36 protein-coding genes are annotated in these 41,699 nt (G+C 69.4%); 30 read left to right on the plus strand and 6 right to left on the minus strand.

Annotated features, from left to right (window positions below; all coding sequences use genetic code 11):
- Positions 1-114 precede the first annotated feature (114 nt).
- The 8 genes from VM306_RS02870 (at position 115) to ndk (ending at position 12,966) form a co-directional block, all read left to right on the plus strand.
- On the plus strand, positions 115-1,386 hold the full coding sequence (locus VM306_RS02870; RefSeq protein WP_325510628.1) for a WXG100 family type VII secretion target: 1,272 nt from the start codon (positions 115-117) through the stop codon (positions 1,384-1,386).
- Position 1,387: 1 nt separating this feature from the next.
- Positions 1,388-2,086 (plus strand): ESX secretion-associated protein EspG, encoded by a 699-nt coding sequence (locus tag VM306_RS02875; protein ID WP_325510629.1) that lies wholly within the window; start codon positions 1,388-1,390, stop codon positions 2,084-2,086.
- Positions 2,087-2,156: 70 nt separating this feature from the next.
- Positions 2,157-3,665 carry an alkaline phosphatase D family protein gene (locus VM306_RS02880; protein ID WP_325510630.1) on the plus strand — a complete coding sequence of 503 codons (1,509 nt, stop codon included), beginning with the start codon at positions 2,157-2,159 and terminating at the stop codon, positions 3,663-3,665.
- 21 nt (positions 3,666-3,686) lie between these two features.
- Positions 3,687-4,934, plus strand: coding sequence for a hypothetical protein (locus VM306_RS02885; protein ID WP_325510631.1), 1,248 nt, complete (start codon positions 3,687-3,689; stop codon positions 4,932-4,934).
- Between the two features lie 94 nt (positions 4,935-5,028).
- On the plus strand, positions 5,029-10,446 hold the full coding sequence (gene pulA / locus VM306_RS02890; protein ID WP_325510632.1) for a pullulanase-type alpha-1,6-glucosidase: 5,418 nt from the start codon (positions 5,029-5,031) through the stop codon (positions 10,444-10,446).
- 49 nt (positions 10,447-10,495) lie between these two features.
- Positions 10,496-10,978, plus strand: a complete 483-nt coding sequence (locus tag VM306_RS02895) for a MarR family winged helix-turn-helix transcriptional regulator (RefSeq protein WP_325510633.1) — start codon at positions 10,496-10,498, stop codon at positions 10,976-10,978.
- 40 nt (positions 10,979-11,018) lie between these two features.
- On the plus strand, positions 11,019-12,461 hold the full coding sequence (locus VM306_RS02900) for a DHA2 family efflux MFS transporter permease subunit (protein WP_325510634.1): 1,443 nt from the start codon (positions 11,019-11,021) through the stop codon (positions 12,459-12,461).
- 94 nt (positions 12,462-12,555) lie between these two features.
- The gene (gene ndk, locus VM306_RS02905; RefSeq protein WP_325510635.1) at positions 12,556-12,966 is read left to right on the plus strand and encodes a nucleoside-diphosphate kinase; all 411 of its coding nucleotides are present in this window, start codon (positions 12,556-12,558) and stop codon (positions 12,964-12,966) included.
- A 287-nt stretch (positions 12,967-13,253) separates the two neighbouring features.
- Here the strand turns inward: ndk and VM306_RS02910 are convergent, their stop codons facing one another.
- Positions 13,254-13,850: an N-acetyltransferase gene (locus VM306_RS02910; RefSeq protein WP_325510636.1), complete on the minus strand. Its 597-nt coding sequence runs from the start codon at positions 13,848-13,850 to the stop codon at positions 13,254-13,256.
- Between the two features lie 55 nt (positions 13,851-13,905).
- Between VM306_RS02910 and VM306_RS02915 the strand changes: the two genes are divergently transcribed.
- Genes VM306_RS02915 through VM306_RS02930 form a run of 4 tightly spaced genes read left to right on the plus strand, consistent with a single transcriptional unit; the run spans position 13,906 to position 18,461 of the window.
- A complete protein-coding gene (locus VM306_RS02915) occupies positions 13,906-14,820 on the plus strand; it encodes an ABC transporter ATP-binding protein (RefSeq protein ID WP_325510637.1) in 915 nt (304 codons plus the stop codon).
- Positions 14,820-15,593 (plus strand): ABC transporter permease, encoded by a 774-nt coding sequence (locus VM306_RS02920; RefSeq protein ID WP_325510638.1) that lies wholly within the window; start codon positions 14,820-14,822, stop codon positions 15,591-15,593. Before VM306_RS02915 ends, VM306_RS02920 begins: the two co-directional genes overlap by 1 nt.
- Position 15,594: 1 nt before the next feature.
- The gene (locus tag VM306_RS02925; protein WP_325510639.1) at positions 15,595-16,440 is read left to right on the plus strand and encodes an ABC transporter permease; all 846 of its coding nucleotides are present in this window, start codon (positions 15,595-15,597) and stop codon (positions 16,438-16,440) included.
- A 59-nt stretch (positions 16,441-16,499) separates the two neighbouring features.
- Positions 16,500-18,461, plus strand: a complete 1,962-nt coding sequence (locus tag VM306_RS02930) for a TIGR03960 family B12-binding radical SAM protein (RefSeq protein WP_325510640.1) — start codon at positions 16,500-16,502, stop codon at positions 18,459-18,461.
- Positions 18,462-18,503: 42 nt separating this feature from the next.
- Here the strand turns inward: VM306_RS02930 and VM306_RS02935 are convergent, their stop codons facing one another.
- On the minus strand, positions 18,504-19,922 hold the full coding sequence (locus tag VM306_RS02935; RefSeq protein ID WP_325510641.1) for a S8 family peptidase: 1,419 nt from the start codon (positions 19,920-19,922) through the stop codon (positions 18,504-18,506).
- Between the two features lie 207 nt (positions 19,923-20,129).
- On the opposite strand from VM306_RS02935, the gene VM306_RS02940 reads away from it, so the two are divergent.
- The 7 genes from VM306_RS02940 (at position 20,130) to VM306_RS02970 (ending at position 28,036) form a co-directional block, all read left to right on the plus strand.
- Positions 20,130-20,855, plus strand: coding sequence for a TIGR03936 family radical SAM-associated protein (locus tag VM306_RS02940; protein WP_325510642.1), 726 nt, complete (start codon positions 20,130-20,132; stop codon positions 20,853-20,855).
- Positions 20,856-21,081: 226 nt separating this feature from the next.
- Complete coding sequence (locus tag VM306_RS02945) at positions 21,082-24,117, plus strand: translation initiation factor IF-2 N-terminal domain-containing protein (RefSeq protein ID WP_325510643.1); 3,036 nt, start codon at positions 21,082-21,084, stop codon at positions 24,115-24,117.
- A gap of 241 nt (positions 24,118-24,358) precedes the next feature.
- Positions 24,359-24,670: a 50S ribosomal protein L21 gene (gene rplU / locus VM306_RS02950; protein WP_065913850.1), complete on the plus strand. Its 312-nt coding sequence runs from the start codon at positions 24,359-24,361 to the stop codon at positions 24,668-24,670.
- A gap of 14 nt (positions 24,671-24,684) precedes the next feature.
- Positions 24,685-24,942, plus strand: coding sequence for a 50S ribosomal protein L27 (gene rpmA / locus VM306_RS02955; protein ID WP_089957596.1), 258 nt, complete (start codon positions 24,685-24,687; stop codon positions 24,940-24,942).
- A 102-nt stretch (positions 24,943-25,044) separates the two neighbouring features.
- A complete protein-coding gene (obgE, locus tag VM306_RS02960; RefSeq protein ID WP_325510644.1) occupies positions 25,045-26,496 on the plus strand; it encodes a GTPase ObgE in 1,452 nt (483 codons plus the stop codon).
- Positions 26,497-26,500: 4 nt separating this feature from the next.
- Positions 26,501-27,628: a glutamate 5-kinase gene (gene proB, locus VM306_RS02965; RefSeq protein WP_325510645.1), complete on the plus strand. Its 1,128-nt coding sequence runs from the start codon at positions 26,501-26,503 to the stop codon at positions 27,626-27,628.
- 9 nt (positions 27,629-27,637) lie between these two features.
- Positions 27,638-28,036, plus strand: a complete 399-nt coding sequence (locus VM306_RS02970) for a VOC family protein (RefSeq protein ID WP_325510646.1) — start codon at positions 27,638-27,640, stop codon at positions 28,034-28,036.
- Here VM306_RS02970 and VM306_RS02975 read toward each other — a convergent pair.
- On the minus strand, positions 27,999-29,264 hold the full coding sequence (locus tag VM306_RS02975; RefSeq protein ID WP_325510647.1) for an MFS transporter: 1,266 nt from the start codon (positions 29,262-29,264) through the stop codon (positions 27,999-28,001). The two genes, VM306_RS02970 and VM306_RS02975, sit on opposite strands and share 38 nt — an antisense overlap.
- Positions 29,265-29,517: 253 nt before the next feature.
- Here VM306_RS02975 and VM306_RS02980 point away from each other — a divergent pair, with 253 nt between their 5' ends.
- On the plus strand, positions 29,518-29,889 hold the full coding sequence (locus tag VM306_RS02980; RefSeq protein WP_325510648.1) for a VOC family protein: 372 nt from the start codon (positions 29,518-29,520) through the stop codon (positions 29,887-29,889).
- On the opposite strand, the gene VM306_RS02985 is transcribed toward VM306_RS02980, so the two are convergent.
- The gene (locus VM306_RS02985; protein WP_325510649.1) at positions 29,871-30,770 is read right to left on the minus strand and encodes an AraC family transcriptional regulator; all 900 of its coding nucleotides are present in this window, start codon (positions 30,768-30,770) and stop codon (positions 29,871-29,873) included. The genes VM306_RS02980 and VM306_RS02985 overlap by 19 nt on opposite strands.
- Positions 30,771-30,852: 82 nt before the next feature.
- Between VM306_RS02985 and VM306_RS02990 the strand changes: the two genes are divergently transcribed.
- Entirely contained in the window at positions 30,853-31,263 is a 411-nt protein-coding gene (locus VM306_RS02990; RefSeq protein WP_325510650.1) for a DUF1772 domain-containing protein, read from the plus strand.
- On the opposite strand, the gene VM306_RS02995 is transcribed toward VM306_RS02990, so the two are convergent.
- Positions 31,241-32,425 carry a cytochrome P450 gene (locus VM306_RS02995; protein ID WP_325510651.1) on the minus strand — a complete coding sequence of 395 codons (1,185 nt, stop codon included), beginning with the start codon at positions 32,423-32,425 and terminating at the stop codon, positions 31,241-31,243. The genes VM306_RS02990 and VM306_RS02995 overlap by 23 nt on opposite strands.
- A gap of 75 nt (positions 32,426-32,500) precedes the next feature.
- Positions 32,501-34,585 carry a RecQ family ATP-dependent DNA helicase gene (locus tag VM306_RS03000; RefSeq protein WP_325510652.1) on the minus strand — a complete coding sequence of 695 codons (2,085 nt, stop codon included), beginning with the start codon at positions 34,583-34,585 and terminating at the stop codon, positions 32,501-32,503.
- Between the two features lie 106 nt (positions 34,586-34,691).
- Here VM306_RS03000 and VM306_RS03005 point away from each other — a divergent pair, with 106 nt between their 5' ends.
- The 9 genes from VM306_RS03005 to VM306_RS03045 form a co-directional block, all read left to right on the plus strand.
- Positions 34,692-35,957, plus strand: a complete 1,266-nt coding sequence (locus tag VM306_RS03005; RefSeq protein WP_325510653.1) for a glutamate-5-semialdehyde dehydrogenase — start codon at positions 34,692-34,694, stop codon at positions 35,955-35,957.
- A 16-nt stretch (positions 35,958-35,973) separates the two neighbouring features.
- Complete coding sequence (locus VM306_RS03010; protein WP_325510654.1) at positions 35,974-37,143, plus strand: cytochrome P450; 1,170 nt, start codon at positions 35,974-35,976, stop codon at positions 37,141-37,143.
- Positions 37,144-37,322: 179 nt separating this feature from the next.
- Positions 37,323-37,904: a nicotinate-nucleotide adenylyltransferase gene (gene nadD / locus VM306_RS03015; protein ID WP_325510655.1), complete on the plus strand. Its 582-nt coding sequence runs from the start codon at positions 37,323-37,325 to the stop codon at positions 37,902-37,904.
- A gap of 85 nt (positions 37,905-37,989) precedes the next feature.
- On the plus strand, positions 37,990-38,193 hold the full coding sequence (gene cspE, locus VM306_RS03020; RefSeq protein WP_030468099.1) for a transcription antiterminator/RNA stability regulator CspE: 204 nt from the start codon (positions 37,990-37,992) through the stop codon (positions 38,191-38,193).
- Between the two features lie 142 nt (positions 38,194-38,335).
- Positions 38,336-38,719 (plus strand): ribosome silencing factor, encoded by a 384-nt coding sequence (gene rsfS / locus VM306_RS03025; RefSeq protein ID WP_045316502.1) that lies wholly within the window; start codon positions 38,336-38,338, stop codon positions 38,717-38,719.
- Between the two features lie 8 nt (positions 38,720-38,727).
- Positions 38,728-39,333 (plus strand): histidine phosphatase family protein, encoded by a 606-nt coding sequence (locus tag VM306_RS03030; RefSeq protein WP_325510656.1) that lies wholly within the window; start codon positions 38,728-38,730, stop codon positions 39,331-39,333.
- Positions 39,294-40,043: a diglucosylglycerate octanoyltransferase gene (gene octT, locus VM306_RS03035; protein ID WP_325510657.1), complete on the plus strand. Its 750-nt coding sequence runs from the start codon at positions 39,294-39,296 to the stop codon at positions 40,041-40,043. Before VM306_RS03030 ends, octT begins: the two co-directional genes overlap by 40 nt.
- A 20-nt stretch (positions 40,044-40,063) precedes the next feature.
- Positions 40,064-40,957 (plus strand): DegV family protein, encoded by an 894-nt coding sequence (locus VM306_RS03040; RefSeq protein WP_325510658.1) that lies wholly within the window; start codon positions 40,064-40,066, stop codon positions 40,955-40,957.
- An 87-nt stretch (positions 40,958-41,044) separates the two neighbouring features.
- A partial coding sequence (locus tag VM306_RS03045) for a ComEA family DNA-binding protein (RefSeq protein ID WP_325510659.1) occupies positions 41,045-41,699 on the plus strand: 655 nt, incomplete at its 3' end.

Genomic DNA, 41,699 nt, shown 5'->3' on the forward strand with positions numbered 1-41,699 from the left:
TCTCGCCATCACCACGATCAAGGCAGGTGCGAAATGACACGGCCCGCGCCCAGCTGTTTCACTGAGGACAACACGCGCGCTGACGGCTTCTCCGGACATCAGATCTACGCCCAGATGACCAGTGGCCCCGGAACCGGGTCCGCGCAGCAGGCCGCGAACACGGCTTCCTCGCTGGAGACCAGCTACGCGACCATCGAGACCAGGCTCAAGCGGGTCGGCGAGACCTTGGGCGAAGCGTGGTCCGGCGCCAGCGCCGACGCCGCCCAGGCCGCCGGCAACCCGATCAACCAGGCCATGATCCAGATGCAGGACTCGCTGCGCCAGGCCGACAACTCGCTGTCCAACCAGGTCTACCAGTTCAACTACAACAAGGCGCAGCTCAAGAACATGCCGGCCAGCAAGCCCGACACGGGTTTCTGGGACGACGTGACGCCTTGGGACACCGACGCGGAAGACGCCGTCAACGGCTACAACAGCGACGAGTCGCACAACCGCAAGGTCTACAGCGAGTTCCAGAGCGCCAGCAACACCAACCGCGGCGACCTCCCCAAGGAGTTCCCCGGCGTCTCGGCCGACAACCTGAACGTCGAGATCGCCAACACCGGTGGCGACGACGGCAGGGACAAGACCGCGGACGTGAACAACACGGGGCGGCCGCCCGGCTCGTCGAACCAGTTCCCGTCGCCCACCGGCTCCCAGCAGGGGACGACCGGCGGCCAGTGGACGGGTCCCGGCGGCATCAACGGTGAGCAGACCGGCAGCACCACGACCACCAGTGGTGTCACCACCGACACCGGCACCACCCGGCCGACTGACATCACCCGGCCGACTGACATCACCACCCGGCCTCCCGTCGGCAGCGTGATCGAGCGGCCGCCGAACACCGGCCTCCCGCCCATCGGCGTGCCGACCAACCCGAACCTCGGGGGCACCAACACCGGCCGCGGGCCCGGCGGCGGCGGCAAGCTCGGCGGGCCCGGCGGCGGCAAGTTCGGTGGCGGACCCGGTGGAACCGGTGGAACCGGTGGCGGCAAGCTCGGCGGCGGCCCGGGGTCTGGGTCCGGCCGGCTCGGCGGCGGTGGCCTCGGCAGCGGGATGGGCAGCGGCAACGCGAGCGGCACGGCGGGGCAGCAGCCCGGTGGCAAGTCCGGTGTGTTCGGTTCCATGGGCGAGCACGGTCCGAACGCCGGCGCGCGTGGTGGCGCCGCGGGTGCGGCGGGCCGGGGTGGCGCTGCCGGTGCCGGTGGCATGGGCGGTCACGGCCAGAAGGGCCAGGGCGAGGACGACTTGGAGCACAAGTCCGCCGACTACCTGGTCAACGAGGAGAACACCAACGAGATCATCGGTGACATGCCGATGGTCGCGCCGCCGACGATCGGGGGGTGACGTGCTGCGGTCGTCCATCCAGCTGTCCGACCTCGCGTTCGACGTGTTGTGGAAGCAGGAGAGGCTGGGGGAGTACCACCCGGCTCTGCACGTCGACTCGCCCGGTGAGACCGAGGACGAGCGCGCGGTCATCGAGCGCGACGTCATCGGCGAGCTGCGCAGGGTCGGGCTCGACCACCCGGACGTGCGGGGCACGCTGCACCTGATCGCCAAGGCCGACGCGGACTACTCGGCGTGGATCGCCGTCACGCCGAGCGAGACCAAGCCCGTGGTCGTGGCGGCGAACTCGCAGCACGGTGTCCTCGCCGTGCACGACAGCGGGTTCGTGCAGCTGCACCCGATCCGGCCGGAGAGCGCGCCGGAGGTCCTCGCGATGCAGCTGCCGGACGTCCCGGCCGGCAAGGGTCAGTCGATCAACGTGCACGAGTCGGAGCTCAACGCGCACCAGCCCGGCAGGGCGGCGCCGTCGATCTCGCTGCGCAAGCTGCTCGCCCAGCCCCGCAAGGGGACGGCGAAGCTGTACGCGGCCAGGCGCGGCGCCGACGGCCGGCAGCGGGCCAAGACCTTCCTCACCACGATCGACTTCGAGGACGGGCGCTGGCTCGTGGTCAAGTACACCGACCAGAACCGCCAGACGTGGGTGCACGCCACCCCCGCGTCGCGCCAGATCCTCACGGACTGGCTCAAGCGCCTCACGTGACAAGCCGTGCGACGGTCGGAGTTCACCTCCGGTTTCACCCGCGGTCAGACCCGGCGGCTAGAAACCGCGCATGACCTTCGACCGTCGCACGTTGTTCAAGGCAGGCGCCCTCGGCACGGCCGCGGCGCTGGTGCCCTCGGGCATCAGCCTCGCGAGGACCGGCCGCCCGACCCTCACCCACGGCGTGCAGTCCGGCGACGTCACGTGGGACGGCGGCATCGTGTGGACGCGCGCCGACCGGCCGTCCCGGATGCTCGTCGAGGTGTCCGACGACCCGGCGTTCCGCCTCTCCCGGCGCATCCGCGGCCCGGTGCTCACGCCCGAGACCGGTGGCACCGGCCAGGTCCGCGTCAGCCACCTGCTGCCCGGCCGCACCGCCTACTACCGCGTCACGGCCGAGGACCTCGACGGCCGCACCCGCAGCGAAGCCGTCACGGGCAGCTTCAAGACCGCGCCGCTCGGCCGCGACGAGGTGCGGTTCGTGTGGTCCGGTGACGTCGCGGGCCAGGGCTGGGGCATCAACCCCGACATCGGCGGCATGCCGATCTTCAAGGCCATGGCCGACCGCGGGCCCGACTTCTTCATCCACAGCGGCGACAGCGTCTACTCCGACAACCCGATGCAGCCGGCGGTGACGCTCCCGGACGGCCGGGTCTGGCGCAACCTCGTCACGCCGGAGAAGTCCAAGGTCGCCGAGACGCTCGACGAGTACCGCGGCCAGTTCGCCTACAACTTCCTCGACGAGAACGTGAGGCGGTTCGCCTCCCGGGTCCCGGTCTTCGCGCAGTGGGACGACCACGAGGTCACCAACAACTGGTACCCCGGCGAGATCCTGGACCTCCCGCAGTACACCGAGAAGCGCGTGGACGTGTTGGCGCAGCGCGCTTTCCAGGCGTTCCACGAGTGGATGCCGATCGACCAGGCGCGCGCCGTGGACGGTCGCGTCTACCGGAAGTTCTCCTACGGCCGCAACGTCGAGATCTTCGTGCTCGACATGCGTACCTACAAGGACAGGAACACCTCGCCCAAGGACAAGCCGGGCGTGATCCTCGGCGAGAAGCAGGCGCGGTGGCTCGTCGACGGGCTGAGCCGCAGCACCGCCACGTGGAAGATCATCGCGGCGGACCTGCCGATCGGGCTCACGGTCCCGGACGGCAACGACATCGAGGGCGTCGCCAACGGCCTGCCGGGCGCGCCCAACGGCCGCGAGCACGAGATCGCGTGGGTGCTGCGCGAGCTCAAGAAGCGCCGCGTCAAGAACACCGTCTGGCTCACGGCGGACGTCCACTACACCGCCGCGCACCACTACTCGCCGGACCGCGCGGCCGTGGGCGACTTCGACCCGTTCTGGGAGTTCGTGTCCGGCCCGCTGCACTCCGGCGCGTTCGGCCCGAACACTCTCGACCCGACGTTCGGGCCGCAGGCCGTGTTCGTGCACGCCCCGCCCGCCGCCAACACCTCGCCGCTCGACGGGTTCCAGCACTTCGGCGAGGTCGAGGCGAACCGGCACGAGCTGACGGTCTGGCTGCGTGACGCGACCGGTGCCTCGCTGTGGTCCAAAACGCTCAGCGCGACCTGACGAACGTCGTAGTGTCGGTGTGTGCCCATCTCGTTCGACACCACCGGCTTCCGTCAGCTCGAGCAGACCACCTGGCAGCACTCGAGCGGTGACCAGGTCGACCTGACCTACTACGACCTGGTCCCCGACCTGCCCGCCGGGCTGGGCGACCTGCCCAAGCTCAGGCACGACCTCGCGCTGCTCCACGGCGAGACCGGCTGCCTGATCGAGGCGCACGTCGTCCAGCTCGCCGGGGTGCCGGCGCTGCTGAGAATCGTCAAGATGCCGCTGCCGAACCAGCCGCACGGGCAGGTCTTCCTCTGCTCCTTCACCGTCCCCAGGGCGAACTGCAGCGCGGTGCTGCAGATGGGGGCGATGGAGCGCGGCATGACGGGCGCGCGCGAGGCCGTGCTGGCGGCGGAGATCGGGTTCCAGAACTGGGCCCAGCCGCACCCGTACGCGCCGGAGCTGCGGGGCGTGCTGCCGTTCCACGCGGGCGACAACCCGCGCTACGACCCGAGGTTCCCCGACCACCCGTTGTCGCGTGTGCGGGCATGGGCACACCACGTCGTCCGCACGGCACGCGTGGACCCGCAGTTCGCGTCGCTGCCGCCGTTCCAGGTGCAGACGCCGCCACCGCCCCCGGTCGCGCCCGGTCAGCGCCTCATGACGGCCCTGCCCAGCCTGCCCGTCAAGAACTTCGTCGGCCTGCAGATCGGTGAGCAGACGACGTTCTGGCGGATGAGCGACCCGAAGCTCGGGGAGATGCTCGGTCGTGGCGCGATGGGCCGCTCGCCGCTCACGGACACCAGGTTCCGCGACATGCTCCTCATCGACACCGAGACGGGCGAGGTGATGATCCCCGACCGCTACACCACCGACGGCAACATGACCGCGCACGGCACCCATCTGGTGCAGGTCACGTTGCAGGAGGCGGACGCCGGGTTGTCCAACGACGACGTCGTGGACGCGTTCAAGTGGGCGGGGCGCATGGCGGGCGCGGCGGCGGAACGCGGCGAGTTCCTCTCCCTCGAACCGATCGAGCACCAGGGTGAGCAGGAGGACCCGCACGTGCTGCTCGCCGTTCAGCAGCACGAGGGGCAGCACGTCGTCGTCGCCCAGTTCTCGCCTCCGCCGTCCGAGGGACCGCTGGCGGGCTCGCCGAGCCGCAGCGCCCCGGCGACGCCCGAGTCGATCGAGGGCATCGGCGTGGTGGCCGGGATGGCCGTCAACGAATGGCGCTCGCACCCGCTTCGCCTGGCGATCACGTACCGGCGCCCGGCGGACTGACGGCAAACATTTGCAAGACCCGACGTATTGTTTCTCGCTGTTTGTCGTGGTTTCGTGCAGAAACCCTGCAAGAAGTTGCGACAAGGAGGTCGCGATGCGTCGGGTCGTCGCCGCGCTCGCTGCACTGGTTCTACTCCCCCTCACACCGGTCCAGGCCGTTGCCGCTCCACCGCAACGCCTGGCCGTGGGCGAGGTGGTGGACGTCGCGCCCGGTGTGCGCGACGGGGACGCGAGGCTCGCGTTGCCGCCCAAGCGCGACGACCTGCGGGGTGAGCGCTTCTACTTCGTGATGCCCGACAGGTTCGCGAACGGCGACACGGGCAACGACCGGGGGCGCTCCGACGCCACCGAGAACGGCTTCAACCCGGCAGACAAGGGCTTTTACCACGGAGGCGACCTCAAAGGCCTGCGCCAGAAGCTCGACTACCTCGACGGCATGGGCATCACGGCGATCTGGATGACGCCGATGTTCCTCAACCGCTGGGTGCAGGGCGGCAGCGCCGGCTACCACGGTTACTGGACCGTCGACTTCACCAGGCTCGACCCGCACTTCGGCACCACGCAGGAGATGCGCGAGCTCATCAGGGACGCGCACCGCCGCGGCATCAAGGTCTTCTTCGACATCGTCGCGAACCACACCGCCGACGTGATCAAGTACGCCGAGGGCGGGAACTCGTACATCAGCACGGGCGCGCAGCCGTACCTGGACGCCTCCGGCAAGCCGTTCGACCTCGCCGACTACGCGGGCCGCAAGGACTTCCCGAAGCTCGACGCGCAGAAGTCCTTCCCGTACACGCCGGTGAAGGACAGCCCGGCGAAGCTCACCCCTGTAGTCAAGAATCCTGGGTGGCTCAACGACTCCACGCTCTACCACAACCGCGGCGACTCGACGTTCTCCGGCGAGTCGAGCGAGCAGGGCGACTTCTCCGGCCTCGACGACCTGATGACCGAGCACCCGCGCGTGGTCAAGGGCATGAAGGACATCTTCACGAGCTGGATCGACACGCTCGACATCGACGGCTACCGGGTCGACACCGTCAAGCACGTCAACCTGGAGTTCTGGCAGGCGCTCGCGCCGCACGTGAAGCAGTACGCGAACCGCAAGGGCAAGAAGGACTTCTTCGTGTTCGGCGAGGTCTTCGACTCCTCGGCCGAGAACACCTCGAAGTACACGACCACCGGCAGGATGCAGGCCACGCTGGACTTCCCGTTCCAGAGCGGCGCGCTGAGCTTCCTGTCCGGCAAGGGGTCGCAGCGGCTCGGTGAGGTGCTCCTCGACGACGACCGCTACACCGACGCCGACTCCAACGCCTCGTCGCTGCCCACGTTCCTCGGCAACCACGACATGGGCCGCATCGCGTGGATGATCCGCAACGACCGGCCGGGCATCTCGGACGCCGAGCTGCTGGAACGCCTCAAGCTCGGCAACACCCTGATGTACCTGTGGCGGGGCAACCCGGTCGTCTACTACGGCGACGAGCAGGGCTTCGCGGGCGCCGGCGGCGACAAGCTGGCGCGCCAGGACATGTTCGCCTCCAAGACGCCGGAGTACATGGCGGAGAAGCTGGTCGGCGGCGACCGCACCGGCGCCCAGGACAACTTCAGCACCGCACATCCGCTCTACCAGCAGCTCAAGGCCCTCGCGGCGCAGGTCGACGAGGACCCGGTGTGGCGTGACGGCAACCAGGTCCTCCGCTACGCCGACGGGGACGTGGTCGCGTTCAGCCGCATCCTCGGCCGTGAGCACCTCGTCGTCGCCAACGCCGGCACCTCGCCCGCGACGGTGACCGTTCCCGTCAGTTCGAGCGCCTTCGAGAACGCGCAGGTCCAGAACGGTCGCGTCACGGTGACCGTGCCCGCCCTGTCGTCGGTGGTGCTCAAGGGGACCGGCAACGTCGCCGCGTCGAAGCCCTCACCCGTCCTGGTCGCCCCGGCTGCCGGAACGGTGCTGGACAAGCGCGTGGAGATCCGCGCGGACGGCATCGGCGCGCCCAACGCGGCAGCCACGTTCGCCGCGCGGGTCGAGGGCACGAGGGACTGGACGGTTCTCGGCACCGACGACGCCGCTCCCTACCGCGTTTTCGCTGACCTGTCGGCACTTCCGGGTGCCGCGGCGGGCAAGCGCGCCGAGCTGCGGGTCGTCGCGAAGTCGGGGGAGATCGGCGCGGACGGCGCCTTCGTGACCCTCGTGGCCGCACCGCCCGTCCAGGATCCCGGCACGAAGAACCCGGACTGGCTGGTCGTGCACTACGCACGCGACAACTACGACGGCTGGGGCCTGCACGTCTGGGGCGACGTCGAGACGCCGACCGAGTGGACGGCGCCGGCGCAGTTCGCGGGGGAGGACGCCTACGGGCGCTTCGCGTGGATCAAGCTGAAGCCGGGCGCGAAATCGGTCGGGATCATCGCGCACAAGGGCGACGAGAAGGACACCTCGGTCGACCGGATCGTCGACCCGAGCGTGACGCCCGAGGCGTGGCTGAAGCAGGGCGACCCGGCCGTGCACCCGTCCGAGCAGGTGGCCACCGGCAAGGCGGTCGTGCACTACGTCGGTGACGCCACGGGAGCGGTCGTGCGCGTTGCCGGACGGGCTGACGTGCCGTTCACGGACGGTGTCGCCGAACTGCCGCCGACCACCGACTTCTCGGTCGTGCGCGGCACGACCGTGGAGGCGTCGGGCAAGTTCACCAGCGGCCACGCGTGGGTCGCGAACGGCAAGGTGCACGCTTCGAAAGCCGCCGCCGAGAACCGCGCGGTGATCCACTACCACCGCCAGGACGGCGACTACACCGACTGGACGATGTACCACTGGACGGGCTCCGCGGAGCCGTCACCGGGCTGGACCCAGTCGCGGGTGCCGGACGGGCACGACGCGTTCGGTGTCTACTGGTCGGTGCCGCTCGCGGCCGGCGCGGCGGGGCTGAGCTACATCGTCCACCGCGGTGACACCAAGGACCCCGGGCCCGACCAGTTCCTCGACCTGGGGCAGAAGGGGAACGAGGTGTGGCAGTTGCAGGGCGAGGAGACCTACCTGCTGCCGCCGGACGCCGGTCCGGCCGCCGATGACGACCTGACCAAGGCCAAGGCGATCTGGATCTCGAAGGACAGGGTCGTCTGGGACGTGCCGTCCGTGCAGTCCGACGGCTACCGCCTCGAGTACGGCTCACGGGTGCTGCGGCTCTCGCCGACCACCGAGGCGGTGCCGGCGCGATTCCCGCACCTCGAGGGCAAGCCGGTGTTCGCCGTGCGCGGGTTCGTCGACGAGGCGTTGCGGGACAAGCTCTCCGCCGTGCACGTCGACGCGGGCGGTGCGATCCGGCACCGCACGAGCGTGCAGATCGCGGGCGTGCTCGACGACCGTTATGCCGCCGTGGCGACGAAACTGACGTTCGGGCCGGCGTTCGACCGCGACCGCGCGTCGGTCCGGTTGTGGGCGCCGACGGCCAGGAACGTGAAGCTGCGCCTGTTCGACCAGCCGTCAGGAGAACCGTCGAGGACCGTTCAGCTCCAGCGCGACGACGCTTCGGGCTCGTGGACCGGAACGGGCGACTGGAAGAACAGGTACTACCAGTTCGAGGTCACCGACTGGCAGCGCACGGTCGTCGTCACCGACCCGTACTCCGTCGCGTTGTCGGTGAACTCGACGCACTCGCAGTTCGCCGACCTGAAGGACAGCCGGTCGATGCCCGCCGGGTGGTCGGAGGACGTGGCGAAGGGCATGGGCGGCGCGATCACCGAGCTGCACGTGCGGGACTTCTCGATCGACGACCAGTCCGTCCCGGCGGCGGATCGCGGCACCTACAAGGCGTTCACGCACCGCGACTCGGTCGGCATGAAGCACCTGAGGACGCTGGCCGCGGCGGGCATGGACACCGTGCACCTGCTGCCGACGTTCGACATCGCCACGATTCCCGAGAAGCGGTCCGACCAGGCCACGCCCGCGTGCGACCTGGCCTCCCTGCCCGCCGACTCCGACCAGCAGCAGGCCTGCGTCGGCGCGGTCGCGGCGAAGGACGGCTTCAACTGGGGCTACGACCCGTTCCACTACGACGTGCCCGAGGGCTCGTACGCCACGGCGGACGCGCAGAACGGCCGGGCGCGCTCGAAGCAGTACCGCGAGATGGTGAAGTCGTTGCACGACAACGGCAACCGCGTAGTGGTGGACGTCGTCTACAACCACACGGCGGCGTCCGGCGACGCGCCGACGTCCGTGCTGGACAAGGTCGTGCCCGGCTACTACCAGCGGCTCACCCTCGACGGCTCGGTCGCGAACTCCACGTGCTGCGCGAACACCGCCACCGAGAACGCCATGATGGGCAAGCTCGTCGTGGACTCCGTGGTGCGCTGGGCCCGCACGTACAAGGTCGACGGGTTCCGGTTCGACCTGATGGGCCACCACCCGAAGGCGAACATCCTCGCGGTGCGCGCGGCTCTGGACGCGCTGACCGTGGAGAAGGACGGCGTGGACGGGCGCAGGATCGGCGTCTACGGCGAGGGCTGGGACTTCGGCGAGGTCGCCGGCAACGCCCGGTTCGAGCAGGCCACCCAGGCGAACATGGCGGGCACGGGCGTCGGCACGTTCAGCGACCGGCTCCGCGACGCGGTGCGCGGCGGCGGTCCGTTCGACGACGACCCGCGCGTGCAGGGCCTCGGCTCCGGTCTGGCCGGCGACGTGAACTCCTCGCCCGCCAACGGCGATGTGGCCGCCCGGCTGGAGAACTACAGCGACCTCGTGAAGCTCGGCATGGCCGGGAACATGGCCGGCTACCGGTTCCAGTCGACGGCCGGGCCGGTGGTGTCTGGCCGGGACGTGAACTACAACGGCTCCGCCGCCGGGTACACCGGGCAGCCGCTGGAGGCCATCACGTACGTCGACGCGCATGACAACGAGACGCTGTTCGACGCCCTGATGTACAAGCTGAAGCCCGAGACGTCCGCCGCCGACCGCGTGAAGATGCAGACGGTGGCGCTGGCACCGGTGCTGCTGGGGCAGGGGCGGCCGTTCGTCCACGCGGGCACCGAGTTCCTGCGGTCGAAGTCGTTGGACCGCAACAGCTACGACTCGGGTGACTGGTTCAACCCGTACGACCCGTCGTTGCGCGACAACGGTTTCGGCCGCGGTCTGCCGCCCAAGGCCGACAACGAGTCGAAGTGGCCGTACGCGAAGCCGTTGCTGGCCGGGCCGAAGCCGTCTGGGGCGGACATGAGGGCCTCGCTGGACGCGACCCTGGAACTGCTGCGGATCCGCCAGTCGTCGCCGTTGTTCTCGCTGGGCGACGCGGACCTGGTGCAGCAGAAGGTGTCGTTCCCCGCGGCGGAGTCCGGCGTGATCGTCATGCACGTCGACGACACCGTCGGGCCGGACGTGGACGCCGGTCGGCGTGGACTGGTGGTGGTGATCAACCCGTACCCGACGGACAGGGCCGTCACGCTGCCCGCGGGCGACTGGAAGCCTCTGACCAGGGAGAAGAAGGCGGGTGCTGCCCGTTCGGTGGTCGTGCTGGAGCGATAGTTCCGCTGAGAAATAGTTTCGTTCTGGATTAGTTTGCTACCGTGGTGTCATGGGCACGACGGGGTGTACTGACCTGATGATGCTGCTGCATCGGACGGGGCACGCGCTGGAGACGGAGCTGACGGCGAGGCTCGCGGAGATCGGACTGACTCCGCGGGCCCGCTGCGTGCTCTCCAGCGCGCTCGACGCGGACCTCACGCAGACCGAGATCGCCGACGAGGTCAGCATCGACAAGACGACCATGGTCGTGACGATGGACGCGCTCGAGTCCGCCGGGTACGCCGAGCGCAGGCCGTCGCCGACGGACCGCCGCGCCCGCGTCGTGGTCGTGACCGACCTGGGTCGCGAGATCGTGGCGAAGGCCGACGACCTGTACGACGAGGTCGTGGGCAGCGTGCTGGGCTCGTTGCCGGACGACGAGCGCGCCGGCATGGTCAACGGCCTGACGAGGCTGGTCGAGGGTCGTCTGAGCACCCCGATGCCGTGCGAGAAGCCGCCGCGCAAACGTGCTCTGCGTCATGCCATTGGGTAAGAGATAGTCCCGTACAAAACTATCTGTTACGGTTCCTCTCATGACTTCAGGGGGATCGAAGACCGACGCGCGCTGGCTCGCGCTGATCGTGCTGTGCGCGGGGATGTTGATGATCGTGCTCGACCAGACGATCGTGAACGTCGCGCTGCCCGCGATCGAGGAGGACCTCAAGTTCGGCCAGGCCGGGCTGGCCTGGGTCGTGAACGCGTACCTGATCGCCTACGGCGGTCTGCTCCTGCTCGCGGGTCGTCTCGGCGACCTGATCGGGCACAAGAAGGTGTTCCTGATCGGCCTCGGCGTCTTCACCGTCGCGTCGCTGCTGTGCGGCCTGTCGCTCAGCGCCGAGATGCTGATCGTGTCCCGTTTCGTGCAGGGCGCGGGCGGTGCGCTGGCCACGTCCGTGACGCTGGGCATGGTCGTGACGATGTTCCCCGAGCCGAACGAGCAAAGGCGCGCCATCGGCGTGTTCAGCTTCGTCGCGGCGGCGGGCGTGTCCCTCGGCCTGTTGCTCGGCGGTGTGCTCACCGACGCGATGTCGTGGCACTGGATCTTCTTCGTGAACATCCCGATCGGCATCGTGGCCGCCGTCGCCGCCGTGCGCCTGGTGCCCGACTCGGTCGGTCTCGGCCTGCGCGAGGGCGCGGACGTCCTCGGCGCGCTGCTGATCGTGGCCGCGGTGATGCTCGGCGTGTACACGATCGTCAAGGCGGAGCACTACGGCTTCGGTTCGGTCCACACGCTCGGCCTGGGAGCTGTCGCCGTGGCCCTGCTGGCCGGGTTCGTGATGAGGCAGAAGACCGCCGCGAAGCCGTTGCTGCCGCTGCGGGTGTTCCGCTCTCGCAACGTGACCGGCGCCAACCTCGTGCAGATCTCGATGGTCGCGGGCATGTTCGGCCTGTTCTTCCTCGGCACGCTGTACATGCAGCTCGTGCTGCGGTACACGCCGCTGCAGATCGGCCTGGCGTTCATGCCGGTCGCCGGCGCGATCGCGGTGTTCTCGGTGTCGCTGTCGGCCCGCCTGAACACCCGCTTCGGCGAACGCAACATGCTGATCGTGGGCCTGCTGTTCATGCTGACCGGCATGGTGGTGTTCACGCAGGTGCCGGTCGACGGCTCGTACGTCGCGCACATCCTGCCCGCGGTGGCACCGCTGGGCATCGGCCTCGGCCTGTCGTTCCCGGCCCTGATGACGCTGGCGATGTCCGGCGCCTCGCACGACGAGGCCGGCCTGGCGTCCGGCCTGGTCAACACGACCGCGCAGGTGGGTGGTGCTCTGGGGCTGGCCGTTCTGGCGACCACCTCGACCACCTACACGTCGTCGCTGCTCGCGTCGGGGGTGGGCCGGTCGGAGGCTTTGACCTCCGGGTTCCACCTGGCGTTCTGGATCTCCGCCGTGCTGGTGGCGGTGGCCCTCGGCCTGGCGGTGTTCGTGCTGCGGCAGGTCGCCGTCGACCGTGACGCCCAGCCGGTGCTCGTGCACTAGCGGTCGGCCGGTTCTTGGCGCTCACGTTGCGCACTGCGGCAGGCGCTACCCTGTCCGCACATCCCGTACCTGTTCTCCGAGGAGTCGTACCGTCGTGTCCGAGCGCACCCTGGTTCTCGTTAAGCCCGATGGCGTTGAGCGTGGTCTCGTTGGCGAGGTGATCGCCCGCATCGAGCGCAAGGGCCTCAAGCTCGCCGCCCTGGAGCTGCGGACGGCCGACCGCGCCACCGCCGAGCAGCACTACGCCGAGCACGACGGCAAGTCGTTCTACGCCGACCTGGTGGACTTCATCACCGGTGGGCCGCTGGTCGCTCTCGTTGTCGAGGGCACTCGGGCCATTCCGGCTTTCCGTCAGCTCGCTGGGGGTACCGACCCCGTGGAGAAGGCGACCCCCGGCACGATTCGCGGCGACTTCGGGCTCGAGGTGCAGTACAACCTGGTGCACGGGTCGGACTCGCCCGAGTCGGCTGAGCGGGAGATCAAGATCTGGTTCCCGAACCTCTGATTTCTGATCTTGTCGGACCCCCTGAGTAGGTTGAGTTGCAGGGGTTCCCAGGTCGGGGGGACGCCTGCGTCAGCATGCGTCCCCCTTCTGCGTTCGCGGGTTCCTGGTGCGTTGCTCCCCTGGGGCTCTGCCCCCGGACCCCGGCAATCTGGTCGGGGGGACCGCGCCGCTGGCGGGTTGATGGCACGCCTGGTGCGTTGGGCGGCTTGCTGTTTCGTGGTCTGGTTGCGTTGCGGTGGGGAGCTTCGCTCAAGAGCTTCTTGCCGCTCGGCTTCGCCTTCGCTTGATCAGGTGGTGGCTTGTCTGCGTGGGCTTGAGCCCAGGCCGCCTTCCCTCGATCCGTTGAGGACTGTCCCTTCCGGATAGCCGAGCGGCAGGTACATCCAGACGTCGTCCCACCGTTCGTTTCCCACTGCGATCGCGTTCGGCATTCGTCCGCACTCCCGGAAACCGATGCTCTCGTACAGTTCGATCGCTCCGTGGTTGTTGCCGCGCACGCCCAGCATCGCGATCTCGAACCCCGCCGTTCTCGCGTTGTCGACCAGTCCCAGCATCACCAGTCGGCCCAGGCCCAGGCCGCGTGCCGACGGGTGGGCCATGATCTGCTGGATTTCCACGCGGTGCCGGAAGACGGCTGTGCCGCCTCGTCGCCACAGGCCGACGGCTTGGATTTCACCGTCCACAACGGCGGTCACGAAGGCCGCGTCGCCGTTGCGGACCTGTTTCAGGACGCCGTCCAGCCAGGTGGAGATGCGGTCTCGCGTCGGGGGCTCGTGGTAGCCGACTGCGCCGCCTGCTGCCACCACGTCGTGCACCACTCGGTGGATTTCGGTGCGCTGCTGGTCGGTGGCTTCTCGCAGCCATCGCAGGTCGGCTTCCGGCATGGGCTGATCGTAATTGCGTCGAAAAGTGTCGGACCTGTTGGCTAACGTCGGGGCGGTGGAGAACCTCGTCGAGGCCAAGGCTCTGACCAAGCACTTCGGGACGTTCGAGGCCGTGCGCGGCATCGACGTCGAGGTGCGGCGGGGGGAGGCGTTCGGGTTCCTGGGGCCCAACGGGGCCGGGAAGTCGTCGACCATGCGGATGATCTCGTGCGTGTCAGGGCGGACCGGGGGAGATCTCTCGGTTCTCGGCATGGACCCCGGGAGAGACGGGCCCAGGATTCGTGCCCGGCTCGGGGTGGTGCCGCAGCTCGACAACCTCGACACCGAGCTGACCGTCCGGCAGAACCTGCAGATCTACGGGCGGTATTTCGGGATGTCCCGGGCCAAGTGCCGGGAGAAGGCCGAGGAGCTGCTCGAGTTCGCTCAGCTCACCGACAGGGCCGACCACGAGGTCGAGCCGTTGTCCGGGGGTATGAAGCGGCGGCTGACGATCGCCCGGTCGCTGGTCAACGACCCCGAGTTGCTGCTGCTCGACGAGCCGACGACCGGGTTGGACCCGCAGGCCCGGCACCTGTTGTGGGACAGGCTGTTCCGGTTGAAGCAGGACGGCGTCACGCTCATCATCACCACGCACTACATGGACGAGGCCGAGCAGCTGTGCGACCGGCTCGTCGTGATGGACGGCGGGCGGATCGCCGCTGAGGGGTCGCCCAGCGAGCTGATCAGCCGGTACTCCACCAAGGAGGTGTTGGAGCTGCGGTTCCAGCCCGGGGCGGAGAAACCGGACCTGGAACGGTTCGCCGAGAGAGTCGAAGTGTTGCCGGACCGGCTGTTGCTGTACACGCAGGACGGGGAGCACACGCTCGCGGAGGTGCACGAGCACGGGGTCCAGCCGGTGCAGAGCCTGGTGCGGCGCAGTTCGCTGGAAGACGTGTTCCTGCGGCTCACCGGCCGGACGTTGGTGGACTGATGGAGACGTTGAGGGCCTCCTGGTTCGGGTTCGAGAAGTCCTGGACGTGGTACCGGCGCAACTGGCGGGCCACGGCGGTGTCGAGTTTCGTCACGCCCCTGCTGTTCCTCGTGGCGCTCGGGCTGGGGTTCGGGTCGCAGGTGCGGTCGACGGCGTTGATCGGGGGCGTGTCGTACCTGCAGTACCTCGCGCCCGCGCTGGTCGTGGTCACGGCGGTGCAGGGCGCGACCTTCGAGTCGACGTACCCGATCATGTCGCAGTTCATGTGGCAGAAGTCGTTCGTCGCGATGGTGGCCACGCCGATCACGCCGGCGCAGGTGCTCTACTCGCAGACGATGTGGATCGGCTCGCAGCTGTTCCTCCGGTCGGTGGTGTTCGTGGTGATCGCGGCCGCGCTCGGTGCCGCGGCGGGGCCGGGGATCGTGCTGGCCGTTCCGCTCGCGACGCTGACCGGGCTGGCGTTCAGCACGCTGCTGGTCGCCTACAGCGCGACGTTGGAGAAGCCGGACGCGTTCAACAACATCTTCCGGTTCGTGATGATGCCGATGACGTTGTTCACCGGCGCGTTCTTCCCGGTCAGCCAGCTGCCCGAGTGGCTGGTGCCCGTGGTGTGGCTGACGCCGTCGTGGCACGGCATCGAGCTCACGCGCGGTTTGACGTTCGGGACGATGGGTTTCTTACCGGCGTTGGGGCACATCGCGTACCTCGGCGCGTTGGTCGCCCTCGGCCTCGTGCTCGGCGTGAAGTTCTTCCACCGAAGGCTGGCGGTGTGACATGACGCAGACACTCGATCGCGCCGATCAGGCGAAACCCGCCAGCGTCGGGCTGCTGTGGCGCGTGATCCCGCCGGGGCTCTACGGGCGGCGGGCGAGCATGCTCGTCGAACGGGCGGCGGTGGTGAACCGGCGGGCGTGGTTCGTGCTGGTCGGCGGGGCCTTCGAGCCCCTGCTGTTCCTGTGGTCGCTGGGGCTGGGCTTCGGTCAGATGGTGTCGTCCGTGGCCGGGCCGGACGGGCGGCCGATCAGCTACGCGGCGTTCGTGGCGCCCGCGCTGCTGGCGGCCAGCGCGATGAACGGGGCCGTGTTCGACGCGACGTTCAACGTGTTCTTCAAGTTCAAGTACATCAAGCTCTACGACGCGATGCTCACGACCCCGATGGGGCCTATGGACATCGCGATCGGTGAGATCTCGTGGGCGCTGCTGCGGGGCGGGCTGTACTCGGCGGGGTTCCTCGCCGTGATGCTCGGGATGGGCCTCATCGCCTCGCCGTGGGCGTTGCTGGCGTTGCCGGTGGCGCTGCTGGTGGCGTTCGCGTTCGCGGCGGTGGGCATGGCGGCGACGACGTTCATGCGGTCGTGGCAGGACTTCGACCTCGTGCAGCTCGCGGTGCTGCCGTTGTTCCTGTTCTCGACGACGTTCTACCCGCTGTCGGTCTACCCGGGCTGGCTGCAGGCCGTGGTCAGCTGGACGCCGCTCTACCACGCCATCGAGCTGATGCGCGGGCTCACACTGGGCGTCGTCGGCTGGGGCATGCTCGGCCACCTCGCCTACTTCGCCGTGCTGGCGGCCGTCGGGACGGTCGTGGCGGCGCGGCGTCTGGGCAAGTTGTTGCTGGACTGATGAGACCCCGTTCTGGCACGCGATTCGGCCGCGTCCGTGCGGGGCCGTACTCTGGTCGTGTGAGTGTCGAGTCTGTTTTCCCCAGGTTGGAGCCACTGCTGCCGCGGATCTCGAAGCCGGTGCAGTACGTCGGCGGGGAGCTCAACGCGACCGTCAAGGACTGGGACGCGGCGTCCGTGCGCTGGGCTTTGATGTACCCCGACGCGTACGAGGTCGGGCTGCCCAACCAGGGCGTCATGATCCTCTACGAGATCCTCAACGAGCTGCCGGACGTGCTCGCGGAGCGCACGTACGCCGTGTGGCCGGACCTCGAGAAGCTCATGCGTGAGCACGACGTCCCGCAGTTCACGGTGGACGGGCACCGCCCGGTGAAGGCGTTCGACCTGATGGGCATCAGCTTCGCCACGGAGCTGGGCTACACGAACATGCTCACGGCGCTCGACCTCGCCGGCATCCCGCTGCACGCCGCCGACCGCACCGAGGACGACCCGATCGTGGTCGCCGGTGGGCACGCGGCGTTCAACCCGGAGCCGATCGCTCAGTTCGTCGACGCGGCGGTGCTCGGCGACGGCGAGGAGGCCGTCCTCGAGATCACCGAGATCGTCAAGAACTGGAAGGCGGAGGGCAGCCCCGGTGGCCGCGACGAGGTCCTGACCAGGCTCGCCGAGACCGGTGGCGTGTACATCCCGCGCTTCTACGACGTGGAGTACCTGCCGGACGGCCGCATCCAGCGCGTCGTGCCGAACCGCGACCGCGTGCCGTACCGCGTGTTCAAGCGGACCACGATGGACCTCGACGCGTGGCCGTACCCGAAGCAGCCGCTGGTGCCGCTCGCCGAGAGCGTCCACGAGCGGATGAGCGTCGAGATCTTCCGCGGCTGCACGCGCGGCTGCCGCTTCTGCCAGGCCGGCATGATCACCCGCCCGGTGCGCGAGCGGTCCATCGAGGGCATCGGCGCCATGGTCCAGAAGGGCCTGGAGGCGACCGGGTTCGAAGAGGTCGGCCTGCTGTCGCTGTCGAGCGCGGACCACAGCGAGATCGCCGAGATCACCAAGGGCCTCGCCGACCGCTACGAGGGCACGAACACGGGCCTGAGCCTGCCGAGCACGCGCGTCGACGCGTTCAACATCGACCTCGCGAACGAGCTGTCCCGCAACGGACGGCGCTCGGGCCTCACCTTCGCCCCCGAGGGCGGCAGCGAGCGGATGCGCCGCGTCATCAACAAGATGGTGTCCGAGGAGGACCTCATCCGGACGGTGTCGGCCGCGTTCTCCAACGGCTGGCGGCAGGTCAAGCTGTACTTCATGTGCGGCCTGCCGACCGAGGAGGACGAGGACGTCCTGCAGATCGCGGAGATGGCGAAGAACGTCATCCGCGCCGGACGCCAGGCCAGCGGCCGCAACGACGTCCGCTGCACCATCTCGATCGGCGGGTTCGTGCCCAAGCCGCACACGCCGTTCCAGTGGGCCGCGCAGTGCGACCCGGACACGGTCGACGACCGCCTGCGCAAGCTCCGCGAGGCCGTCAACGCCGACCGCAGCCTCGGCCGCAACATCGGCATGCGCTACCACGACGGCAAGCCGAGCCTCATCGAAGGCCTGCTCAGCCGCGGTGACCGCCGCATCGGCAAGGTCATCGAGGCCGTGTGGCGCGACGGCGGCCGGTTCGACGGCTGGAGCGAGCACTTCTCCTACGACCGCTGGACCGCGAAGGCGGCGGAGCAGCTGGAACCGCTCGGCGTCGACCTCGCCTGGTTCACCACCCGCGAGCGCGAGGAGCTGGAGGTCCTGCCCTGGGACCACCTCGACTCGGGCCTCGACAAGGAATGGCTCTGGGCTGACTGGCAGGACGCGCTCGACGAGCGCGAGCAGGACGACTGCCGCTGGACCCCGTGCTTCGACTGCGGTGTCTGCCCGGCCATGGGCACGGACATCGAGGTCGGTCCGACGGGCCGCAAGCTGCTGCCGATCTCACCGGTCGGTGTCGGCTCGCCGGTGAAGAACCCGTCGCTCACGCCGTAACCCCCGCACGAGCAGAGAGGTCAGGGCCCGCGAAAGCGGGCCCTACTTCGTCACGGCGGCCAGCGCGTCCACGAGCCCGTGGCCGTAGAACGAGTTGTACTCCGAGTAGCCCGTGCAGAACGCGTCCTGCACACCCGTCCCGTTCAAGTCGTAGTCGGCGGGACACGCCAGCGTCTCCGCCTGCGCGTTCAGCATGCGGCCCAGCGACACCGCGTCGGTGTCCGGGTGCACGGACGCGATCAACGCCGCCACCCCGGACGCGTGCGGGGCCGCCATCGACGTGCCGCACGAGTAGTCGTAGCCGCTGGGCACGGTCGAGAGCACGCACCCGCCCTGCGACCGCGTGCTGCCGCCCGGCGCCGTCACGTCGATCGCGCCCAGCCCGTACGAGCTGTACCCGGCCTTCGTCTTCGTCGACTCCACGGCCGACACGCCGACCACGTTCTTGAGCTGCACGGGCAGCACGACGCACGTCGAGTCGACTGGACGCGTCTGCGCGTCACCGTTCGTCGGCGAGACCGAGTCACGGCCGGGACGGGAGAGGTCGGCCGCGTTGTTGCCGGCGGCGGCGACGTTGAGCACGTTGCGCGAGGTGGCGTAGTCGACGGCGCGGCGTACGGCCTCGTAGACCACGCGCTGACCGGGCTCGCTCTGGCACGTGAACAGGTACGGGTCGATGAAGTAGCTGTTGTTCGTGATGGTCATGCCCTGCGCGGCGGCCCACATGAACCCGCACACGGCGTACTCGGGGTAGATGAACCCGTCGTCGTCGACGACCTTCACGGACGCGATGCGCACGCCCGGCGCGACCCCGGTGGTGCCCCTGCCGTCGTCCGCCGCGGCGATGGTGCCGGCGACGTGCGTGCCGTGCGCCGAGGTCGTCGGGGTCCACGCGGTCGGCGCGGTGTCGGGCTTGCCGGTCAGGCAGCCGGCGGAGAGCTCCGGGGCCAGGGCGTCGGCCAGGTCGGGGTGGCGTGCGTCGATCCCGGAGTCCAGGACGCCCACGACGACCGACTTGGAGCCCGTGGTGATCTCGTGGGCCTCGGGGGCCTTGATGAGATCCATGTCCCATTGTTCGCCTGAGCGCAGTCCTGACGGGCGGAAGAGCTCGGTGTCGTCCTTCTTCCGCTTCGGCGAGCGCTTGGTGATGCTCTCGGCCTGGGCGCTGTACGCGCGCTGCGGGCCGATCATGCCGAGGAATCCCGGGTCGGGGGAGGTGGCCACCGCGACCCCGATCTCGGGGTAGTAGACGGTGGTCGTCCCGCAGGCCTCCGTGATCTCCGCGTTCGCTGCCTCAGGGGTCGTGAACTGCGAGAACACCACGAGGTAGCGCAGGACGGGACCCGGTTGGATGCAGGCGCGGGAGTTCGGCTCCGCACCGGCGGTCGCGGTCGCGGTCAGGCACCCCGCCGCGAGCAGCACGGTCATCGCCGCCGCTCTGGCGCGGTGGAGCAGAGGCACCAGTGACCTCCAGGTAGGCAGGGCGTCCAGTCAGCCGGACCGTAACCACGCGCAACGATCTAGACAAGCTGAACGTTCTGAATCAGGTTCACGGTACCGTCCTACCGGACGAACAGCCTGCGCCGATGGGACCGCTCACCCGTCGGAACACCTCATTGGGGAGCACCACTGAGCCGCCACCAGCCCAACAACCCGTCTGCCGCAGCCGTGCAGAAACTGCGCCTCCGCTACACCAAGCGGGGGAGACTGCGGTTCACCTCGCACCGCGACATCGCTCGCACGTTCGAACGTGCGCTGCGCAGGGCAGGCGTACCCATGGCGTACTCGCAGGGATTCAGCCCTCACCCGAAGGTGTCGTGGGTCGGCGCGGCGCCGACCGGCGTCGCCAGCGAGGCGGAGTACGTCGAGGTGTCCGTGGTCGAACGGGTCGACCCGGCGGCGTTGAAGATCGCGCTCGACGAGGCGCTGCCACCCGGCATCGACGTCGTCGACATCGTCCAGGCGACCGGGGGCAACCTCACCGAGCGCATCGACGCGAGCGAATGGCGCATCGAGCTGGACGGGATCGAGCCCGACGCGCTCGCCAAGGCGGTCGACGCCCTGCTCACTGCTGACAAGGTCGAGGTCGAGCGACTCACCAAGGACGGCAAGCGGATCATCGACGTGCGGCCCGCAGTCGTGTCGGCACTGGTCGAAGCCCGTTCGAGCGATGCCGGACACGATGGGGCCGCATTGTCACAACCGTGTGGGATACTCATGACGGTCGTGCGGCAGGTAACGCCTACCGTCCGACCCGACGACGTGCTGAATGCGCTTCGTGTCGTCGCCGATCTCGTGCCGCCGGTACCTGCGAGAGCAACCCGGATGGCGCAGGGACGGCTCGACGACGAAGGCAGGCTGGTGGACCCGCTCCAGCAGGACAAGGAGTCCTGACGAGCGCAGACGGTGTCTGGTTGGTCTGGTCCGGTCTCATCGCAAACAGGAGGAGCGACGCTGACAGAGGCGTCGTCGTGGGACCTGCGTAAGCGTGCGCCCCGTGAGGCGCCACGCCACTGCGCGCGAGGCAAGGATTCCTGCCGCGAGCAGCGGCGGAGAGAGACAAGAGAGGCCCCTGCGCGGCCGCGTCCTCACGGGACGCGCCCGGGGGTGGAGGAGCTGCATGTCGAACACGGAAAAGCCTGCCGGTGCAACCGGCGGGCAGGGCGTGCTTGCCGCACGCCCTGAACTCGCGGACCTGCCCGAGAAGTTGCGGGTGCACGCGCTGGCGAAGCTGCTGGATGTGAGCAGCAAGGACGTGATGACGGCGCTGGCCGACCTCGGTGAGGTCGCCAGAAGCGCGCAGTCGAGCGTCAGCCGCGACGTCGCGCTGAAGGTCGCCGAGACCCTCGTGGACTGGGACGACGTGGTCACCGGTGAGGTCACCGAGGACTACGAACCCCCGGCGGTCCCGGCGTTCGAGGCCCCGGCGCTCGCGCCGGTCTTCGCGCCTCCGACGGCGGTCTTCATGCCGCCGCAGCCGATCGAACGGCCCAAGGCCGCGGCCTCGCCGTTCGTCGTCGAGGAGGAGCCCGCGGAGGACGAGAAGTCCATCGGCGAGATCGCCGCGGACGAGCTCGACGCCGCGGAGGCCGAGGCTGAGAGTGAGGACGAGGCCGACAGCCGTCGCCGTCGTCGTCGCGGCCGCCGTGGCCGTGGCCGCGGCAAGGGCACCGAGGGCGAGGGCGGCACCGACGAGGCCGACGAGGCCCAGGCGGAGGACGCCGAGGCCACGCAGGAGGCCGACGCCGCCGACGAGACCGAGGACGAGGGCGACGAGGGCTCGACCCGCCGCCGTCGCCGTCGCCGCCGCCGGAAGATCGGCGCCGACGACGAGGTGACGTCCGAGGACGACCCGCCGAACACCGTCGTGCACGTCCGCGAGACGCGGGACGCGCGGGACGACAAGGCCGACTCCGAGGCCGCGCAGAGCGAGGTTCGCAGCATCCGCGGCTCGACGCGCCTGGAGGCCAAGCGCCAGCGCCGCCGTGACGGCCGCGAGGCCGGCCGCCGCCGCGCCCCGGTGCTGACCGAGGCCGAGTTCCTGGCCCGCCGCGAGGCCGTGGCCCGCACGATGGTCGTCCGCGAGCGCGGCGACCGCACCCAGATCGGCGTGCTGGAAGACGGCGTGCTGGTCGAGCACTTCGTCACGTCGTCGGGCTCCGGCTCGATCGTGGGCAACGTGTACCTCGGCCGCGTGCAGAACGTGCTGCCGAGCATGGAGGCCGCGTTCATCGACATCGGCCGCGGCCGCAACGCCGTGCTCTACGCCGGTGAGGTCGACTGGGACGCCGCCGGTCTCGAGGGCAAGTCCCGCAAGATCGAGCAGGCGCTCTCCAGCGGCGACTCCGTGCTCGTCCAGGTCACCAAGGACCCGGTCGGGCACAAGGGCGCGCGCCTCACCACCCAGATCAGCCTCCCCGGCCGCTTCCTGGTCTACGTGCCGGGCGGCGGTGCCACGGGCATCAGCCGAAAGCTGCCGGACAACGAGCGCAAGCGCCTCAAGGACATCCTCAAGAGGGTCGTCCCCGAGGACGCCGGCGTGATCATCCGCACCGCCTCGGAGGGCATCTCCGAGGAGGAGCTCGGCCGCGACGTCACGCGTCTGCAGGCGCAGTGGAAGGTCATCAAGGAGAAGTCCGAGAGCACCTCCACCAAGGCCCCGGCGCTGCTCTACGAAGAGCCGGACCTGCTGGTGAAGGTCGTCCGCGACCTGTTCACCGAGGACTTCGCCCAGCTCGTCGTCCAGGGCGACGAGGCGTGGGACGTCATCGACAGCTACGTCCGCCACGTGGCGCCGGACCTGCAGGACCGCCTGAAGAAGCACGTCGGCAACAACGACGCGTTCGTCGAGTACCGCATCGACGAGCAGCTGATGAAGGCGCTCGACCGCAAGGTCTGGCTGCCCTCGGGCGGCTACCTGATCATCGACCGCACCGAGGCGATGACGGTCATCGACGTCAACACCGGCAAGTTCACCGGGTCGGGCGGCAACCTCGAGGAGACCGTCACCCGCAACAACCTGGAGTCGGCGGAGGAGATCGTCCGCCAGCTCCGGCTGCGCGACATCGGCGGCATCATCGTCATCGACTTCATCGACATGGTGCTCGAGTCGAACCGCGACCTGGTGCTGCGCCGCCTGACCGAGTGCCTCGGCCGCGACCGCACGCGTCACCAGGTCGCCGAGGTCACCTCGCTGGGCCTCGTGCAGATGACCCGCAAGCGGGTCGGCACGGGCCTGCTGGAGGCGTTCAGCCAGACGTGCGAGCACTGCCGCGGCCGTGGCGTCGTCGTGTCCACCGAGCAGATGCACTCGCACGGCGGTGGCAACGGCGGCGGCCAGCAGCAGGCGCAGCAGCAGAGCGGCGGCCGCAAGTCGCGCCGCAACAAGGGCGGCGGCGACCAGGCGGCGGAGACCACCGAGGCCCTCGAGGTGTCGGTCGAGGCCCCCGAGGCGCCGGTCGTCGAGCCCGAGGCCGTCGAGCCGGGCGAGCCCGAGGACATCACCGAGGACGTGGTCGCGGCCGACCAGGAGCACGAGGGCCCCGGCCGTCGCCGCCGCCGTCGCCGCGGTCGTGACAAGGAGCCGCAGGCCGTCGTCGACGCGGTCGTGGTCGAGGAGCAGGCGCTCAACGGTCACGTGCCGCACGAGGTCGCCGAGGACCCCGAGCCGGTCGAGACCGACCCGGTGGTCGAGCCCGTCGAGCCCGAGGTGATCGAGGAGACGGCCGAGGAGCTCGTCGAACCGGTCGCCCCGGAGCCCGAGAAGCCGGTCGCGACCGGCCGGATCGGCGCGCAGCAGCCCGCCGTGACGGGCCGGATCGGCGCCCAGCAGCCGGTCGTGACCGGTCGCATCGGCGCCCAGCAGCCCAAGCCGGAGGCCGAGCCCGAGCAGGAGGCCGTCGAGGCCCCGCAGCCGGTCGCGGCACCCGAGCCCGTCGTGCAGGCCCCTGCGGCCGTCGTGGAGCCCCCCGCGGCCCGTCCGCGGCGTCGTGCGGCCAAGCGCCCCGCGGGTGCACCGGCCGCCGAGACGCCCGCTCCGGTGGTCGTCGAGGTGCCGAAGCAGCCAGAGGTCCAGATGCCCGCACCGGTGGTCACCACCACCCGCAGGCGCCGCGCCGTGTCGCGGCCCGCGGGACCGCCGGTCCAGGAGGACTGATCACGAGGAAGTGAGACCGGGGTCGCCTGCGGGCGGCCCCGGTTTTGCCTTGTGAGGGACCGCACAGCCTGCGGAAACGTGATCAGGGCACCCCGGTTTGCTCCGGCAGTACCCACTCCCGTAACCTTGTCGACGGCCCGCCATCCGACGGGTCCTGTCGTGTGCCCCCTCTGTTGGTTTCCTTCGCAGACGGGTTGGCGCGCGGCCCGTCACCATCGAGTAGCAGGAGACTTCCGTCCTGATGTACGCGATCGTCAAGACCGGCGGCAAGCAGTACAAGGTCGCTGTCGGCGACATCGTCGAGGTCGAGAAGCTCGAGGGCGAGCCGGGCACCGAAATCTCCCTCCAGGCGCTGCTCGTGGTCGACGGCACTGACGTCACCGCTGACGCGGACGCCCTGGCGAAGTTCTCGGTAACCGGCAAGCTGGTCGAGCACACCAAGGGCCCGAAGATTCGCATCCACAAGTTCAAGAACAAGACCGGCTACCACAAGCGACAGGGTCACCGTCAGAAGCTGACCCGTGTCGAGGTCACCGGCATCACCGGTAAGTGAGGACCTGACTTCTCATGGCACACAAAAAGGGTGCATCCAGTTCCCGCAACGGCCGTGACTCCAACCCCCAGTACCTGGGTGTGAAGCGGTTCGGCGGTCAGGTCGTCAAGGCCGGCGAGATCCTGATCCGCCAGCGCGGCACCAAGTTCCACCCCGGCGTCGGCGTCGGCATCGGCAAGGACGACACGCTGTTCGCCCTGCAGCCGGGTTCGGTGGAGTTCGGCATGAAGCGCGGTCGCAAGACCGTCAACATCGTTCCGGTCGCGGTCTGAGGACCGTTTCCGCGACGTAGTTAGACCTCGACGAGGGGCGGGACCGGTCATCCGGCACCGCCCCTCGTTGCTTGTTCCAGTCTTTTGAGAGGAAGTAGTTCCGTGGCCCGCTTCGTAGACCGGGTGGTGATCCACGCTGCCGCCGGCAACGGGGGCAACGGTTGTGCGTCAGTGCACCGCGAGAAGTTCAAGCCGCTCGGCGGCCCGGACGGCGGCAACGGGGGCAGCGGCGGCGACGTCATCCTCGTCGTCGACTCGCAGGTGCACACCCTGCTGGACTTCCACTTCCGCCCGCACGCCGCCGCCACCAACGGCAAGGCGGGCGCGGGAGCGAACCGCGACGGCGCGAACGGCGAGGACCTGATCCTGCGCGTCCCGGACGGCACCGTCGTGCTGACCGAGGACGGCAAGATCGTCGCGGACCTCGTCGGCGAGGGCACCCAGCTGATCGCCGCCGCCGGTGGCCGTGGAGGCCTCGGCAACGCCGCGCTCGCGTCCAAGGCCCGCAAGGCCCCCGGTTTCGCGCTGCTCGGTGAGCCGGGCGAGACGCGCGACCTGGTGCTGGAGCTCAAGTCCGTCGCGGACGTCGGCCTGCTCGGCTTCCCGTCGGCCGGCAAGTCGTCGCTGATCTCGGTGCTGTCCGCGGCCAAGCCGAAGATCGCCGACTACCCGTTCACCACGCTGGTCCCGAACCTCGGCGTGATCACCGCGGGCGACACCGTCTTCACGATGGCGGACGTCCCCGGCCTGATCCCCGGCGCGTCGCAGGGCAAGGGCCTCGGCCTCGACTTCCTGCGCCACATCGAGCGCACCGCCGTTCTCGCGCACGTCGTCGACTGCGCGACGTACGAGCCCGGCCGCGACCCGATCGCGGACATCGACGCGCTGGAGAAGGAGCTCTCGGAGTACACCCCGGCGCTCGGCGGCAACTTCGAGGACCGCCCGCGCGTGGTGATCCTCAACAAGATCGACATCCCGGACGCCCAGGACCTCGCCGACATCGTCCGCCCGGAGATCGAGGCCCGCGGCCTGCCGGTCTTCGAGGTGTCGACCGTGTCCCGCCAGGGCCTGCGCGAGCTGACGTTCAAGCTGGCCGAGGTCGTGCGCGAGTACCGCGAGGCCCAGCCGAAGAAGGAGTCGACCCGGATCGTGCTGCGGCCGACCGCCGTGGACGACGAGGGCTTCACCGTGACCGAGGACCCCTCGGTCGAGGGTGGCTTCATCGTGCGGGGCGACCGCCCCGAGCGCTGGATCCGCCAGACCGACTTCTCCAACGACGAAGCCGTCGGTTACCTCGCGGACCGCCTGAACAGGCTGGGCGTCGAGGACAAGCTCGTGAAGATGGGCGCTGTTCCCGGCTGCCAGGTCACCATCGGCGACCTGGTCTTCGACTGGGAGCCGACGACCCCGGCCGGCATCGCGATGACGATGACCGGACGTGGCACGGACGCCCGCCTCGAGCGCAACGACCGCATCGGCGCCCACGAGCGCAAGGCACTGAAGAAGGCCCGCCGCGCGCCCGGTGACTACGGCGACGACTTCGACGAGGAGTAAATCCGTGACGGCCCCCGTGGTCTCACAAGCTCGGACCGCGATCGCCTCGGCGCATCGCATCGTGGTCAAGGTCGGCTCTTCTTCCTTGACCACGGCGGAAGGTGGCCTCGACCCGGCGCGTCTCGACGCGCTGGTCGACGCCCTCGCCGCCAGGACCGCCGCGGGCAGCCAGGTCGTGCTCGTCTCGTCCGGTGCGATCGCCGCCGGCCTGGCGCCGTTGAGGATCTCCCGGCGACCGCGCGACCTCGCCACCCAGCAGGCCGCGGCGAGCGTGGGCCAGCTGACGCTGGCGCACGCCTACGCGAACTCGTTCGGCCGCTACTCGCTGACCGTCGGCCAGGTGCTGCTGACCGCCGACGACGTGGTGCGCCGCTCGCACTACCGCAACGCCCAGCGCACGTTCGACCGCCTGCTCGCCCTGGGCGCGGTCCCGGTGGTGAACGAGAACGACACCGTCGCCACCGAGGAGATCCGCTTCGGTGACAACGACCGCCTCGCCGCCCTGGTCGCGCACCTGATCGGCGCCGACGCGCTGTTCCTGCTGTCCGACGTGGACGCGCTCTACTCGGGCGACCCGCGCGAACCCGGCGCCGTCCGCATCTCCGAGGTGGCATCAGCGTCCGATGTGGACGGTGTACGCGCCGGAAGCGCCGGTGCGTCCGGCCTCGGCACCGGCGGCATGGCCTCCAAGCTCGCCGCCGCCCGCCTGGCCTCGTCGGCCGGCATCCCGGTGCTGCTCACCGGCGCCACCGAAGCGAGCCGCGCGCTGACCTCCGCCGACGTCGGCACCGCTTTCGCCGCAACGGGTTCACGTCTCACCGCCCGTCGTTTCTGGCTCGGCTACGCGACCGACGCGAACGGCCGCCTGCACCTCGACGACGGTGCGGTGGCCGCGGTGGTCGACAGGCGGCGTTCGCTGCTGTCAGCCGGGATCACCGGCGTCGACGGCGACTTCGAGGCCGGTGACGTCGTGGAGCTGGTGAGCCTGGCGGGCGAGGTCGTGGCCCGCGGCGTGGTCGGCTACGACTCGGCGGAGCTGCCGTCGCTGATCGGCCGCAAGACCCACGACCTGCCGGAGGAGCAGCGTCGCGAGGTCGTGCACGCGGATGACCTGGTGCCGCTGCATCGCTAGGGTCGGGGCATGGCCCGGATGCACGACGTCGTGATCGACTGCGCCCATCCCGCATCGCTCGCCCGGTTCTGGGCGCAGGCACTCGACGACCACGAGATCGCGCCGTACGACGACGCAGAACTGGCCCGGTTGAGCGCCATGGGCGTCGACGACCCCGAGGACGACCCGTCGGTGCTGCTCAACGGGTCGCCGAGGTTCTTCTTCAACCGCGTACCCGAACCGAAGACGGTGAAGAACCGCGTGCACGTCGACCTGTGGTGCGATGACGTCGAGGCCGAGGTGGCACGGCTCGTCGACCTCGGCGCCACGGTGGTGAGCCGCGACGGCATCTGGTTCGTGCTGGCAGACCCGGAAGGCAACGAGTTCTGCCTCAGCTCAACCGAACACCCTTTGTCTCCGGAAGCGTGAGCACCACCAGGAACGTGATCACCGCGCTCACCGCGACGTACCAGAAGAACACGGTCCCGCCGACGGCCTGGATGACCAGCGGCGCGGTGCCCCCGAACAACGCGACCGTCAGGTTGTACCAAGCCCCGATGCCGAGCCCGCGCAGCTCCGTCGGGAACAGCTCGCTCATGATCGCCGGAGCGATCGACGTGATCGCGGTGTAGAGCCCGAGCCCGACGGCGAACACGACCACGAGGTTCGCCAGACCAGGCTTGACGAGGGACGACAACGGCACCACCAGCAAAGCCATCGCCGCCGACCACACGAGCATCTGCGGTTTGCGGCCGTAGCGGTCGGCCACCCACCCCAGCGGGTACTGCAACGCGATGAACACGACCGTGCCGACCGACAACGCCAGGAACACGTCAACGTCGTTGGCGCCCTTGGTCTTCACGGCGAACGGCGTCAGCGCGGAGAAGAACGTGTAGAAGCACAGCGTAGAGAGCAGCGTGATACCAACGAGCTGACCGACAGCCTTCGGATGCTCCTTCACCGTGAGCAGCAATGGATTGCGCAACTTCTCGGCCTTGGCGCGGTTCTCCTCGAACTGGTCCGTCTCCGGCAACTCACGCCGCAGCCACAACCCGACCAGCCCGAGCACACCGCCGATCAGGAACGGCACACGCCAGCCATAGGAGGCCATCGCGGCCTTGTCGAGGTTGCGCGACAGGAAGAACCCGAGCAACGACGCCACCAGCACCGCCGCACCGGTGGAGATGTAGAAGAACGACGAGTAGCGCCCACGATGACTCGGCTTGGCGATCTCCCCGAGGTACGCCGACGCGTTGGACACCTCACCACCGAGCGCCATGCCCTGCGCGATGCGAGCGAGCACCAGCAACAGCGGCGAAAGCCAGCCGACCTGCGCGAACGTCGGCAGCAGCCCGATCACGACGGACCCGCCGGACATCAACGCGATCGTCAGCAACATCGCCGTCCGCCGCCCTTTGACGTCCGCGAACCGCCCGAGCAGATAACCGCCGAGCGGACGGAAGAAGAACGCGAGCGCGAACGTGGCGAACGTGCTCAGCAACGCCGCCGCTTCGTTGCCGCTGGGAAAGATCTGGGTGGCGAAGTAGATGCTGAACGCCGTGTAGATGCCCCAGTCGTACCACTCGACAGCATTGCCGGCCGACGCGGCGACGAGCTTGCGCACGGGCAGTCGATGAGTTTCCGAAGTCACCGCCATGTGGTCACCTTGTCACAGAAAGCGACGATTTGGGACGATCATCGTGACCGACCTACTGACCGGGAAACCGACAAGGACCGCAGGTGCTCGTGCGGAGGCCGTACCTCGAACGGGTGAACCTCGTCCTGATCCACGCCCAGCGCCACCTATCAGATGTCACGAAATCATGGTCACCTTCGCCGCGACAAGAGGAAGGAGCGCACGGGGCGAGCATCAAGCAGGTCCGCCCACCGGCAAGTCCATAATGATCGACATGCGTTCAGTTGCTGTGGTGACGGTGGTCGTCAGGGACTACGACGAGGCGATCCGCTTCTACGTGGACGGACTCGGGTTCACGCTGACCGAGGACGTCCCGCAGGGCGACAAGCGCTGGGTCGTGGTCTCGGCGGACGGAGGCGCGTCGCTGCTGCTGGCCCAAGCGGACACGGACCACGTGGGAGACCAGACCGGCGGCCGCGTCGGGTTCTTCCTCCACACCGACGACTTCGACCGCGACCACGCGCGCATGACGGCGTACGGCGTGAAGTTCCTGGAGACGCCCCGCGACGAGGTCTACGGCCGAGTGGCGGTCTTCGAGGACCTCTACGGCAACCGGTGGGACCTGCTTCAGCCCACCCGCGCCTGACCGGGGGACACCCCGACGACCCGCTTGAACGCACGGCTGAACGCGGCCTCCGACTCGTAGCCGAGCCCGCGGGCGACCTCGCTGACCGTGCTGTCCCGGTTCCGCAGGCGGTTCACCGCCACGTGCATGCGCCACCGCGTCACGTACCGCATGGCCGGCTCGCCGACGAGGTCGGTGAACCGCGCCGCGAACGCCGACCGCGACATCGCGGTCTGATGCGCGAGGCGTTCGACGGTCCACGGCTGCGCGGGGTCGCGGTGGATCAACGCCAGCGCCTGCCCGATCTGCTGGTCCTGCAACGCGCCGAGCCAGCCCGTGCGCGCGGCCGGGTCGTTGGCGAGCCACGAGCGGATCGTCTGGATCACGAGCACGTCCGCGAGCCTGGTGATGACCGCCTCGCCACCGGGGCGCAGAGTCCGGGCCTCGGTCGACATCAGGTCGATCGTGGCGCGCATGTCGTCGGCCTGCCGCACGTGGAGCACGTTCGGCAACACGTCGACCAGGTGCTTGGCGGCCGGGTCGTCGAAGCGGACCGCGCCGCACACGAGATGCGTCACGGCACCACCGCCGCCGTGGTGCAGGATCGCGTAGTTCTCGGTCTCGAACGTCTGCGGCAGCGTCGTGACCAGCGGCGATTCCGCGTCCCCGTGGAAGAGCCGGTGGCCTTGGCCGCCGGGCACGAGCAGCACGTCGCCGGGTTCGAGCACGGTGACGGCGCCGTCGACCTCGACGTCGCAGCGGCCGCTCGTGAGGACGTGGAACCACAGGCAGTCCGTCATGTCGGGCATCGTGAGGCCCCACGGCTCGCTGAGCTCGGTGCGGCAATAGAAGGTGCCGGACATCCTCAACAGGTGCAGTGCCTCGCCCAGCGCGTCCGTCATGCCGTTGATTCTGGACGAACGAGCAAGTCTGCGCGATGAACTGTCATTGAGAGTCCTGAGCGGGGACGTCAGAGTTGGCGGCATGGGGACAACGACGCTGATCGCAGCCACCGCTTCCGGTCTGATGACCGGCCTGTTCTTCGCCTTCTCCGCCGCGGTGATGCCGGGCCTCGCGGACCTGACGCCGGAGCACGCCCGCGCGGCCATGCACCGGATCAACGTGCGCATCCAGAACCCGCTGTTCCTGCTGGTGTTCCTCGGCAACGCCGTGCTGTGCGGCGTCGAGGTGTTCCAGGGCCGGGTCGTGGGCGGCTTGCTCTACATCATCGGGGCGTTCCTGCTGACGATGGTCGTCAACGTGCCGATGAACAACCGTCTTGAACGAACCGACGACTTCTACTGGCCCGAGTACCTGCGCAAGTGGACGCTCTGGAACCACGTGCGCGGCCTTGCGTGCCTCGGGTCGACCGTCACCCTGATGCTCGGATTTTGAGGCCGTGCTTGGGACGCATCGCGGCGATGCCCGTCGGCGTGACGCGCTGGCGGAGAAGCTCCGGTTTCGGCCGTCGCAGCAACGCTTTCAGCATCACGGTCAGCTCGGTCGTGGCGAGCCCGGCGCCGATGCAGCGGTGCGGACCGCCGCCGAACGGCAGGAACTCGTGCGGCGCGGGCTTGCGTTCCCACCGGTCGGGGTCGAACCGCAGCGGATCCGGCCACACCTCGGCCAGCCGATGCGTGACGTACGGGCTGTACAGCAGGAACGTCCCCTGCTTGACCTTCTTCCCCGCCAGCTCGAACGGCTGCGCCGCGACCCGCGCCGAGACCGCCGCCGGCGGGTACAGCCGCAGGGTCTCGTTGACGACGTTGGCCAGGTAGTCGTCGTCCTCCTGCGCGCGTTCCCATACTCCGTTGTGCCGCAACAGATTGAAGACCGCCCACGCCATCGCGGCACTGGTCGTCTCGTACCCGGCCGCGATCAGCGTGACGACCTGGTCGCGCACCTCCAGATCGCTCAACTCGTTGCCCTGCACGAGAGAGACGAGCACGTCACCGGTCGTCTTGCCTTGCCGCGCTTCCGCGATCGCCTGGTAGACCCGCGCGTCCACGGCCCGGCGTGCCCTCATCGCGTTGCGCCAGGCCGGTGCCTTGGTCCGCCGCAGCCACGTGATCACCGCCGGGTTGCGGTCGATCAGGTTGATCAGCAGCTGCAGGTGCGCGCCGAAGAAGTCCGCGTCCCGCGCCAGGTCGTCGCCGAACAACGCGTGGATCGTGCTGCGCCGGATCGCCCTCCGGAACTCCTGGTAGACGTCGAGCTCCTGCCCCGGCCGCCACGCGTCGAGCGCCGCCTCCGCGTTGGCCTCCATCACCGGCACGTAGTTCGCGATTTGCCGATGTACCAACGCCGGCTGCACGAGCCGCCGCCGTCGCCTGTGGTCCTCACCGTCGCTGACGATCAACGACGTGGGACCGTCCACCGGCACCAGCGACTGGAACGCGCGCTCCACCTCGAACAGCTCGGCGTGCGCGAACAGGAACCGGTTCGCCTCCGGCCCGAGCAGGTAGGTGTACGGGCCCACCCGCACGACCGGCCCGAACCGCCGGTACAGGACGGAGAGAAGATCGGCCTGCCGGAACCGCACGACGTCCGGAATCATGACCAGGACAGTGCCACACCGCACCGGGCAACGGGCCGGAACGACCGACGAGATCTCCACCCGTACGCGGGATCCTCAGTTCGTCACCGCCAACGCGAACGGCAGGACCGCGGGCACCCCCTCCTTCCTGAGCATGCGAGCCGCCACTGTCATCGTCCACCCGGTGTCGATGTGGTCGTCCACCAGCAGAACCGGACCGTCCACACCGGACAGGTCCGGCACCTCGCCCGACCGCACGAGCCCGGCCAGCCGTTGAGCGGAGTTGGCCCGGTGCGTCGACTCACCGAGCCAGACGGTGCCGAGCAACGGCAACCGCCCGATCGACGCGATCTTCTGACCGAAGCTGCCCACCAGCTCCGGCCGCCGCCGGGAACCGACCGTCACCACGCCTACCGGCCGGTCGTCCCAGCCCCATGCCGACAGCACCTTCACGCACGCCGCGAACACGTCGTCCGGGATCTCCCGGTCCGGGGAGTCCCCGAGCAGGTCGCGCAGCCGGTTGCCCCAGCCGATGTCGGTGAGCCTGCCCAGCGCCCGCCCGGTGGCCGCCACCTCGGCCGCCGGGATCTTGCCGGACAGCGGCACCCCGATCGCGGCCATGCCCGTCGGCCACATCTTGCGCGGCGCCACGTCGAGACCGGGACGCAGCAGCCGTTCGCGCGCCGCCTCCGCCGCGACCTCCGACACCTCCACCGACAACCGCTCGCCCGTGCAGTTGTCGCACCTCCCGCACTCGTGCGAGCTCGGGTCGTCGAGCTGGTCCTGCAGGAACTTCATCCGGCACTCGGACGTCCTCTGGTACTCGATCATCACCTGCTGCTCGGCCCTGCGCGCCTCCGCGATGCGCGCGTACCGTTCGCCGTCGTACTCCCACGGCCGCCCGGTCGACTCCCAGCCACCACGCACCCGCCGCACCGCGCCGTCGACGTCCAGCACCTTCAGCACGACCTCGAGCCGCCCGCGCGACAGCTCGACCATCGGCTCCAGCGCCGCCGTCGACAGCGGCCGGCCGGCACCGCCGAGCGCGGACAGCACCTGCCGCACCACGGTCTCGGCCGGGAAGGCCAAGGACGCGAAGTACGCCCAGATGTCCCTGTCCTCGTGACCCGGCAGCAGCACGACCTCGGCGCGTTCGACGCCACGGCCCGCACGGCCGATCTGCTGGTAGTACGCGATCGGGGAGGACGGCGCGCCGACGTGGACGACGAACCCCAGGTCCGGCTTGTCGAACCCCATGCCCAGCGCGGACGTGGCGACGAGCGCCTTGACCCGGTTGTCGAGCAGGTCCTCCTCGGCCCGTTCGCGCTCGGCGGACTCGGTCTTGCCCGAGTACGCGGCCACCGCGAAGCCGCGCGAGGACAGGAACGCCGCGATGTCGTCCGCCGCCGCGACCGTGAGCGTGTAGATGATCCCGGAACCCGGCAGCCGGTCGAGCTGCTCGGCCAGCCACCCGAGACGTGCTTCCGCGGTGGGCAGCATCGCGACCGACAGGCGCAGGCTGTCGCGGTCGAGCGGCCCGCGCAGCACCAGCGTGCCCTCCTCGGCACCGAGCCCGAGCTGTTCGGTGACGTCGTGGACCACGCGGTCGTTGGCCGTGGCCGTCGTCGCCAGCACCGGCACGCCCGGCGGCAGCTCCGTCAGCAACGTCCGCAGCCTGCGGTAGTCCGGCCGGAAGTCGTGGCCCCAGTCCGAGATGCAATGCGCCTCGTCGACGACGAGCATGCCCGCCGACGCCGTCAGAGCGGGGAGCACCGCGTCCCGGAAATCGGGGTTGTTCAAACGCTCCGGACTCACCAGGAGCACGTCGACCTCACCGGCCGTCACCTGCTCCTGCACGGCGTCCCACTCGGTGGTGTTCGCCGAGTTGATCGTCACCGCGTGCACTCCCGCCCGCGCCGCGGCGTCGACCTGGTTGCGCATCAACGCGAGCAGCGGCGACACGATGACCGTCGGTCCTTCACCGAGCTGGCGCAGCAACGCCGTCGCGATGAAGTACACGGCCGACTTGCCCCAGCCGGTGCGCTGGACGACGAGAGCCCTGCGGCGCTGCGCCACGAGGGTGTGGATCGCCGTCCACTGGTCCTCGCGCAGCACCGCCTCCGGGCCCGCCAGTGCCCGGAGCCGTTCCTCCGCCAGTTCTCGCAACGCGATGTCGTCCATGAGGAGCAAGCTTGCCAGGGAGGTCCGACAGTTTTCGACGCCGCTGCTTCTCAGCCCCCGGAAACCGGTTCTCGGGCGGGCATCCACAGGTCGTAATGTGTGAAGGGTGACTGACGACCTGCGCGACCAGGTACATGCGGCGGCCCGCCGCGCCCGAGTCGCCGCCGACGAACTAGTCCTCGCCACCCGTGAGCGCAAGGACGCCGCGCTGCACGAGATGGCCGCCGCTCTCCGCAGCCGCGCGCCGGAGATCATCGAGGCCAACCGGAAGGACCTCGAAGCAGGCGGGGCAGCGGGTCTCCCAGCGGGCATCCTCGACCGTCTCAAGCTCGACGAAGCCAGGGTCGAAGGCATCGCCAAGGCCCTGGAAACCGTTGCGGTGCAGGCAGATCCGGTCGGTGAGGTCCTGCGCGGCAGCACGTTGCCGAACGGGCTCGAACTGAAGCAGGTCCGCGTCCCGATGGGCGTCGTCGGCATGGTCTACGAGGCTCGCCCGAACGTCACGGTCGACGCCGCCGGCCTCGCGCTGAAGTCGGGCAACGCCGCTCTGCTGCGGGGTTCCTCGACCGCGGAGCACTCCAACACCACGCTCGTCGCCATCTTGCGCGACGCACTCGAAAGCGTGAACTTGCCGGCCGACTGCGTGCAGTTGCTGCCGTGCCACGACCGCGCGTCCGTCACGCACCTCATCACCGCGCGCGGCCTCGTCGACCTGGTGATCCCGCGCGGTGGCGCCGGTCTGATCAACGCCGTCGTCGAGCAGGCCACCGTTCCCACGATCGAGACCGGTGTCGGCAACTGCCACGTCTACGTCGACGCGAACGCCGACCTCGACATGGCCGAGGCCATCGTCCTCAACGCCAAGACGCGACGCACGAGCGTGTGCAACGCGGCGGAGTCCCTCCTGGTGCACAAGGACGTGGCGGCGGAGTTCGTCCCGCGCGTCACCAAGGCGTTGCAGCAGGAGAACGTGACCATTCACGGCGACGAGCAGTTCGCGCAGCAGTCGGACGTCATCGCCGCGACGGACGACGACTGGGGCACGGAGTACCTGAGCCTCGACATCGCCGCGAAGGTCGTCGACTCGCTGGACGAGGCCGTGAAGCACATCGCGACGTACGGATCGGGCCACAGCGAGGCCATCGTGACGAACGACGTCGCGGCAGCACGCAAGTTCACGGCCCGTGTGGACGCCGCGGCGGTGTTCGTCAACGCCTCCACGGCCTTCACTGACGGCGCGGAGTTCGGCATGGGCGCGGAGATCGGCATCTCCACGCAAAAGCTGCACGCGCGTGGTCCGATGGGCCTATCCGAGCTGACGTCCTCGAAATGGGTCGTCTGGGGCGAAGGACACACACGGCCCAAGGCGTAGCTCTACGTTCGGAGTCATGGCTCCCACGTACCCGTTCTCCGAGACTGACGGCCTGACCCTCGACCCGACCTACGAACGCTTACGGCGCGATGAGCCTGTCTCGCGCGTGAAGTACCCGTACGGCGGCGAGGGTTGGCTCGTCACGACCTACGAAGAGACGAAGTTCGTCCTCGGCGACTCGAGGTTCAGCCGCGCGAGGACCGTCGGCCAGGACGTGCCGAGGATGCAGCCGCTCATCGCACCGGGCGGCTCCATCCTCACCCACGACGGCGCTGACCACTCGCGCATGCGCCGACTGGTGTCCAAGGCGTTCACCGTGCGGCGCATCGAGGAGCTGCGGCCGCGCGCCCAGCAGATCACCGACGAGCTGCTCGACCGCCTCGACAACCCCGGTGACCTCGTCGAGGGCTTCAGCATGCCGTTCCCGATCACGGTCATCTGCGAGCTGCTCGGCGTGCCGTTCGAGGACCGCGAGGACTTCCGCATGTGGTCGAACCAGGTGCTTTCGACGGTCGGCGGCCACACGCCCGAAGAGGCGATGCACGGCATGATGAAGCTCCACGCCTACTTCACCGAACTCGTCGCCAAGCGCCGTGTGAACCCCACGGACGATCTGATGGGCGCGCTCGTCATCGCACGGGACAACGACGACAGACTGAGCGAGGAAGAGCTCGTCCGGTTCGGCATCACGTTGCTGGTCGCGGGTCACGAGACGACGGCGAACATGATCGCCAACAGCGTCGTGACGCTGTTCGAGCACCCGGACGAGATGAAGCGCCTGCACGAGGACCCGCGGAAGCTGCCGAACGCCGTCGAGGAGCTTCTGCGCTACATCCCGCTGGGCAGCGGCGCCGGCTTCACCCGCATCGCCACCGAGGACGTCCAGGTCGGCAACGCGCTGGTCAAGGAAGGCGACGCCGTGCTGGTGGTCGCGTCGTCGGCGAACCGCGACGCGACCGCGTACCCGAACGCCGACGAGCTGGACCTGGGCCGCGAGGTCGGCCAGCACCTGCAGTTCGGCCACGGCATCCACTTCTGCCTGGGTTCCCAGCTCGCGCGGATGGAACTGCAGGTCGCGCTGGGCACGCTGGTGCGCCGCATGCCCGGTCTGCGGCTCGCCGAACCCGTCGAGTTCCGCAAGAGCTCGCTGGTCAGGGGTCCTGTGAAGCTCGTGGTGGCCTGGTAGGAAAAATCATGGCCTGGCCGCGTAAGGGGGACCGGCGGAGCGCGTTCCTCCAGTGCGCGGCTCTGCTTCGGGGTGGGCCGCGCGCCGAACGGCCCGTCCTCCCCCTGGACCGTGCGGTGTGATCAGCACGACCGGCGCTGGGCCTCGGGAGCGGCGCAGCGCCGGTCTACGCTGTTTCGATGCGGATCGGCGTCATGGGCGGCACGTTCGACCCCGTCCACCACGGTCACCTCGTGGCCGCCAGCGAGGTGCAGGACAGGTTCGACCTGGACCGCGTGATCTTCGTGCCTACGGGTCAGCCCTGGCAGAAGTCGTCGCGGGAGGTCTCGCCCGCCGAGGACCGCTACCTGATGACGGTCATCGCCACCGCGTCCAACCCCAGGTTCTCGGTCAGCCGCGTCGACATCGACCGCGAGGGCCCCACGTACACCGTGGACACGCTCACGGACCTCAAGAAGCAGTACCCGGACGCCGACCTGTTCTTCATCACCGGTGCCGACGCGCTGGAGCAGATCCTGTCGTGGAAGCGCGCCGCGGACGCGTTCGAGCTGGCCCACTTCATCGGGGTCACCCGTCCGGGTTACACGCTGAACGCCCGCCACCTGCCGCCGGGAGCCGTGTCGCTCGTCGAGATCCCCGCCATGGCCATCTCTTCGACCGGATGCCGCGCACGTACTGCATCTGGACAACCCGTTTGGTACCTGGTGCCGGACGGTGTCGTCCAATACATCGCGAAAACGGGCCTGTACTCCGAGTCGTAACCACGTTCGAGTGGATTTTGCGTGCATCCGAGCGCGCGGGAGGCAACAATCAGCGGGTTGTTGCTGGTTCGTGGAAGGCAAGACTTTGGCTACAGGCACCGTGAAGTGGTTCAACGCTGAAAAGGGCTTCGGCTTCATCGCGCCCGACGACGGCTCGGCAGACGTCTTCGTGCACTACTCGGAGATCCAGTCCAAGGGTTTCCGCTCGCTCGAGGAGAACCAGAAGGTCGAGTTCGAGGTCGGACAGGGCCAGAAGGGGCCGCAGGCCCAGCAGGTCCGCCCGCTCTAAGCTCCGGCGCAGGTGAAGGCCACCTCAGGGCGCTGAGGTGGCCTTCGTCATGCCTGGGCGCGCAGTAGCCGTTTGGCACTCGCCGGTACCCTCAGTAACTCGTGTGGGCGTATCGACGCGCACCGGAAGTCAGAGGAGTGACGTGGCAGCCACCGACGAGGCACGACGGCTGGCGCTGGTCGCGGCGAACGCAGCGGCCGACAAGAAGGCGCACGACGTGACGGTGCTCGACGTCTCCGACCAGCTCGTGATCACGGATGTCTTCGTGATCGCGTCCGCTCCCAACGAGCGGCAGGTCGGCGCGATCGTCGACAACATCGAGGAGAAGCTGCGGGAGGCCGGCACGAAGCCGGTGCGCCGCGAAGGGGCCCGTGAGGGCCGGTGGGTCCTGCTGGACTTCGTGGACGTCGTGGTGCACGTCCAGCACACGGAGGAGCGCAGCTTCTACGGCCTGGAACGGCTGTGGAAGGACTGCCCGCGCATCGAGTTCGAAGCGGACGTCCCCGCCGACTCCACGGCTGAATGAGGTAGCTGATGGCCCTGAGCCGGCTCGTGCTGTGGCGGCACGGTGAGACCGACTACAACGCGACAGGTCGTCTGCAGGGTCATCTGGACTCGGCTCTCACCGAGACCGGCTTGAACCAGGCCCGCTTCGCCGTGCCGGTGCTCGCCGGCTTCGAGCCGGAGGTCGTCGTGGCCTCCGATCTGCAACGCGCGCGTGAGACCGCGAAGGTGTTCACGACGTCCGCGGACGTGCCGTTGCGGATCGACGAACGGCTGCGCGAGACCCACCTGGGCAAGTGGCAGGGGCTGAACCTGGCCGAGGTCGAGCAGGAGTGGCCGGGGGCCGTCCGGGTGTGGCGCACCGACCCGACCTACACGCCGCCGGACGGTGAGTCGCGCGTCGACGTGGCCGAACGGGCCATCCGGGTCGTGCACGAGGTGGACGCGGAGTTCTCCGAGACCGTCCTGCTGTGCGCGCACGGTGGCCTGATCAGCGCTTTGACGGGCCGGCTGCTCGGTCTGCCGGTGGAGAACTGGTCGCAGCTCGGCGGCATCTCGAACTGCCACTGGACCGTCTTCACCCGGCGCAACGACCAGTGGCGGCTGACGTCGTACAACGCGGGCACCACGCGTTGAGGCTGCTGGTCCTCGGCGACTCGCTGTCGTTCTTCGGGCCGTCCGGACCGCTGCCCGCTGATCACCCGCGGCTGTGGCACAACATCTGTGCCGCCGAGCTGGGTGGTTCGGCGGAGCTGGCGGCCGGGTTCGGGTGGACGGCCAGGGACGCCTGGTGGGCGTTGACCGGGGACCCGCGCATCTGGTCGTTGCTGCCGCGTACGGACGTGCTGGTGTTCGCGGTCGGCAGCATGGACACGCTGCCCTCGCCGTTGCCCACGTACCTGCGCGAGGGGCTGCGTTATGTGCGGCCGGACTGGCTGCGGCGTTGGGTGCGTGCGCGCTATCAGGACGTGCAACCGCGGCTGGCGCCCTACACGCGTGCGTCGTTGCCGCCTGCGCTGACGGCGCGGTATCTGCGGGACATGTTGCAGTCGGTGCGCAATCTCCAGTACACGATGCCGGCGGTCGGCATCGTGCCGTCCGTGCACCGTGCGCCGACTTACGCGTATGCACACCAGGGCCACAGGGCTGCGGTGGCGGCTGTGCGCGGGTGGGCCGGGCGTGCGGGAGTGCCGTTGCTCGACCTGCCCGCCGTGATCGGTGAGCACGTGCGGTCGGGCGCCGGAAACCCCGACGGGATGCATTGGGGCTGGGAGGGCCACGAGCTCGTGGGCAAGGCGATGGCCGCTCTCATCTCGTCCGTGGCGATGAGCGCCTCGGAGGAGTGAGCACCGTAGGCTCGTCGCTCGTGCGCATCTCCATCGTCACCGACTCCACGGCTTACCTGCCCGAGGGGTTCGCGAAGCGCCATTCGATCACCGTGGTGCCGCTGCACGTGGCGGTGGACGGTGCCGGACGCCTCGACGGCGTCGACTTCGGCCCGTCCGAGCTGGCAGGTGCCCTCAGCGAGCACCGTCGCGTGACCACATCGCGTCCCACGCCTGGCGAGATGGCTGACGTGTACCGCGAGGTGCTGTCGTCGTCCGATGCGGTCGTGTCCATCCATCTCTCTCGTGAGCTATCTGGCACATGGGAGGCCGCACGGCTGGCGGCTGAGGAGGTCGACCCCTCCCGCATCCGCGTGGTCGACTCGCGCTCGACGGGCATGGGGCTTGGGTTCACAGTCCTGCGGACCTGTGCGGCCGTCGCTGGCGGGCGCTCACACGCCGAGGCGGAGGAGGCCGCGAACGCCGCGGCTCAGCAGACCCGGATGTTCTTCTGCCTCGAGACGCTGGACCACCTGCGCCGAGGTGGCCGGATCGGCACGACGGCGGCGCTGGTGGGGACCGCGCTGGCCGTGAAACCGTTGCTGCACATGGAAGACGGCCGGATCGTGCCGCTGGAGAAGGTCCGCACGATGAGCCGGGCCGTGGGCCGCCTGGTCGACCTGGCGGCAGCCGCGGCGGGCGACGGCCCGGTGGGCCTGGCCGTGCACCACCTGGCCGCTCCCGAACGCGCCGCCGAACTGGCTACGCGCCTCGACGAACGCCTGCCGGGCTCGACGGGGTGCGTGATCTCCGAGGTCGGCGCGGTGATCGGCGCCCACACTGGCCCAGGAGTGCTGGGCGTGGTGGTGCTGCCGGGAGGGCCCGACATCCTCCCACAGACCCCCGACAATTCCGGGCTCCCCAGCCCTGAGTGATCGCGACCTGTCCACAACCCGCGAGTAATCCACAGCCCCGGAGCAACCCCGGCCACCCCGCCTACCCCGCTCCGTAGCCTCGCTCACATGCTCCCCCGCCCCCACCAGGACGACAGCCCGAGCGAGCGCCTGGCCGCCCTGGCCGCACGGGTCCGCGCCGACCCGACCCTGGTCTACGCCCGCTCCGAAGACTCCGACGAACACGGCACACCCCGCCGCCGTTTCCGCCTCCCGCGTCTCCCGCGCCGAGGCCTGCTGGCCCTGGGCATCGCCGTCGCCTGCACCGTGATCGGCCTGGGCAGCTGGTGGCAGAGCCCGGCGGCGGAAGAGTCCCCGGCCCTGGCCCTGGTGAGCACCACCGCCCCCGCCCCGGAACTGGTCGTGAACGTGATCGGCGAGGTAGCCAGCCCGGGTCTGGTGACGGTCACCTCCGGCGCCCGAGTGGCCGACGCCCTCCGTCTGGCGGGCGGGTCCAAACCGGGCATCGACCTCCAAGGCCTGAACCTGGCCCGCAAACTCACCGACGGCGAACAACTGGCCGTGGGCATCCCACCTCCGGCCCCGCCCGCCGCCATCCCGTCCAAGCTGGACCTGAACGCGGCCACGGCCTCCGAACTGGACGCCCTGCCCGGCGTAGGCCCGGTGACAGCGCAACGCATCGTCGACCACCGCACTCGCAAGGGCCCGTTCGCCTCGGTGGACCAACTCCGCGAGGTGGAAGGCATAGGCGACTCCAAGCTGG

Source organism: Lentzea sp., assembly GCF_035525475.1.
Taxonomy (GTDB): Bacteria; Actinomycetota; Actinomycetes; order Mycobacteriales; family Pseudonocardiaceae; genus Lentzea.

Coding starts and splice junctions, on each gene's coding strand:
- VM306_RS02910 (WP_325510636.1), bottom strand. CDS start 13,850: ATGCCGGAAGCCGACCTGCGATGGCTGCGAGAAGCCACCGACCAGCAG.
- VM306_RS03010 (WP_325510654.1), top strand. CDS start 35,974: ATGGCTCCCACGTACCCGTTCTCCGAGACTGACGGCCTGACCCTCGAC.
- VM306_RS02995 (WP_325510651.1), bottom strand. CDS start 32,425: ATGATTCCGGACGTCGTGCGGTTCCGGCAGGCCGATCTTCTCTCCGTC.
- VM306_RS02945 (WP_325510643.1), top strand. CDS start 21,082: ATGTCGAACACGGAAAAGCCTGCCGGTGCAACCGGCGGGCAGGGCGTG.
- VM306_RS02920 (WP_325510638.1), top strand. CDS start 14,820: ATGGAGACGTTGAGGGCCTCCTGGTTCGGGTTCGAGAAGTCCTGGACG.
- VM306_RS02880 (WP_325510630.1), top strand. CDS start 2,157: ATGACCTTCGACCGTCGCACGTTGTTCAAGGCAGGCGCCCTCGGCACG.
- VM306_RS02925 (WP_325510639.1), top strand. CDS start 15,595: ATGACGCAGACACTCGATCGCGCCGATCAGGCGAAACCCGCCAGCGTC.
- VM306_RS02975 (WP_325510647.1), bottom strand. CDS start 29,264: ATGGCGGTGACTTCGGAAACTCATCGACTGCCCGTGCGCAAGCTCGTC.
- VM306_RS02990 (WP_325510650.1), top strand. CDS start 30,853: ATGGGGACAACGACGCTGATCGCAGCCACCGCTTCCGGTCTGATGACC.
- rplU (WP_065913850.1), top strand. CDS start 24,359: ATGTACGCGATCGTCAAGACCGGCGGCAAGCAGTACAAGGTCGCTGTC.
- rpmA (WP_089957596.1), top strand. CDS start 24,685: ATGGCACACAAAAAGGGTGCATCCAGTTCCCGCAACGGCCGTGACTCC.
- VM306_RS02970 (WP_325510646.1), top strand. CDS start 27,638: ATGGCCCGGATGCACGACGTCGTGATCGACTGCGCCCATCCCGCATCG.
- pulA (WP_325510632.1), top strand. CDS start 5,029: ATGCGTCGGGTCGTCGCCGCGCTCGCTGCACTGGTTCTACTCCCCCTC.
- VM306_RS02900 (WP_325510634.1), top strand. CDS start 11,019: ATGACTTCAGGGGGATCGAAGACCGACGCGCGCTGGCTCGCGCTGATC.
- VM306_RS03000 (WP_325510652.1), bottom strand. CDS start 34,585: ATGGACGACATCGCGTTGCGAGAACTGGCGGAGGAACGGCTCCGGGCA.
- VM306_RS02870 (WP_325510628.1), top strand. CDS start 115: ATGACCAGTGGCCCCGGAACCGGGTCCGCGCAGCAGGCCGCGAACACG.
- VM306_RS02895 (WP_325510633.1), top strand. CDS start 10,496: ATGGGCACGACGGGGTGTACTGACCTGATGATGCTGCTGCATCGGACG.
- VM306_RS02985 (WP_325510649.1), bottom strand. CDS start 30,770: ATGACGGACGCGCTGGGCGAGGCACTGCACCTGTTGAGGATGTCCGGC.
- VM306_RS03030 (WP_325510656.1), top strand. CDS start 38,728: ATGGCCCTGAGCCGGCTCGTGCTGTGGCGGCACGGTGAGACCGACTAC.
- VM306_RS02980 (WP_325510648.1), top strand. CDS start 29,518: ATGCGTTCAGTTGCTGTGGTGACGGTGGTCGTCAGGGACTACGACGAG.
- nadD (WP_325510655.1), top strand. CDS start 37,323: ATGCGGATCGGCGTCATGGGCGGCACGTTCGACCCCGTCCACCACGGT.